Genomic DNA, 57,671 nt, shown 5'->3' with positions numbered 1-57,671 from the left:
AAATCGAAAAACCTACCGTTGTCGGTCTACCTGAAAAAGACCGCCTTCGAAAATAAATACAGTTACGAACTACCGCTGATCTATGAACCGCATTTCAGGAAGGATACATTCAATATCCTGCGTTATGGTGCTAAAGCAGATGGTATCACGTTGAACAGTAAAAGCATTAATGATGCGATGGCCGCCTGTAGCAACAATGGTGGCGGAGTGGTGCTGATTCCGCCGGGGCTGTGGCTCACAGGGCCACTGGTGTTGCAGAATAATGTTAATCTTCACCTGGCGGCAAATGCCGTATTGCAGTTTACAACCGACTTTGATCAGTATCCGCTTATCTCCACTACCTACGAAGGATTGGCTGCGGTGCGCTGTCAGGCACCCGTTTCCGGCAATAACCTGGAAAATATAGCCATTACCGGTAGTGGTATCCTGGATGGCGGCGGTGATGCGTGGCGAATTGTAAAAAAAGCAAAGCTCACGCAATCGCAGTGGGAGAAATTGGTGGCGTCCGGTGGTTTGACGGGGGAAGACAGTGTTACCTGGTATCCATCCAAATTATCTTATCTGGGTGCTAAAACCAACCAGGCCGGGGTTATTACTGCAGGCAGTAAACCTGCGGACTATGCTGGTATCAAAGATTTCCTGCGTCCTAATATGATCAGTATTTCCGGCTGTAGAAATGTGTTGCTGGAAGGGGTTACTTTCCAAAATTCTCCTGCCTGGTGCCTGCATCCTCTGCTCTGTGAAAATATTACGCTGAGAGGCATTTATGCTAAAAATCCCTGGTACGCTCAAAATGGCGATGGGGTAGACCTGGAGTCATGCAGCTATGCACAGATCCTGGACTGCACTTTTGATGTAGGTGACGATGGCATCTGTATCAAATCCGGCAGGGATGAACAGGGACGTAAACGTGGTAAGCCTACAGAGAACGTGATAGTGCATAACTGTACTGTTTATCATGCACATGGCGGCTTTGTGATAGGCAGTGAAATGTCTGGCGGTGCACGTAACATTTATGTGTCTGATTGTTCTTTCCTGGGTACCGATATAGGGTTGCGGTTTAAAACTGCGCGTGGCCGTGGTGGTGTAGTGGAGAATATTTATGCCGCCGGTATCAACATGAAAGATATTCCGGGAGAAGCCATCCTTTTTGATATGTATTATGCAGCTAAAGATCCGGTGCCATTGTCAGGTGAAAAAAGGGCCGCACCTAAAGTAGAAAAGCTGGCGGTAACAGACGCGACACCACGGTTCCGCAACTTTTACATCAATGATGTGGTATGTAGCGGAGCTAAGAAAGCGGTATTTATCCGTGGCCTGCCGGAAATGCCTGTCGACCATATTTTCCTGCGCAACCTGGTGATAAAGGCGGAGGAAGGGATTAGTTGTCTGGAGGCGGGCAATATACATTTCAGGAATGTCTATCTGCTGACTTCCTCCGGTACGCCTCCTTTGCAAACCCGCAACGTCAACGATATTACACGAGACAGTTGTCATTATCGGGATACTAAAAATAAATCAACGGAAGATCATGCGTTTTAAAAGGAGAATCATCATCGCAGGGCTGTTGTTCATCAATATGCTCACCACGCAGGCCCAAAACGGTGCTGCCGGTATGGCGGCTACGGTCATGCGCATTTGGAAAGACTCACTCGTATTGCATCCTGGTACACCGGTAAAATGGACCTATGATGAAGGCGTAGTATTGGAAGGATTTACCGGGCTATGGAAGCGATTCCATGATCAGCAATATTTCCGGTATATGCAACAGCGTATGGATTTTTTTATAGGAGATAACGGTGATATCCGTACGTACCGGCAGAAAGATTATAACATTGATAATATCAAGAATGGCCGGATCCTGTTGACATTGTATAAAGCTACCGGCAACGACAAATATAAGCTGGCGGCAGGGCAGCTGCGGGAACAGCTGCGCGGGCAACCCCGCACGCATGACGGCGGTTTCTGGCACAAACAACGCTATCCTTACCAGATGTGGTTAGATGGTCTTTACATGGGGGAACCTTTTTATGCAGAATATGCGGCATTGTTTCATGAAGACAGTACCTTCCGCGATATTACCCGGCAGTTTGTGTTGATGGAAACACATGCACGTGATACAGCAACAGGTTTATTGTACCATGCCTGGGATGAATCGCGGGAACAGCGCTGGGCCAATAAAAGCACGGGCCAGTCACCGCATTTCTGGGGCAGAGCTATGGGCTGGTATGCTATGGCGCTCGTAGATGCGCTGGAATATTACCCGGCAGGAGATCCCGGCAGGGACAGTCTGATCGCTATCTTAAATCGTACAGCCGCCGCCGTGAAGAAATACCAGGATGCCGGAACCGGTTGCTGGTTCCAGGTACTGGACAGAGCAGGCAGCAAAGGTAATTATGTGGAAGCATCTGCTTCCTGCATGTTCGTATACGCATTGGCGAAAGGTATCCGCTTGGGGTATCTCCCGGATAGCTACAGGCAGGTGGCTGTAAAAGGCTATGCTGGTATCCTGAAACAGTTTATCCGGAAAAATAAAGAGGGAGATATCACCCTTGGTGGTACCGTCAGCGTAGCGGGACTTGGAGGCGAACCCTATCGTGATGGCAGCTATGAATACTATCTCAGTGAAAAGGTAATTGACAACGATCCAAAAGGCGTAGGTGCGTACCTGTTAGCCGCCAACGAAATGGAAATAATGAGTAAAAAATAATGGTATGAAACTATCCAGAGAAACATTGTCAGGGCTATACGGAAATGAAGCGTTGCAGCTACCTTTAAAGAGCTGCTTCGATCTGCCGGAGAAAGTGCTGCAGTTTGGTACAGGGGTGTTGCTAAGAGGTTTGCCCGATGCTTTCATTGACAAAGCCAACCAGGAAGGCCGTTTCAACGGAAGGGTGGTAGTCGTGAAATCGACCGGCAATGGTAGCACCACTGCTTTTGATGAACAGGATAACCTGTACACGCAGTGTATACGGGGTATTGATGGTGGCCGGAAGGTGGCCGTTAATATCATCAACGCCTCCATCAGCAGGGTATTGAATGCTGCTTCCCAATGGGAGCAGATCCTGGCATGTGCCACGAACCCGCAGATGCAGGTTGTTATTTCCAATACAACTGAAGTGGGAATTGTATATGTGGAGGAGCGTATCCATACCGCACCACCGGCCTCTTTCCCTGCCAAGCTGCTGGCTTTTCTGCACCGGCGCTATCTTCATTTCAACGGAGATGAAACGAGGGGGATGGTTATCATTCCTACGGAGCTGATACCGGATAATGGCAGCCGGCTCAAGGAAATCCTGTTGCAGTTATGCGTCTTCAATGAACTGGATACTGCTTTTACGGACTGGCTGCATAATAGTAGCGATTTTTGTAATTCACTGGTAGACTGTATTGTGCCGGGGGCTTCAGATCTCACACTGGCATATGAAGACGACCTGATGATCATGACAGAGGTGTACCGGCTATGGGCAATTGAAACCAGCAGTGAAAGGGTGAAACAGGTATTGTCTTTCCATGAAGCGGACGCCGGTGTGGTGTTGTCACCGGACATCAACATATTCAGGGAGCTAAAGTTGCGGCTGCTTAACGGTGCCCATACGCTTAGCTGCGGACTGGCTTTCCTGGCCGGTTTGGATACGGTGAAAGCTGCCATGAACCACGAGTCAATGGCCGCATATATAGAAGCGCTGATGATGCAGGAAATTATTCCTGCTATAACGGACCGGCATATACGTCATGATGCAGCGATTCGTTTTGCCGGTGCTGTCCTGGACCGTTTCCGTAATCCTTACATAGATCATCGCTGGTTGAGTATATGCAGTCAGTATACATCTAAATTGAAGATGCGGGTATTGCCGGTATTGTTACGTTATTACGAACGTACCGCACAGGTACCTGCATTGATTTCACTGGGCTTTGCGGCACACCTGCTGTTTATGCGCGGAGATCCTACGTATAGCGTCTCTGATGAATACGCCGGCTGGTACCGGGAACAATGGCAATTACATTCACCGGAAACAGTCGTGAAAAATACACTTGGCAACCAAGCGGTCTGGGGCCATGATCTCACCACCATTACCGGTTTTGAGCAACTGGTGACGGTGATGCTGAAGGCATTACTTGCAGAAGGCCCTGCTGCCTATCTGGCGCGCATTGCAGCAGAAATAACGATATCATAGATTTTTTAAGCAGACAGGTATGAAACAGAAAGTATTAAAGGTGCATCCGCATGACAATGTGTTGGTAGCGCTACAGGATCTGGATAAAGATGATACGGTACAGTATAACGGCACTGTATATACGATGCAGGAAAAGATCCCTGCCAAACATAAATTTGCCGCCAGCTCTTTTGATAAAGGGGATGCCCTGATCATGTATGGGGTACTGGTAGGGCGTGCGCAGACGCCCATTACTGCTGGCAGCAGGATCGCGGTGGAAAATGTACACCACGCGGCCAACGGATACGCACTGGCTGCACAGCGGAAAACAGCATGGCAGGTGCCTGATATCTCCCGGTGGCAGCAAAAAACATTCATGGGATATCACCGGCAGGACGGTAGTGTAGGTACGGCTAATTACTGGCTGGTAATACCATTGGTATTTTGTGAAAACAGGAATATAGAAGTATTGAAAGAAGCCCTGCTAACAGAACTGGGTTATAGTCGTCCCGCAAAATATGCTGCCTTTACACGCTCCCTGGTGGCCCAACAACAAGCCGGTGCAGATGCGGCGGGTATCCTGGAAACAGTATACACAGAGCAGGACGACAGCCAGGAAAATATGCGCCTTTTTGAAAATGTGGATGGCATCAAATTCCTGACCCATGATGGAGGTTGTGGTGGCATCCGGCAGGATGCACAAACGCTTTGCGGTCTGCTGGCAGGATATATTACACATGCTAACGTTGCCGGTGCTACGGTGTTGAGCCTGGGTTGCCAGAATGCGCAAGTCAGCATGTTACAGGAGGAAATTAACAAACGCGATCCGGCGTTTTCGAAACCACTTTATATATTGGATCAGCAACAGACCGGCGCAGAAAGTCTGTTGATCACGCAAGCCATTCGTCAGACTTTCGCAGGACTGATGGAGGCCAATCAATGTACGCGACAACCGGCTCCTTTAAGTAAGCTTTGTATAGGACTGGAGTGCGGCGGCTCCGATGGTTTCTCCGGCATCTCCGCCAATCCCGCCATCGGTTATACTTCTGATTTGCTGGTAGCTTTAGGCGGTTCCGTTGTGCTGGCCGAATTCCCGGAACTATGTGGCGTAGAGCAGGAGATGAGTGATCGTTGCTGTCATGTGGAAGATGCGTCCCGCTTTATTCAGCTCATGCGCACGTACCAGCAACGCGCAGAAGAAGCAGGCTCCGGATTTGATATGAATCCATCTCCCGGAAATATTAAAGATGGCCTCATTACAGATGCCATTAAATCTGCCGGCGCCGCTAAAAAAGGAGGTACCTCTCCGGTAGTAGCAGTATTGGATTATCCGGAAAAAGTACAACAGGCAGGACTTAATTTACTATGTACGCCGGGTAATGATGTGGAGTCCACCACCGCGGAAGTAGGCAGCGGCGCCAATATAGTCCTGTTTACAACTGGACTGGGAACGCCTACCGGCAACCCGATTGTACCAGTAATTAAACTGTCGAGCAACACAAAGTTGTATCAGCGTATGCAGGATATCATCGATATTAACACCGGATCTATTATAGATGGAGAGGAAAGCATTACCGCAGCAGGAGAACGTATACTCGACTACGTTATACAGGTGGCCAGCGGAACCATTACCGCAAAATCCGTGATAAATGGTCAGGATGATTTTATTCCCTGGAAAAGAGGAGTGTCATTGTAATGCTTAAAATATATTATTGATGAGGAAAAAGTTCATGGATGAAAATTTTCTCCTGAATAGCGATGCTGCGGAAAAATTATATCATTATTACGCCAAGGATATGCCGGTGATTGACTACCATTGTCACTTGCCACCCGCGCAGATTGCGGCAGATACACGTTTTCAGAACATCACAGCGGCATGGCTATACGGAGATCACTATAAATGGCGGGCCATGCGCACCAATGGCGTACCGGAAAGTTATTGTACCGGTAATAATACCGACTGGGAGAAGTTCGAAAAATGGGCTGCCACGGTACCGCAAACATTGCGCAATCCCCTGTATCACTGGACACACCTGGAATTACAGCGCTATTTCGGTATTTCAGAAATACTGAATCCTGCATCCGCGGTGCATATTTATGACACCTGTAATCAACTGTTACAAATGCCGGAATACAGTGTGCGTAACCTCTTAAGAAGCAGAAATGTGGCACTGATCTGTACCACCGATGATCCGGCTGATGACCTGCAATACCACCGGCAAATAAAACAGGACGGCTTTGAAATACCCGTGATCCCCGCTTTCCGGCCGGATCAGGCTATGAATGCAGATGATCCGGAGGCATACAATGCTTATCTGCAAAAACTGGAACAGGCAGGCAACTGCAGCATCAATACGTATGATGATTTGCTCCAGGTGTTAAAAGACCGGCATGATTTCTTTGCTGCTCATGGCTGTAAAGTATCTGATCATGGTATTGAGGAAATATATGCGGAGGATTTTACGGAGACAGGCATCAGGCAGATCTTTCTGAAAATACGTGCCCGCAACATGTTGACACTGACAGAAATAAGGCAATTTAAATCCGCGCTGCTGTTAGAACTGGCTATCATGGACTGGGAAACAGGGTGGGTGCAGCAATACCATCTGGGTGCATTACGGAATAATAATTCCCGTATGATGCGCTTGTTGGGACCCGACACCGGCTGGGATTCTATTGGTGATTTTTCGCAGGCACGTGCGTTGGCAAAATTTCTTGATAGATTGGATAGCCAGGATAAGCTCACTAAGACGATCATCTATAACCTGAATCCGGCAGATAATGAACTCATGGCCACCATGATCGGGAACTTCAACGATGGTTCTGTAGCCGGCAAAGTACAGTTTGGCGCCGCCTGGTGGTTCCTGGACCAGAAGGATGGGATGACCAGGCAGCTGAATGCATTGTCCAACATGGGCCTCATTTCCCGCTTTGTAGGTATGCTGACGGACTCCCGGAGCTTTCTCTCTTACCCTCGCCACGAATATTTCCGGCGCCTGCTCTGTGACCTTTTTGGAGAGGAAATAGAACGCGGCGAAATACCGGATAATATAGAAGAGGTAGGGGCGATCATACAGGATATCTGCTATGGCAATGCGAAATCCTATTTCGGCTGGTGAGTAAAGGGGGGAGCGCCTTCGGGAGAGGCTGAAGGTCTTCCCCTTCGACAAGAAAATATTTTTTCAAACCCTGCTGACATAGGGTTGTCACACCCCCTTGTTTTCTTTGTACTGTAAACAAATAAAAATACAGTTTTATGGAAAACAACACATTAACGGCAACTGCACCTGCAACCCATGTAATTCTGAATCCACAACAACTCCTGGCGCACTGGCAGGGGCATCGGGATCTTACCCGCAGGTTGATTGAGAAATATCCGGCTGATAAGCTGTTTAGCTACAGTGTAGGCGGAATGCGTCCTTTGTCCGTACTGGCGATGGAAGTATTGGGCATTGCTTCTGCCGGCGTGCACGGCTTTGCTACTGATGGCGACTGGAAAACTATGGACGAATTGCTGCAACATACCGGTTTAACCAAGCCAACCACCAAAGAAGGGTTATTACAGTTGTGGGATGTGGTAACAGAGCAGATCAACGAATACTGGCCTACAATAGCTACGCAGGATTTTCAGAGACAAATGAAGGCGTTTGGCCAGTATGACGGCACCGTGACTAGTCTGCTTTTTTACTTTATTGATAATGAAATTCATCACCGCGGACAAGCATATGTATATCTCCGCACCCTGGATATTGAACCCCCGTTTTTCTGGGATAGACACTAGTCTTATCTCGCAGCATTGAACTTCTCCCGGTATTCAGAAGGTGTCATTCCCACGGTTTTGCGGAAGACCTTTCTGAATGCTTTGGGGTCGTTATAACCCGAATTAAAGATCACCTCCATCATTTGCTGTCCGGTTTGTTCGAGCAGTTTTTTGGCGGCCTCAATACGGGTGAGCTGCAGGTATTCAATAGGTGTGACACCTGTTACCTGTTTAAATCGTCTGACAATATTTCTGCGGCTGGAAGGAATGTCTTTGATCATTTCCTCGATGGTACCAACGTCCTGATAGCTGGTTTCAATTTTTTGCTGGGCGGAGGCCACCAGGTCGTCGTGATGATTGCGGGTAGGCTGGAACGTGCTGAAATAGGATTGTTTGTCCCTGCCCATATCAATGGCAAATATTTTGGCTGTTCTCACGGCGATCTCGATGCCACAATGTATTTCCAGCAARTGGAGTAACAGGTGGAAGGTAGAAGTAGCACCACCACTGGTATAGATGCCGGAATCATGGGTAACGGTTTTATCTGATAGCAGGTTTACCGCCGGAAATGCTGTTGTAAAATCTTTACAGGCATCCACATGTGTAGTCGCAATTTTTCCATCCAGTAAACCGGATGCTCCCAGTAAAAATGCGCCTGTACAGAAGCTGGCTAACTCTGCACCGCTTTTATATTGTTGTTTTAACCAGGGMAGATATTCCCTGTTGGCAACAATAGACTGTTTCAGGTCATCTGTAGTAAAAGAGGGGATGAGTACCAGGTTAAAAGTAGTGGCAACACTTATTTCTTCTGAAAGATAATCGGGGAAAGCAGCTGCGAGATGTGCGGTATCGGCGGTGTAAACAAGACTGATGATAAATGGTGTTGAATGCCCGTTTTTATAGTAAATCTTATTGACGGTTTCGAGCACATCTGTAATCGCCGCAAGGCTCAGAAGCTTGTAGTGGCGCATAAGCAGGATCCCTATCTTGATCATATGGTTTTCAGTTTTGAATTAACTACTCAAACATAACGTTTTTGTCGCAAATACCCCCTAAGATTGGCTTTATCAGCATCTTTCATTCAGGGGATTATCTGCTATCTTACAAAGAGTTTGAATACCAAAAATAAAAATTATATGGAAACTGCAAGCAACAGGATGCTAGGCATTCTTTCACTGTTTGATCTGCAAACAGGTCTTTACCCTAAGGCACTGTTTGGATTATCTGATTCGGATGCGCACAAGCGTCTGGACACCGCTGCTAATCACGTGGCCTGGCTCGCCGGTAGCCTGGTTCAACAACGATTTGATCTGGCTGGCTTTTTTAAGGTGGATATAAAATCATCCTCCGATAACCTGTTTAACAAAAATCAGGGTATAAAGGACGGTGTAACCTATCCCTCACTGGATGTATATCAGAAAGATTGGGAAAAAATCACCCCCATATTAAGGGCGGAATTGGTGAAAGCAACAGATGAACAACTGGACAGTATGCTGAGTTTTCCGGAAATGAAAATGTCTTTTCCACTATGGGAAATGGTAACGTTTTCCATTTACCGGGAAGCCAACTGCATAGGTCAAATCGCCTTGTGGCGGCGACTATTGGGGTATCCCGGTATAAACTATATGTAATTTAAATTTTTTACGGAATGGTAGAAGTCTTTGTAACAAACGTTAAACGGGTAGCTGCTGCAAAAGAAATTGTAGCGCTGCTGTTAGAGAATTTCCCGGATAGTAAAATAAATTTTGACCTGGAAGATCGTGATAAAGTATTGAGGGTAGAAGGAGACAATTTCCAGCCGGGAAAAGTAATGATGCTGGTAAATGAAACCGGTTTTCATTGCCAGGTAATGGAAGGTTAAGTATCCGGCTCTACAGCGCCGGATACTTTTTTTATTTAATAAAGTGGGTTCTGACTCAGTCCGGGATTGATATCACGCTCACTCTGCGGCACCGGCCACAGGTAGTTTTTCTTGATATCAAAAGTACGTTGCTCCACCAGGATGCGTTCCGTTCCCAATGTTAGTTTACCTGTAGTGGCATCCACATTGCCCAGTCTTGCACCATACGCGGTACCATTCATCACCTTATCACCAATTTCCCAGCGTTGTACATCAAACCAACGCAGCCCTTCCATCGCCAGCTCCACGCGTCTTTCCCGGCGTACCAGCTCCCGGAGTTTGGTTTGTGTATTGTAAATAGCTCTGTTTACCACCGGCATACCAGCTCTTGTTCTTACAGCATCCAGCGCAGTGTACATGGTATTGTCCAACTGATTGAGTTCTATTTTAGCCTCTGCCTGCGATAACAATACCTCTGCATAACGAATGGCGATAATGTTTAAGCCAGCATTCCACATATCTGCATAATCACTGAGGTCGGTGGTGAACTTCCTTACCAGGTAACCACTCTTTGAATTGCCATAAGGGGAATAGTAATCGGAAGAGGATTCGTTGATAGGATTGTAATAACTACCATTGTACATCGCACCCGGATATATAATGGTAGCGGCTAAACGCGGATCCCTGTTGTTATACGGATCATCGGCATTGTATCCGGAGGTGGCATCGTCAATGGTTTTGCCGTTTTTCATTTCATAGGCATCTACCAGTCCCTGTAACGGGTTAATAGAACACCAGCCTCCGGAAGATGCTGGTGGCATCACCCCCAATGATTCAAATGGCACATCGTTTTCTTTATACTGCACATCCAGTATCACCTCCGAATTGTTTTTATGCTGAATGCGGAACAGGTCGCCGTATACCGGGTATAGTTTGTAAGTGCCTGTGGCAATAATAGCGTTACATGCAGCAATACATACATCGTATTGTTTGGTAAATAATGCCATCCTGGCTTTCAGGGCTAACGCAGCGCCGCTGGTAATGCGGCCCACATCGTTGCCGGTGTAGCTGGCAGGTAAATCAGGCACGACAGCGGTCAGTTCATCCAGTATAAATTTTACAACATCTGCTTTAGCAGTGCGCTTTGAGCTATTGGCTTCTGCAGGGGTGATATTGGTGGTAATCAGCGGTACATCTCCATATAACTGCGTTAAAATAAAATACTGGTAAGCCCTTAAAAAGCGTGCTTCTCCCTTCATACGGGCCCGCAATTTATCATCCATTTTGGCTTTGTCTACACCCGACAGGAACCAGTTACATTTTTGGATGACGTTAAAGCTCCAGCGTTGATCACCCGTATTATTAGCCGTAAGATTTCCGCTGCCTAATACGGTATAACCTTCCCATGGATAAGGGTTGTAGGCATTATCTGATCCACAGTCGAGGTATATCAGGTGCAGCCCGGATTCCCAATCTTTATAGCAGCCGTTGATTGCTGCCAACGCATCTTTATCGGATCCCCAGAGCGAAGATTCACTGTAGCCATCCAAAGGCTGTTTTTCCAGGAAATTCTTTTTGCACGCAGTCATTGCGACCGTTCCGGAAAGGAATATATAGAGAAATGTTTTTTTCATGATGATTGTCTTTAACACGGTTAGAAAGTAAGATTGATGCCCACTGTATTTACTTTTACCTGCGGGTAGTCGTAACCGCTGGCGCTGTTGGCAGATTCAGGATCTACCCAGTTGTAAAACTTCGTGAAAGTGAGGATGTTCTGTCCGCTGTAGTACACTCTGGCTCCCTGTATGCCGGCACGTTTTAACCAGGCGGTAGGGAAAGTATAGCCTACCTGCAGGTTCTTTAACCGGAGGTAAGATGCATTTCTTACCCAGAAGGAAGATGGATTGGTAGAAGCATCGTTCTGCGTATAAGTGTTCCATAAACGAGGGAACTTATCGGTAGGATGTTCTGCAGTCCATCTGTCGAGCAGCGCAGAAGTAGGACGGCCGATTTTATCGCCTGCAGTACCCAGTAATGCGCCCTGTATGAAACCTTTAACGCCCGCTGCGCCCTGCAGGAATACGGAAACATCAAAGCCTTTCCAGCCACCACCCAGGTTTACGCCATAAGTTACTTTAGGGAAATAGCTACCCAGGTATACACGGTCATTACCGTCTATTACGCCGTCACCATTCTGATCTTTGTATTTCAGATCACCTGGTGCGATCTTGCCACCGGTCTGTTTTGCATGCTTATCTACCTCTTCCTGTGTCTGGAAAATACCTTCTGCCTGATAGCCGTAGTAAGAGTTTGCCGGATGACCTACTTTCAGATAGGTAGCGCCGGTAATAATCGGATCAGTGCCATCGAGATCCGTGATTTCGTTTTTAATGAAAGCCGCATTGGCGGTGATGCTGTAGGAGAAGTCACCTTTTTTCTCGTGGTAACCGGCTGCTACTTCCCATCCTTTGTTTCTCATAGTACCGGCATTCTGCACAGGTGCAATGAAGCCATAGGTGCCGCCTACAGGTACATTCAGGAGAATATCACGGGTATCTTTGATGAAGTAATCTACAGACAAAGAAATGCGGTTGTCAAGGAATCCGGCGTCTATACCAAAGTTGGTTGACTGCAGCGACTCCCAGCGGATATCCGGATTAGCGCCCATGACAGGGGAAATACCGCCGGCAATGCTGCTACCGAAGGTGTAGTTCTGCCCTGCGCTGATCACTGGGATATAAGGGTAGTTGCCCAGTTTAATATCGTTTTTCTTCACACCGCCGATGTCCTGGTTACCCAGTTGTCCCCAGGAACCACGCAGCTTTAACTGTGGTACAATATGTCTGGCTTCTTCGAAAAATGCTTCTTCGGAAATATTCCATCCGGCAGAAAAGGAAGGATACAATCCCCAACGATTTTGCGAAGCAAAACGGGAAGTGCCATCGTAGCGAAGATTAGCTTCCAGCATGTATTTGCCTTTGTAATCGTAGTTGATTCTGCCAAAGAAAGATTGCAGGGCTACTTCGTAAGCGGAACCTGTTGCCTGCTGACCATCAGTGGGTCCTGCATTCAGTTCACTCAGCTGGTTGTTGAGGAAGTTTTTGCGGTATCCCTGCAGGAAGCTATACTTCGTGTATTCGTGAGAGTAGCCACCCAGTATTTTGAAGTGATGATCTTTGATGGTTTTCTCATAATCCAGCAATGCCTGGAGCGTAATCACATTGTAGTTGTCATTAAAATCCGTGAGGGAGTTAGGTCCCTGATACAGTGTTGGATTGCCCGTTTTGGCATCGTAGTACTGAATATCTTTAATAAACTTTTTCGACTGCGTAAGGTCCATGGTATATCCCAGCGTAGGCTTGAAATGAAGCCCTCTGGCTACTTCCAGGTCAACGCCGGTAATGCCGAGTAGGCGGTGACGAAACTCTTTGTACTGTGCGCCGGATTCCAGCCATGCCATCGGGTTACCATCGTTGATATAACCGTAGTAGCCATTGCTGGTTTTGTAAGGTACGTTGGCGCCTATACGATTTGCTTGCCGGATCACCTGTGAAAAGTCACCTGTATAAGGGTTGGTAGGTTCCCGCATATCGGAGAGGGAATAGGAGATGTTGGCGAAAACGGATAGCCTGTCATTAATTTTGCTGTTAAGGTTCAGGCGTGTGTTATATCTTTTAAGGCCGGAATTTTTGATGATACCATCCTGTGCCAGGTAGCCCAGTGAAAACAGGTACTGTGTTTTGTCGCTGCCTCCGCTAAAGTCGAGGTAATGATTTTGCTGGTTGCCCGTACCGCTGAAAACAAGACCTTGCCAGTCGGTATTGGGATAATTATCCGGATCAGATCCGTTTTTTAAATTTCTCGATTTCAGCATCGGTATACCGTACGGGTCTGCCTTCGTTTTTTTGCACCTCGTTGAATAAGGAGGCAGCCTGCCAGGAGGGCAGGTAGTCGGGCAGATGTGTAGGTTTCTGTTTACCGAAATAACCATTGTAATGCACTCTTATGGTGCCGGCCTTTCCTTTTTTGGTAGTGATGATCACCACGCCATTAGCCGCTCTGGATCCATAGATGGCCGCAGACGCCGCATCTTTCAGTACGGAAATTGACTCAATATCATTAGGGTCTACGTTCGTCATGGCACTGGCGTTATCATCGTTGGTAGACATCACAATACCATCTACTACCACCATGGGGTTTTTATTGTTAAGCGTACCGATCCCCCTGATACGGATGCTGCCGGCATCTTTACCGGGTTGTCCGCTGGTTTGTGTAACTGTTACGCCAGGCATTGTTCCCTGCAATGCAGAAGCCACGTTGGTAACAGGACGGTCTTTCAGTTCCTTGCCGGTGATAGCACTCACCGCACCGGTGAGATTGGCTTTTTTCTGCGTACCATAACCGACTACTATTACTTCACTCAAACTGCTGGAACCACTGGCCATACTGATATTGAGTATGCCGGAGGCACCCGCTGCCTGCGCCATTTCATCATATCCTACTGCTCTGAAAATTAAGATAGAACCGGTGGTGATAGGCGCCTGTAAAGAATAGCTGCCATCCGGTTGTGTAACCGTGCCTTTGGTGGTGCCTTTCAGCAATATGGTGACACCTGGAATAGGGGCACCCGTACTTTTGTCTTTTACTGTTCCTGTAATGGTTTTGTTCTGCGCATGTGCTGCCCCGGCGAGCGCCAGCAGCAGTATAAGAAACCTGGTGAAGCGATACATTTATCGGAAGTTTTGGTTAATAAAAAAGCGATGTTGACACAAAAACAAAGTTGACTACAACCCTCGCCATTACCTCCAACTGGATTAACCGCTTTTAAAACTATTTTAACCATAGACTTATATTTATATGTTAATAGAGGTGAAATCAGTTTAAATATCTGAGATATCCCTTAATTTCAACGTATGAAAGCGCAGTTTATTGAAGTGGGTACACCCGCTACGAAGACGATTCATATTAAGAAAATCAACACCGACTATCTGCAATCTCCGTTTCATTTCCATGAGCTATGTGAGTTGGTATGGATACAGGAAAGCCATGGGCAAAGGATTGTAGGAGATCATATTGATCATTTCTTACCTGGTGACCTGGTGCTGATGGGGCCTAATCTGCCGCATATCTGGCTGAATGATGCCACCTTTCAGGATGCGCCGGTGAAAGGAAGTGTGAAGTCGATTGTGGTTTATTTTCCGGCTAACTTCCTGCAGCAGCTGTCGGAAGAAGAGGAAATTATTGCGCCCGTGAAGCGTTTGGTAGAAAGAGCGGAGCGGGGCGTGCGTTTCAAAGGAAATACACAACGGGAAGTGGTAAAGCTGCTCGCCGGGATCACCCGGCGTAAAGGGCTGGGCAAACTATTGGACTTTATGAAGATACTGGAACTGCTTACCGACTCCGCGGAATTTGAATACCTGAGCAGTATGCAGTTCGAAAATTCCTTTCAGCCCAAAGACACGGCCCGTATTAATGTGGTATACCAGTACCTGATGAATAATTTTTCGGGAGATATTTCCCTGCAGGAAGTATCCGCATTGGCGAATATGACGCCACCTGCTTTCTGCCGTTATTTTAAGAAACATACGGGTAAGTCGCTGACCCGTTTTATCAATGAAATAAGAATAGGTCACGCCTGTAAACTGTTACTGGAAGACGATCTTAGCATAGGAGAGATCTGCTATGAAAGTGGTTATCAGAATCTCACCAACTTCAATAAATTCTTTCGGAGCATTAAAGGAGAGAACCCCAGTCAGTACCGCAAATCTATGAGAGCATCTACAGGGAAAGAGTAGTCGTTTCGAAATTTTATTAATATCAAAAAAGATATTTGGAGCTATTTTGGGTTAAAAAAGTTGTGATCTTGATTAAATTAGTTGGATGATCCCGGGTAAAGGAGAAATATCTTTGAGTTATTTAAAGGTAACCTGAATAGCCATGGATAAATGGAAAAATGACGATGAGCTTTTTTCACTGATAAAAGCGGAACTGTTTACCGCAGTAGTTGGTGATGTAATGGATAAAATTGGTCTGCTGCGGCAGTTTTTACCGCCACAGATCCAACCCCTGGATACCGCTATGGTGGTAGTTGGACGGGCAATGCCGGTACTGGAAGCGGATATGATTTCCGGAGAACAGAGTGTGCATAATACGGTATTGCAACAACCTTTTGGTTTGATGTTGCAGGCACTCGATGACCTGAAAAAAAATGAAGTATACATTTGCTCCGGTTCATCGCCTGCCTATGCTTTATGGGGAGAGCTGATGAGTATCCGCGCTATGAAGCTGGGCGCCGCCGGCGCCGTGGTAAACGGCTATTCCCGTGATACACGGGGTATTTTACAATTACAATTTCCTGTATTTTCTTACGGACGTTATGCGCAGGATCAGGGTCCGCGCGGTAAAGTAATGGATTTCCGGGTGCCCATTGAAATGAATGGCGTTATTATACGTCCGGGTGATATCGTGGTGGGAGATTTAGACGGCGTTTGTATTGTGCCGCAGGAAGCCGCCACGGAAGTGTTCCATCTGGCGCTGGAAAAAGCGCGGGGAGAAAAAACGGTGCAGGACAGGATACAAAATGGAATGTCTGCCTCAGCGGCTTTTGCGAAGTACGGTATTATGTAAATGTTTAAAAACAAAATAGTGATAAAGAAAGGTGTTCTATTTGGATCCTGGTTATTATTAAGTCTGTCGGCGTGGGCACAAACCGAGGTGGCTAAATTTGATGTTCCCCGGTTGTCGCCACGACCGACTACTGTAAAAGGAGTAGCGGCGCCGTTGTTATCACTCAATGGTAACTGGTCGTTTTCAAACGGTGTAGCAGGTACTGGTGCGCCAATAGCAGTGCCCGGAGAGTGGGTGATGCAGGGATTTCAGCTGAATGAAGGTGATACAGCGATATACCGCAGGAACTTCCAGGTGCCGGCCGACTGGCAGGGTAACCGTGTTATGATCCGGTTTGATGGCATCAGCTCCTGGGGGAAAGTATTGGTAAACGGGAAAGTAATCACCGAACACGAAGGGGGCTTTGTTCCTTTTGAAGCAGATATTACGGACGCATTACAAGCCGGTGACAACCGGCTGGAAGTACAGGTACAGGCACTAACGGTATCGGACAAACTGGGATGCGTTTCGCAGTATGCAGTGCACACCGTGGGGGGCATCTTACGAAAAGCTACTTTATTTGTGCTGCCTGTTGCGAATATAAAAAGACTGGATGTCACTACCCGACTGAGCAAAGACTATACGAATGGTACCCTGGATATGAATATGCAGACCACCACAGCCAATGGGAATATGCACTATCGCCTAACAGATGCCATCGGTAAAACGGTACTGGAGAAAACACTGGCGCTATATCAGCCACAGGAATTACCGGTTGGCCGTATACAAACATGGAACCCTGAAAGTCCCTATCTGTATACCTTACAGGCAAGCCTTGTCCGGGATGGGCAGGTGCTGGAAACGGTTACACAAAAAGTAGGTTTCCGCGAAGTAAAAATAAGCGGTAGTCTTTTACTGGTAAATGGTAAACCCGTGAAACTGCATGGCGTAAACCGTCATGATGTACATCCTTTGCTGGGCCGTAGTATCACGCCGGAATTATCGCGGCAGGATGCGGAATTATTTAAGAAAGGTAACTGCAACTATATCCGTACTTCTCACTATCCGCCATCAGAAGAGTTCCTGGCGGCAGCGGATGAACTGGGACTTTTTGTGGAAAGTGAATCTGCTATCTGCTGGATACAGCACGGAGCTTCGCCGATATGGAAATTATGGAATTATAAAGATGAAAAATACCTGCCCTATTTTATCAGGGCAAACGTAGAAAAAGTAAATGCACAACGGAATCATCCCAGTATTATCATCTGGTCGCTGGCCAATGAATCGCTTTGGAGTCCTTTGTTTGTGCAGGTAAATGCCATCGTAAAAGCGATAGATCCAACACGGCCTACTACTTTTCATGATCAGTGCTGGGGTGGATTTAACAATGCGCATAGCCAGGCCGATATCGCCGTATATCATTACCCGGATATCAACGGTGCGGCGGCAACAGACACCATGAAACGCCCGGTATTATTCGGGGAATACGCACACGTTTCCTGTTATAACCGCCGCGAGTTGTTGACGGATCCGGGTATCAGAGCTGCTTATGGGGCGCCGCTGGCCAGGATGTATGATTCCATGTATCATCATCCCAATTGTTTGGGTGGTGCTATCTGGGCGGGTATAGATGATATCTTTCACCTGCCGGATGGTCGTATCGTTGGCTATGGTCCCTGGGGGCCGGTAGATGCATGGAGAAGAGAAAAACCGGAGTTTTACGGGATGCGAAAAGCTTATGCTCCGGTAGTGATAACGAACATGCAGGCGCCGGTGGTAAAGGGAAAACAATTGTTTCTGCATGTAGAGAACCGCTTTGATTTCACCACGCTGACAGCTGCCAATATACATTGCAGCATAGATGGACAAGCCGTAAAAATAACTGCAAACATTGCTCCGCATAGCGCCGGGATATTGCAGGTGCCGGTAAGTGCTTCTTCCGGAGTAGTGGATCTTTCTTTTACGGATCCTGCCGGTAAAGTAGTCAACGAAGAACGTATAACACTGCAAGCCGCACCGGTGGCACCTGCAACGGCACCGGTGAAATTAACCTTCACACAAAACGAGCAGGCATATACGATTCAACAGGGAGACCATACCTTTGAAATCAGCCGGTTAACAGGCATGATTGTATCCGCTAAAAAAGGGGAGCATACTATTTTGTCACAGGGGCCGGTATGGAGTGTGGTGCCGATGAACAGTGAAGATGGCGGAAAGCCCAATGTAGCCGGAGAAACGTATCAGAATAATATCTACCCACTGAAAAATTATCCGTTGTATACCCTCTTTGCTACTTCATTGGAAATAGCAAAGAGCGATAGCGGGATTGTTGTCAAAGAAGCCGTTACGTATACAAATGCAAAAGGAATGATCCAGTATCATTTCCGGCCGGATAACAAAGTAAGCATGACCTACGAAATGCAGTACCGGGGTGAAGATTCCCTGCCACGGCAATATGGAATGCTATTACAGTTGCCAGCCACCTTTGACCACCTGAGCTGGACACGTAAAGGCAGTTTTTCTGTTTATCCGGCAGATGATATTGCCCGTAATGAAGGGAGTGCTACTTTGCAGGCGCAGCCTATCAATGGCGTAGAGCCCTGGGGAAAAGTGCCGGCAGGTAAATGGAAAGATGATGCCAACGAAATGGGCAGCAATGATTTTCGTTCTACCAAACGTCATATCCTCCTGGCTTCCCTGAAAGATGCGGCCGGTAACGGGATTACCATTGTATCGGATGGGCATCAGTCGGCTCGCAGCTGGCTGCAGGATGCACACCTGCAATTGCTCATTGCTGACTATAGCAATAACGGGTCTGAACCTTTTTATGGCTCGCCGTTCACAGATAAGCAACATAAACTGCCATCACTTGTTAAAGGTGAATTGGTATTTACAATAGATTAACTGATTAGTATCATGAAAATAACTGATGTTAAGGTATGGCTGGTAGAAGGGGTGAAGTACAACTGGACCCTGCTGAAAATTTACACAGATGAAGGCTATACCGGTGTGGGAGAAGCCACCAACTGGCCGGGCAGCCCCATTGTATATCATGCTGCCAAACATGTAGGGGAGCGCATCATCGGGATGGACCCTATGCGCACAGATTTTATCTGGACCAAACTTTACCGCGACCTGAACTGGATAGGCCCTTATGGTGCGAGTCTTTGTGCCATCAGCGGTATTGATATGGCCCTGCTGGATCTGAAAGCGAAAGTATTGGGGGTGCCTTGCTACGAATTGCTGGGCGGCGCTTTCCGCAAAGATATTTTGCTGTATGCCAATTACTGGTTTATGGGTGGTGCACATACTCCTGAAGACTATGCAGCACAGGCATTACAGGTAAAAGCAGCTGGTTTTACCGGGTTGAAATTTGATCCTTTCGCCCACGTCAATTATTTTTATGGGGAGGACTTATCTTCCAATCTAAACCTCAGCGTAGCACAGCAGGACCTGGCTTTCGATGTGAGCAAGGCCGTGCGTGATGCGGTAGGTCCGGAGTTCGATATCATGATAGAAACCCATGCTATGCTCAATTTCAGGGTAGCGGTGAAAATGGCGCAGCGACTCGCCGCGTTGGATATTACCTGGTATGAAGAGCCGGTAGGTCCTGAAAGTGCGGATACGCTGAAAGCTGTAAGGGAGCGACTACCGGGCAATGTAGCCATTTGTGTGGGAGAGCGGCATTATACCCGTCATGGGATCCGGCAGGTGTTGGAGAAACAGCTATGCGATATTATTATGCCTGATATCACCCGCTGTGGTGGTCCTTCAGAGATGAAACGGATGGCCACCATGATGGAAGCATATAATGTATTGCTGGCGCCGCATAATCCTAACGGACCTTTATCTACCATCGCCAGCGCGCATGTATGTGCTTCGGTGCCTAATTTCTTCCGGCAGGAGTTTATGTTTAATGATGTGCCCTGGAGAGATACGGTGATCGATCACCCTATCAAAGACATGATCAGTGATGGGCATTTGCATGTATCAGATCGTCCGGGCCTGGGAGTAGACCTGGTAGAAGCAGAAATGGAAAAACATCCGGGCATCTTGCAACCCCGTCCCGGATTTTATGTTTAATAAATTATGGCATTACAAATATCATTATCCGGAAAGGTAGTCCTGGTATCCGGTGTAACCTCCGGCATAGGGAAAGGCATTGCGCAGATGATGGGTGTGGCTGGTGCGAAGGTGGCAGGCTGTGGGCTGGAAACAGCTGATAGCCCTGCTGCCCGGGCTTTCCTCAGCGGACTGCAGGCAGCAGGCGCAGAAGGCATGTATACGCAAACAGATGTAACCGATGCCACACAACAGGCCAGCTGGATAGCAGCTGTATTGGCTGCCTGGGGGCACCTGGATATCCTTGTGTCCAATGCCGGCGCCAATTTCTTTGAGGGTGCGGCCAACTGTTCAGAAGACAGGTGGCAGCAAAATATGGAATTGAACCTGTCGGCGCACTGGCGGTTATGCAAACTTTGCCGCCCTTACCTGGAAGTGGGCGGACAGGGCGTCATTATCATTATCAGCTCTAATCACGCCAATGCTACGTTGCCGGGATGCTTCCCTTATAATGTCACCAAGACGGCGTTAACGGGGCTCGTAAGAGCGCTGGCGATTGAATGGGGGCCAGCGGTAAGAGTAGTAGGACTGGCGCCTGGATTTATAGATACGCCGGGCAACCAGCAGTGGTTTGCTTCTTTCCCTGATCCGGCGGGTGAGCGGGCGCGTACCGAACAACTGCATCCGGTGAAACGGATTGGTACGCCTGAAGAGGCCGGCGCCTGGTGCGTTTTCCTGGCAGGGGAGTACGGTGGTTTTGCGGCGGGAACTACGTATTTGCTCGACGGCGGAAGATCAGCGTTGCTGCAGGATGTGACGTGATAATCATCCGACATCAGTATTCATAAAAAAAGCCGTCTGCCAGGTGATCCCTGCAGACAGCTTTTTTTTACATTGGATGAAATGAATAGGGTATTCAATGTCTTCCATGTCCGCCACCACCGTGACCGCCACCACCAACACGTCCTCCGCCGCCACGGGCCATACCGCCACCTGACATATGTGGCTGGTGTTGCATCGCTACCTGGCGATTGCCGCCACCACCGTTGTTAAAATGATTTTCTCCCCGGGGCGCATTAAAATGATTTTGTTCGCCACCTGCATTATTGAAATGGTTGCCGCGATTCACATTATTAATATGGTTTTGCGCTGCGGCATTACCAGGCTGATTAAAATGATTTTGTTGTCCGCCTCCATAGTTCCCGTCAGATAGCGTAGTTCCCTGTCTCACCTGGTGGTTGCCCACATGTCCGTTATTTCCTGCGCCCACCTGGTTTCTGTTGAGTCCGGCCCTTTGTTCGTGCGATAACTGTTCGGAAGTAGCTTGTATATGGTGATCACGCATGGCTACCTGTTCTTCGCGGCCGGGTCTTGCGGTAATGCCACCAGGTCCGTTGAAGCTGCTGTGGTTATTGACAACTGTTCTGTTGTTGATATAAGTATTATTAACGTAGGTGTTATGAATCACGGTGGTATTGATATTCGAATACGCGGTGTTGTAATGGTAGGCATTACCCCGCCACATACCGCCATAGAAGCCGGATCCACCGTAGCCATAGCCGTAATTAACACCGCCGTAAAATCCTACGTGAGGACCCCAGTAGCCGCCATGCCAGCTATAAATGCCACCTACAAATCCCCAGTAACCTGGGGTCCAGAGCACCCCAACGCGTGGCGGCCGCACCCATACACCTGGTATCCAGTAATAACCTGCAGGTCCATACGCCCAGTAACCCGGCGTCCAGATATATCCGTCGTACGGACAAGGTGGTTGGGTATATACCCGCAATGGAGGAGGAGCCACCCGGATGGATACACCAACACTTATCTGCGCATATGTTGCAGATCCGGTTCCCGTTACTGCTGCTAACAACAGTAAGGCAATGATGACCTTTTTCATGATTCAAATTGCTTATTCCTGATCTTGGACGGCATTGCAACAAAGAAGTTTAAAAACTAATCATCGCTGATGTGGCAGGAAAAAATACGCAGGTGGTGAATGAGCTGTCTGCTGCTTATTTGGACTGGTTGAAACAAACCGGCGTAGTGTAATAGGATAAAATAAAACCGGCTTCTTTTTTTGATAAGAAGCCGGCGAAATAATATGGAAGTGTTGACATTTGCTTTTACAAGATCGTCAGGTTCTTAGCCTTGTAAGGCTGTAGTTCAGGACTATCAGCGGGCAGTTCAGTAATCAGGTAATGGATATCCTGCAGGTCTGCTATTTTCATCTTCATAGAAGAATTCAGTTTCTCCGAAATAGCCAGTATGGCTACTTTATCGGTCGCCTTGATCATTGCTTTTTTTACCTGTATGGTTTCCCAGTCCGAATCCGTTAAGCCATTCACCGGATCTATCGCGTTAGTACCAATGATACAGAGATCTGCTTTGATGTTGGAAAGATATTCAAATACTTCCCCGCTTACTGTCATCTGGCTATAGGCAGAGATTTGTCCGCCAATCACAATCGTCTTTATCATCGGCTTGTCAAGTAGCTCTACAGCCGTGAGTACGTTTACCGTAATAAAGGTAGCACGCAGGGTGGCCGGAATCTTTTTAATGAACTCCCGGATGGTGGTACCGCCACCAATCAGTACAATCATATCGTTCCAGAGTAGCTGCAGCGTTTTTTCTGCAATCACCAGTTTATTGTTCTGTGCATAGGTCTTTGATTCATGACCATAATGGTAGGCAATAGACATGGCGCCCCCCTTGATCTTCACTACTTCCCCGTCATCCGCCAGCTCATTTACATCGCGCCGGATGGTATCTTCTGACACATTGATCAGGCCTACCAGTTCGGTGTATGTAATACGGGTGTGGATGTTCACCTGTTGTATAATTAACTGCTTCCTCGCTTTTTTAGTGAGTGAAACAGGAGGAAGCTGATCCTGCGTGTTAGTACTATCCATAGCGTTGCGACGATTCAAAGGGTGATGATAGTTAAAAATCCCAGCATTTGCAAAGATTCGGACTGCCGGGTAAAATAATACTAGCGCAAAAATATAGGTTCATCCCTGATTTTGCACTTTTATTACAAGAAATAATTTTTCTGCAAAAACTATAAATTAATAAAATGTTAATAACCATATAGTTAATATCTTAATGATTTCTTGTGGGTGCATAATTTGCAATTATTATTTGCAAATAATTTGCAGAAATGAATGTATTGTCTATTTTAGAGCAGTATTTCCGCATTATTTGAAAGAACTATCAACCAAACCACAATGATGAAAAATGTCATAAAACTGACAACTTTCACAAAACTGATTTTGCCTGTAATCGGCTTATTGTTTTGTCTTGGAAGTAAAGCTCAGACACCTGCCAACAAGCCATCATCCATTTCCGGTACTGTAAAAGGTCCGGATGGACAACAAATTATTGGCGCCACTATTTCCCTGTTATCTGCCAAAGGAGTAGGTGCTGTTACTGATGCAGAAGGAAAATTCACCTTACGCATTCCTGCTACACATCCGGCAGATATTACCCTTGCCGTTAGTTATATAGGGTATGAAAGGAAAGAAGTAAAAGTAGCGCCCGGACAGGCACAAGTCAACATTCAGCTGGAACTGGCATCCAAAGCACTGGGAGAATTGGTAGTAACGGCGTTGGGTATCAAAAAAGAGAAAAAAGCGCTGGCCTATGCAGTTACAGAAGTAAAAGGAAGCGATTTTACCCAGGCACGTGAAATCAATGTGGCAGATGCCTTGACCGGAAAAATTGCCGGCGTAAACTCTGCCAGTCTTGCTGCAGGCCCGGGTAGCTCCAGCCGTGTAACCATCCGTGGTACTGGTTCACTGAATGGAGAAAGCCAGCCACTGTATGTAATCAACGGGATGCCTATCGACAATACCACACAGAGCGTTCCTGCCAGCGGCAACGGTGCTATTGGTCTAAACAGTGATCGTGGTGATGGTATCGGCGGTATTAACGCGGATGATATTGAATCCATTACGGTACTGAAAGGCGGTCCTGCTGCTGCGCTCTATGGCGCCCGTGCCGCCAACGGTGTTATCCTGATTACGACTAAGAAAGGCGTAAAACAAAAAGGTATTGGCGTGGATTACAATACCACCTTTACCGCGGAAACACCTGCTATTCTTCCTGAGTGGCAATATGAATATGGTTCCGGCCAGAACGGTGCCAAGCCAACAGATAAATCGTCTGCCATCAGCGCTGGTCGCTTGTCATGGGGACCTAAAATGGATGGAAGCAATGTGGTGCAGTTTGATGGTGTAAGTCGTCCTTATTCACCACAGAAGAATAACATCAAGAATTTTTACAGAACCGGTAACACCTTTACCAATACGGTTTCTTTTTCAGGTGGTAACGAAAGCACTACTTTCCGCGCCTCCCTGTCAGACATGAATAACCATGGTCTGGTTCCTAATCAACATCTGAACAAAAAGATATTTTCTGCCAGCGTAAACTCCAACCTGAGCAAAAGGCTCGCCGTAGAAGCATATGCACAGTACAATGTGGAAAAAGCAGAGAATAGAACCGGCGTATCTGATGCACCCGGTAACCTGAACTGGAGTACTTATATGCTGGCCAACACGGTTGATATCCGCAATATGAATCCAGGCTATGGTAAAGATGGTAATGAAGTAAAATGGAACCCTTCCGACTTTGCCGGTAATCCTTATTTCATCCTCAACAAATTCGAGAACAATGATAACCGCAACCGCTTTATCGGTAATGTGAGCATCAAATATAATATCCTGGATAACCTCTTCATCCGTGGCCGTGTAAACCATGACTATACGAATGCAGGTTATGTAGGTGTAGTCCCTTCCGGTACTGCCTATGCATCTGATGGATTTTATGCGCAATCCAGCACCGCTATCACAGAAACGAATAGTGAACTGACCCTGAACTACCAGGCTAAGCTGAGCAAGGACTTTGGTTTAACGGCCATGGCCGGTGGTAACCAGCGCAAAGGTAAATCTGATGCCATCATTTTTGACGGTAAGGGCTTCTTTGAACCTGGTTTTTATGATCAGTCCAACGTGAAAAATTTAAGCGTTAAAAATATTAACCAGCGCCAGGCAACCAACTCGGTATTCGGATCAGTAGATCTGTCTTTCAGAGATCTGTTGTTCATTTCAGCCACAGGGCGTAATGACTGGTTCTCTACGCTGTCTCCTAAAAAGAATAACATTTTCTATCCTTCAGTGGGCGCCAGTTTCCTGCTGTCAGAAGCGGTGAAAATGCCATCCTGGGTAAATTATGCAAAAATAAGATCATCCTGGGCACAGGTAGGTGGTGGTGCACCTTTGGCTTATGCACTGAACCAAACTTATAGCATGGTACCTGGTGGCGGACATCTTGGTCAGCCATTACAAACACCTACACAAACAAATGGTGTTGGTTCAGGTTTGCTGATTGCGCCTAACCAGGATCTGAAACCATTTACCTCCACTACTACAGAGTTGGGTGTGGAAGGTCGTTTCCTGAACAACAGATTGTCAGCAGACATTACGGTGTACAATCGTAAAACAACGGATGATATTATGCAGGCAGCTATTTCTCCTGGCTCAGGGTACAACTTTGCTTACCTGAACGTAGGTGAAATGAGTAACAAGGGTATTGAACTGATGTTTTCAGGTACACCGATTAAGAAGAAAGATTTCTCCTGGGAAGTGAGCTTTAATGCGGCTTATAATAAAAACGAAGTACTGAAACTGAATGATGGTCTTGATAAATTGCAACTGGATGCGGCAGTAAACAGCTATGCTTTCCTTTTTGCAGAAGTAGGTAAGCCTTATAGCATGATCAAAGGATTTGGTGCCAAGAAGAATGCACAAGGTCAAACCATCTATAATAAAAACAACGGCTACGAAGTAACGGAGCAAAAAGATCTGGGAACAGGTATTTCTCCATGGACGGGCGGTATTACCAATAGCTTCCGCTACAAACAGTTTAACCTGAGCTTCCTGATCGACGGTAAATTCGGTGGCTATGTTTATTCCGGTACCAACCTGTATGCTACCCGTTTCGGATTGAATAAAATTACCCTGCCGGGCAGAGAAAACGGATTAACTGTAACAGGTGTGGACACAGATGATAAGCCATTTTCCAAAACGTTTACTTACAGCACCGGTTTGCAGCAGTATTATGACAACTTCAAGAATATCTCTGAGAAATTTGTGTATGATGCGAGCTTCATTAAATTAAGGCAGGTAGTTATCAGCTACAACATTCCAGCGAACACACTGGCTTTTGCGAAAGTGCAGTCAGCCACCGTTTCGTTCGTTGCAAGGAATCTCTTCATTCTGTATAAGAACACACCGAATGTGGATCCTGAGTCTGCCTTCAGCAATTCGAATGCACAAGGTTTTGAAATGTTCGGTGTACCACGTACCCGGAGTTATGGTATCAACCTGATGGTAAAACTGTAGTTCACTCTTTAAAAAATTACTCATGCAACGATTTGCCAGATATAAATTTATATTACTCCTGGGGGCAGTATTGGGACTGTCATCCTGTGATAAAGGATTTGAAAAATTAAATACAAATCCAAACGCTTCTACCAAGCCTAACGTCAACTTTCTCTTTACCCAGAGCCTGTTGAAAGGTAACCTGGTATACGACAGGGCTTATTTCTATACTTCTTACCTGCACTGTGGTAATTATGTGCAGCACTTTTCCATTGCAAAAGAAATCGGCGGGTCAGGTGCAGGGGATAAATATGCCGTGAATGACTTCTATCAGAGTTTTTACTACCGTTATATTTATACCAATGCCATTCTCACACTGCAGGAAATTATCACGGCGCTGAAAGATCCTGCTATTGCCGGAGATAATGTAAATAAACTGTCGGCCACCCGGATATGGAAAGTATTGCTGATGCAGCGTATTACAGATCTTTACGGAGACGTACCCTACTCAGAAGCAACCCAGGGAAAGAACAGTGTGTTTTTACCAAAGTATGATGCGCAGGCAGATATTTACGCAGACATGCTGAAAGAGCTGGATGAAGCCATCAAAGCATTTGACGCCAGTAAGGCTACTTTCGGTCCTGCGGATCTTTTATTCAAGGGAAATGTAGACCAGTGGAAGAAATTCGGTTACTCCTTGATGCTGAGAGTGGCTATGCGTACCAGCAGGGTAACAGACGGAAAAGTAGTGGCTAAGGATTGGGTACAGAAAGCAGTTGCCGGCGGTGTAATCCTGAACGGAACAGACAATGCCGTACTGGCATATAGTGATGGTCCGCAGATCTACAATAACAACCCGGTGGCCTTTGAGCTGGTTGGACAGGATTACAGCCTGAACTCCCATGGTGCAGATAACATTGAGTGGGGTAAATACAGCAAGACATGGATTGATTTTCTGAAAACGAACAATGACCCCCGGTTGGGCGTAGTATCCGTGGTGTGGAATAATAATAAACCTGATACGGCTGCTGCTATCCAGAAAGGAATGCCTAACGGAACAGATAAAAAGACGGCTGATTTTGTTACTTATTCCGAACCTAATCCGGCGACTGTTTTAAATAACGCGGCACCTTTGCTGTTATTAACCAACGCCGAAACCAATTTATTACTCAGCGAAGCTGCCTTACGTGGCTGGATTACCGGTGATAAAGCACAATTCTATAAAGATGGCGTAACGGCTGCATTAAAGAACTGGTCGCTGTTTGGCCCGGCAGGTGTAATATCCGGCACTAGGATCGATAAATACGTAACAGACCATCCGTTTAATGCAGGTGGTACTGTGGATGCGCAGATGAATCAGATCCATACGCAATTCTGGGCAGCATTATTCCTGGACGAACAGGAAGCCTATGCTAACTGGAGACGTACCGGTTTCCCTGTACTGACACCTGTTAACTATGTAGGTAATGCTACCGGAGGAACTATTCCCCGTCGTTTACCTTATTCAGTAGCGGAACAGGGCATCAACGGTGCACATTACCGCGAAGCTGTTGGTAGACAAGGAGCAGATTTATTAACAACCAGAGTTTGGTGGGATAAATAATTATGAAAAGACTATTGCATGTATTCATTCTGACAGGTGTTTGTAACATAACGATGTCACAAAGGAAAGAGGCTGCCGCAAAGGCAGCCTTGATTCCTTTGCCGGTAACAGCGGCTTACAACACAGACAGCTTTTTTATTACCCCGCATACCCAACTGCTGGCGGATCCGGGGAATGAAGGCGCCGCGGCGCTGCTGCAGGGATATTTCCTGGAACAAACCGGGAAGGCGCTGCCCTCAACAGTTATGTTGCCAGCCAACGACCAGGTATTGCCATTGAAAAATGGGAACAACCGTATCGTTTTGCGTACCGATACCATCCTGGTAAAACAGCCGGAAGAATACCTGCTGCACATTACAAAAGAACAGGTGACTATCACCGCGTACGATGCTACCGGCATCATACATGGTATTGCCACCCTGCGGCAGTTGTGGCAGCGAAAAGGTGCTGCTACGCTGGCTTTGCCAGGTGTAGTGATACGTGATTATCCCCGCTTTGGTTACCGGGGTATGCACCTGGATGTGAGTCGTCATTTCTTTTCGGTAGACTTTATCAAACAGCTTATAGATCAGCTGGCACTGTATAAGATCAACAATTTTCACTGGCATCTGACAGATGATCAGGGCTGGCGAATTGAACTAAAAAAGTATCCTAAACTACAATCTGTAGCCGCCTGGCGTGATCAGACGATGATAGGACACAAGAAAGAATTACCCCATCAGTTTGATGGAAAGAAATATGGCGGATTTTATACCACGGAAGAAGTAAAAGCAGTCGTTGCCTATGCCGCCGCGAGACATATCAACGTGATTCCGGAAATTGAAATGCCTGGTCATGCACTCGCCGCCCTCACAGCTTATCCTGAGCTGGGATGTACCAAAGGGCCTTATAAAACAGCACAGTTCTGGGGCATCTTTGATGATGTTTTTTGTGCAGGCAACGACAGCACTTTCACCTTCCTCGAGGATGTACTCGATGAAGTGATGGTATTATTCCCATCTACGTATATCCATATAGGTGGTGATGAATRCCCGAAGGTAAGATGGGCGCATTGCCCTGCCTGTCAGCTACGCATAAAACAGGAGCACCTGGCAGATGAACACGAATTACAAAGTTATTTTATCCGGAGAATCGGTAAATATATCAACAGTAAAGGGCGAAAAATAATAGGCTGGGATGAAATACTGGAGGGTGGCCTCGCGCCCGGCGCTACCGTGATGAGCTGGAGAGGAGTGGAAGGTGCCGTAACAGCCGCCAGGCAGCAGCACCATGTGATCATGACACCTGAAGATGAATTGTATTTTGATCATTATCAGTCTTTATATCCGGAAGAGAAAACAGCCGCCGGAGGATATACGCCACTGGAAGAAGTATATGACTACGATCCTTTGCGTGCCGCCGGCGACACCACTTTGCTGCCTTATATTGCCGGTATGCAGGGGCAGGCATGGAGTGAATACCTGAATACGGTGGAGCAGGCGCAATACATGATTTTTCCCCGTATGCTGGCCATGGCAGAAAGAGCCTGGTCGCAACCATCCGTGAGGGATTATCCTGATTTTTGTAAGCGCCTTAAAGCGCAGCAGCCATTGTTGCAAGAACTGCATATCAATGCTGCCGGTAACTTTGAAGAAATCAATTATACGGCAGACAGCCTGGCAAAAGGACAACTATACATCTCTCTGCATTCTTCTGATAATACCGCTATTATTCGTTATACCACAGATGGCAGTATACCCGGAGCGCAAAGCAGTATTTACAAAAAGCCGATATTGTTGACAAAGAGCAGTACGATCAAAGCGGTTTTGTATCAGCAGCATCAGCATACCAACAGGTTATTTCAACAGTCGTTTTCAATAAATAAAGCCACCGGTGCCCGCATTACTTTAAAGCAGGCGCCCAATACAAAATACACCGGCGATGCCAGCTTACTGGTAAATGGTATTGCAGCATCTAACCGCTACAACGACGGACAGTGGCTGGGTTTCAGCAACCGTGACCTCGAAGCAGTGATTGACCTGGGCAGTGAACAAGTGATTCAACAGGTAGGAGCTAATTGCCTGAACTATCATTGGCAGAAAATGTGGCCTCCGACAGCGCTGGAATTTGAAGTGTCCGCAGATGGGGTGCATTTCACGCCGCTGGCCACTGCTACTTCTTTCCCGGTAAACGGTATCAATGAAATACGTTTACCTGTGAAGCCGGTGAAAACAAGGTATGTAAAAGTGTTAGCCCGTAATAAAGGAGTGATCCCCGCCGGCGAGTATGGCGCGGGTGGAAACAGCCAGTTACTGGTGGATGAAATTAATATTGATTAAGCTTTTAGCTATTAGCTTTTAGCTGTTAGTAAATGCAGCGGAGATGATGTGGTCTTACACCTGCGTTTTATAGCTAGAAGCTGATAGCTAACTGCTAAAAGCTATTTTTGTTGACTATGTCTTTTTTGATTGTATTACTATGCATGGGGGTGCTGATTGTTTTGCTAACCTGGGGCAAGCTGAATGCTTTTATTGCCTTTCTGATTGTATCCGTGCTGGCAGCCTTATTGTTGGGCATACCGGCGGATAAGATTCCAGCTTCGCTGCAAAAGGGTATAGGCGACACCGTAGGAGGACTGCTGATCATCATCGTGCTGGGTGCTATGCTGGGTAAACTGGTGGCAGAAAGCGGCGCTGCGAGGCAGATTGCTAACTCGCTGATGCAGGTATTCGGAGAAAAATATATGCAGTGGGCATTGCTGATAGCAGGGTTTATCATTGGTATTCCATTATTTTATGGCGTTGGCTTTGTGTTGATGGTGCCATTGATCTTTTCGGTGGTGTACCAGTATAAATTGCCTGCGGTATATATTGGATTGCCTACACTGGCAGCTTTATCCATTACGCATGGATTTCTGCCGCCGCATCCTTCACCTACCGCGTTGGTAACACAGTTCAATGCCAATATGGGACTTACGCTGTTGTATGGCCTGGCTGTGGCGATCCCGGCATTGCTGCTGGCAGGGCCGTTCTTTGCCCGATACCTGAAGAATATGCCCTCCACACCATCGAGCTTATTTCAGCAGCAGGAGGTTAGTGACACGCCGCTGCCGGGAAAAAGTAATAGTTTTATGACGGCCTTGTTGCCGGTATTCCTGCTCATAATTACTACCTTACTGGCTCATTTTTTCAGCGGAGGGAATGAGACCACTCATCGCTGGATATTATTTGCAGGCGATGCCACGGTCGTAATGTTGTTTGCTTTGCTGATCGCCACGTTTTCATTGGGTATTTTTCAGCAAAGGCCGGTGAAGAAGATCATGAATATTTATGCAGACGCGATCAAAGACATCGCCATGATCCTGTTGATCATTGCGGGTGCAGGCGCGCTGAAACAGGTGCTGGCAGATAGTGGGGTTAGTCTTGAAATCGCCACTGCTATGCAGTCCTGGCATATTCCGGTATTGGTACTGGGTTGGTTAACCGCTGCCATCATCAGGGCTTGTGTAGGTTCTGCCACTATTGCCGGTATTACAGCGGCAGGCATGATCGCCCCACTGATGTTACAGGGACATGTAAACCCCAACCTGATGGTATTATCCGTTGGTGCCGGCAGCCTGATGTTTTCCCATGTAAATGATGCGGGATTCTGGATGTTTAAAGAGTATTTCAACTTAAGTATAAAGAATACGTTGTTATCATGGTCGGTCATGGAAACGATAGTAGGAACAGCAGGACTTTTCGGTGTCCTGATTTTGGACAGGTTCGTATAAGGTATTCTTCTCCCGAAAAATAAAAAAGCAGCATAACCAAATCATATATTAAGAACATTAAAACAGCAACTATGGAAAACAATCATGCAGAAGAGAAATTAGCAGCCCTGGGATTGGTATTGCCCCCGGCGCCTGCGCCATTGGGTGTTTATAAACCATTTCTTATAGATGGTAAATACCTGTATCTCTCCGGTCATGGTCCTGTGCAGCATGATAAATCACTGATCATTGGCCGTATCGGAGATGCACTGGATATGGAACAGGGTAAACTGGCGGCAAGACAGGTTGGTTTAACCATGCTCTCCACCATTAAAACCCATGTTGGTAGCCTGGATAAAGTGAAACGCGTTATCAAAGTATTGGGTATGGTGAACTGTACACCGGACTTTGAGCGTCATCCATATATTATCAACGGTTGTAGTGAACTGTTTGCGGCCATCTGGGGTGAAGAGAATGGAGTAGGGGTTAGAAGTGCAGTAGGCTTCGGTTCTTTACCGGATAATATCCCGGTAGAAATAGAAGCTTTGTTTGAATTATACTAGACAGCGGTTGATTTGTATATTTGGATATTTAGCGGGTATGTTTCAGAAAAAGACTACTTTTTGAAGCAGTTCACTGAATATCCAGATATCAAAATAAATAAATGATGCAAAAACCGGATGGTAACAAGGGTCTTCGGGTAACAGCCTTCGGGGAATTTTTGCTGCGGCTGCACAGTAATGGGGGCAAACGATTTCAGCAAACAGACGGATATACCGCTTACTATGCAGGTGCGGAAGCAAATGTATGTGTGTTGCTGGCCAGATTGGGTATGCAGGCAGATTATATCAGCCGTGTGCCGGACAATGACCTCGCAGCAGCCGGTGTACAACAGTTGAGAAGTCATGGTGTAAACACTGATAAAATATTGTATGGCGGTGATAAGCTGGGCCTGTATTTTACAGAGCCAGGCAACAGCATCCGCCCTACCAGGGTGATCTATGACAGAACAGGCACGGCTTATGGGGAGTTACAGAAAGGGCAGATCAACTGGAAAGAAGTCTTCGCCCATAGTAATTGTTTTCATTGGTCAGGTGTAGCGGCGGCAGTATCTGAAAGTGCGGCGGAAGTTTGTGCGGAAGCGCTGGAAGCTGCGCTGCAGGCGGATATTATGATCTCATCAGATTTTAACTACCGCTCCAAGCTATGGAAATATGGTAAACACCCATCTGCCATCATGCCGGCGCTGCTACAACATAGTGAGGTGACGGTAGCCGATCTGGATGCAGTGAAAGTCTATTTTGACATTGACACCGACCCTGCATTGCCGTTGGAACAAAGATTTGAGGAGTGTTATACTGTCCTGCGCTCAAAAATGCCCCGTCTTAAAACATTGGGCATGAGCTTCCGGCAGGTAAAAGACCAGCAGCTATGGTACACCGGCGCGTTGGCACATGAAGGGCAGTTTTATTACGGAACAGGATTTCCTCTGACGGATATCACCGACCAGATTGGTACGGGTGATGCTTTTACAGCCGGGATGTTATATGGTCTCCTGAATAATTATCTCCCGCAACAAGTCATCGACTTTGCTACCGCCTGCGGCGCCATCAAACAAAGTATCCCGGGTGACTGGGCGATTGTGAGCCGCACGGAAGTAGAAGAGCTGATGAAGAACGGTATGTCCGGAAGAATTGTACGCTAAATAATGAAATAACTATGTTTACGATAGATGCACATCTGGATCTCAGCATGAACGCAATGGAGTGGAACAGGGATCTGCAACAGCCTGTAACCGCTATCCGCGCAAGGGAAGCCGGACTAACAGACAAGCCGGATCGCGCCAAAGGAGTAGTAGCGTTTCCGGAACTTAGAAAAGGAAATATCGGATTGGTGGTAGCCACCCAGATAGGACGCTATGTGGCGCCGGACAATACATTGCCTGGCTGGCACTCGCCGGAACAGGCATGGGCGCAAACACAAGGGCAGCTATCGTGGTATAAGGCCATGGAAGATGTGGGAGAGATGATTATGATCAAAGACCGGAAAGGGCTGGAACAGCATTTACAGCTCTGGAATGACGGTACCCCCAATGATAAAAAGCCTATTGGTTATATTCTGAGCCTGGAAGGAGCCGACTCCATCATTAATTTAAAATACCTGGAGCGCGCCTACAATAAAGGATTGCGTGCTATAGGTCCAGCGCACTATGGTCCCGGGCGTTATGCCAATGGCACAGATGCGACCGGCCACCTGAATGAACAGGGACGGCAGCTCATCAAAGAAATGGAGCAGCTGAACATGATCCTGGATGCCACCCACCTCTGTGATGACGCCTTCTGGGACGCCATGGAACTGTTTAACGGGTCCGTGTGGGCCAGCCATAATAATTGCCGCGCACTGGTGAATCATAACCGGCAGTTCAGTGACGACATGATCAAAGTGCTTATTCAGAAGGGCGCAGTGATTGGTGGTGCACTCGATGCCTGGATGATGGTGCCGGGTTGGGTACGCGCACAATCCACTCCGGAAGCCATGGGCTGTAACCTGGAAAAAATGATCGATCATATGGATCATATCTGCCAGATTGCCGGCAACGCCCTGCACGTAGGCATTGGTACCGATCTGGATGGCGCCTTTGGTAAAGAGCAATGTCCATACGACCTGGAAACCATTGCAGATATGCAGAAACTACCAGATTTGCTGGCTAAAAGAGGCTACAGCACAACAGATATCGAAAACGTGATGCACGGTAACTGGCTGCGCTTCCTGCGTAATGCCTGGAGGGATTAGCGCAGATTTTTGTCTTTGTGCAGGATTATACTGATTTAGATGACTATATAGTAGGATTTAAAAGATGTTGGGAGATGATAGCGGAATATTCGCTATCATCTCCCAACATCTTTTTATCTACTAAAGTCCTAAAAACAAAAATCCGGTAAATCAATAAATTCGCTTTCATCCTGCCCCAGAAAAACTTAATTTGCGCGCATGAATTTTCTCGAGGTCTCCAATATCAGTAAACAACAGCACGGTGCTTATATTCTAAAGGATGTCAGCTTTACACAACAGCAGTTTCAGAAAATTGTTATCGCGGGTGAAACCGGTTCCGGTAAGAGTTCGCTGATGAAAATTGTAGGGGGGATGGGGCAGGCCGATTCCGGGACGGTGATGTTTGAGGGTAAAAGAGTAAAAGGAGCGCTGGAAGTATTGATACCAGGGCATCCTGGTACGGCCTACCTGTCGCAGCATTTTGAATTGCGGAATAATTACCGGGTAGAAGAAATTCTCTCCTATGCCAATAAGCTCACCGACGAAGAGGCCGGAGAAATATATGATGTCTGCAAAATATCACATCTCTTAAAAAGAAAAACAGATCAGTTGTCTGGCGGAGAAAAACAGCGTATCGCCATAGCCAGACTGTTGATATCCTCTCCCAGACTGTTTTTGCTGGATGAACCATATTCCAACCTGGATATGATCCATAAAAGTATCCTGAAAAATGTAATCAGTGATATGGGCGAACGGCTGGGCATTACCTGTATGCTGATTTCGCATGATCCCCAGGATATACTGCCCTGGGCAGATGAGATACTGGTGATGAAAGACGGAGAAATTGTACAGCAGGGAACTCCTCAACAAATTTATAACCAGCCGGTGAATGAGTATGTAGCCGGATTGTTTGGTAAATATAACCTCATCACTCCCGGCAACGCCGCCATACTGGAAGGGTTGCCCGGCATTACGCTGAACGGTAAAAATATCTTTGTCCGTCCGGAAGATTTTAAAATTGTGCGTACAAAAAAAGATGCTGTCAGTGGTAAGGTCCTGGAGCTTAACTTTTACGGCAGCTACCTTGAAGCAGAAGTGGCGTTGGGAAAAGAAGTCCTGACCATTAAAACAACGGATACCCGGCTCAAAAAAGGCGCCACGGTAAACGTAGGTGTAGCACCGGAAATGGTGTGGTACTTTTAAGGCTTCATTCCCATAATGCTTTTGCCCGCAAATCCGTTATAGGGCTTATTTTTCAGCATCACCCAGGTTCTGTCGTAGGATACTGCGTAATGTACAATGACCACTATCGCGAGCCATAAACTTTGTTGCGGACGGCCCAGTACTCTTAATCCATATACCGCCAACCCAAACAATATCCATTCGAGGAGGAGTCTTAATGGCCCAGGAATGGCTATCGGCGCCGGTTTTGGATCATTGGGAATGCGGAAGTTGCCCCAGAGCACCGCCGCTATCAGTGGAAACCCCGCCGCCAGCACATAACGCAGCCAATCGGTGCCCAGGTGCCAGCCCCAGCAACCCAATACAATCAGCATAATGATTTCAAGTACAAAACGAACGGCAAGGTTGACGGGGTGAGTGTTCATGGTATAGTTTGTTTCAAATTAAATATTTTTCGATTAACTTAACGTCTTCTGGATAATTTAATTGTTATGAGAAAATTTTTGTTTCTTTTAGGGCTGGCATTACTGCACATCGGTGGGCATTTATGGGCGCAATCGCCGCAAGAGTATGAGAACGATATCCGTACTATTAAGCAATTCGACAAAATGTATGCACCACCACCACATCCTATCTTGTTTATTGGTAGCTCTTCCATCCGGAAGTGGGATGACCTGGAACGGAATTTCAGCAAGTACGTGGTATTGAACAGAGGCTTTGGTGGCGCCGAAACAAATGATGTGACGTATTATTCCAATGACATCATTTTCCCGTATGCTCCCAGACAGATCGTGATATATGTAGGTGAAAACGATTTACCGTCGGCTAACGTCAATGCAGATACGTTGTTGCAACGATTCAGGGTATTGTATGCCAAAATCAGGAGTGAACTGCCAACCATACCACTGATTTATATTTCTATCAAACCCAGTCCGTCCAGAGCTGCCTTTTTTGAGAAGGCTAAGCAAAGCAATGCCCTGATCAAAAGTTTCCTGGCAAAGGAAAAAAATACCACGTTCATAGACATCTACTCAAAAATGCTGGATAAGAACGGTCTTCCCCGCAAGGAATTATTCCTGGAGGATATGCTGCATATGAATAAGCAAGGGTATGCCATCTGGGAGAAAGTGGTACAGCCGTATCTGTTGCGTAACTAGTTATTTACGTGGCGGGGCTCAAACTCCAAAAGGTTGGGTGAATGGAAAAAAAAGTATCTTGCCGTTTGATTAATACATCTTTTATTACGCATGATACTGGATACACTGCAGAATGCCCATCTTTATTATCGCCTCGGCGTCAAATTTATCAAGGCATTTGAATACCTGGCACAAACGGATCTGGCTACCCTGGAAAAGGGAAAGTATGAAATAGATGGGACCAACATCTTCGCTATTGTAAATGAATATGATACTGTAGACGCGTCTACCGAACAGATGGAGTCGCACAAAAAGTATATTGATATTCAGTATATAGTGTCGGGGTCGGAGCTCATCGGGCATGATTTCCTGCAGGAACAAAAGCCCTCAAAGGCATATGATGAAACGGCCGACTACCAGCTGTTTGCAGAAAATCCCATGTTCTTTTCCCGGCTGGAGAAAGGGATGTTTGCCATCTTCTTTCCTACCGACCTGCACATGCCCAATATTAAGGTGGGTACACCGATGCCGGTGAAGAAAATAGTGATAAAAATAGCAGTTAGCTTATAGTTGCTGGCATTCAGCGTTTCTGAATACCCTTTCTGCAACGCTGAATGCTAACTTCCCTATTCCACTTATGTAATAGCTAATGCCAGATGAACAGTGAGCAACCAAATTTTTTCCGCGGGCAATTTGCTGCCGGAACCCCGGCAGACGAGGCAGGAGTACACGTACTTTTATGGAATCGTGTCCGTGAAAATGGGCAGGAGGCACTGGTAGACCTGTACGAATGCCTGTATTTTAATCTTGTGAGCTATGGTGTTCGCAGCTGCGGAGATACGGAAATTACCAAAGATGCCATCAATGATATGTTCCTCGAGATATGGGATCAGCGGCACAAGCTCCCTGAAGTCAGTAATGTAAAGTCTTACCTGTTTACTTACCTGCGCCGCAAAATATTTGCAGGCATCCGCCAGACTAAAAAATCCAGTGAAGCTGCAGACGCTTATGCCGATATCAGCGAACACCATGAACTTTCCTATGAGGAATGTATTGTAGCCATACAAACTTCTGAAGAAGTAAAACAGAAGATAAAGCGGGCAATGGCCACCCTCACGCCCAGGCAGAAAGAATTAATACAACTCCGCTATTTCGATGGCCTTAGTATGGAAGAAGTCAGTAAACGGGTAGGTATCACCACCAAAACCGCTTACAATACCCTGGGGACCGCCCTTAAAAGCCTGTCGGTGGAACTGATGGTGTTGATATTGATACGGCTTTTGCAGTAAAAAAACTTTTTTAAAAAAAGTTTCCGTTTTCTTGGGAATAAATCCCGGTTTCTTACACTACCTAGTATTAACAGTAACAATGGATCAACAATTTAACGTCGCCGAAGACTTCCTGTTAGATGATTCTTTTTTACGCTACTGTATGGGAGCCAATGAGCACGACATACTGTACTGGGAGAAATGGATCGCCGAAAATCCGGAAAAGCGCACTGCTTTTGACCGGGCCCGAAGGACATTTGATGTTGTTAATGGACAACAGGGCCGGCTGGACGTAGCAGTGAACCGATTCAGGTCCCTGTTACAGGATCATATAGACCAATCCACTACTGTAAATAATAAGGTGCGTCACCTGTACCGCTGGCGCGTAGCCGCGGCCGTACTCCTCCTGGTAGCAGGTGGAGCCGCCTGGTATCAGTTTGGCAACCGGCATACCCCTTCGCCGGCAGCTGCACCATTGGCACAACAGGATATATTACCAGGTGCTCCCAAAGCTAAACTGCTGCTGGGCGATGGCACAGAAGTACAACTGGATGCCATTCAGGGCAACGGGCTGAAAGAAAAAGACGGTACTCAAATTAACAAAGACAATGGGAAAATAGTATATAATGTAGCCGGTAATTCCAGTAATGAAATTATGTTCAATACTTTGTCTACCCCCAGAGGAGGAGAGTTCCAGCTGGTATTACCAGATGGCACCAAAGTATGGCTCAACGCTGCCTCTTCCCTGCGGTTCCCGACAAAGTTTGCAGGTAAAGACAGAACGGTGTACCTCACCGGGGAAGCATATTTTGATGTGGCACAAAACGCTGCGCAACCTTTTCATGTACAGTTGAACAATGGACTGAAAGTAGCTGTACTGGGCACTGCTTTTAATATAATGGCCTACGACGACGAGAATGCAGTGAACACCACACTGGTAACAGGAAAAATTAAAGTAGCACAAACAAATGGCAGCAGTGTGTTGCTGGCCCCTTCCCAACAGGCCGTACTGCCAAAAGGTAGTCAGGAGTTTGAGGTAAGCGAAGCAGACATAGATAAAACGATTGCATGGAAAACAGGTATGTTCGAATTTGACGACGATGATATCACCACGGTTATGAGACAGCTGGCACGCTGGTATGATGTAAATGTAAAATTTAATGGCCCGGTGCCGGATAAGCACTACACCGGTTCTATACGTAAGCAGTCCACGTTATCCCAGGCGTTACACATTTTAAAAACAGCCGGGATACAGTATACAATAGCAGGCAAAGAAATCATCGTTGAAGTAAAATAATAACACCAATCAGTATAAGGATGTAACAACCAGGATCTTCGTATAATGAATGCTTCAGGCAAAAAAAACCGGGAACGCGGCAACGTTCCCGGCTGAAATGTCTGGCGGGCATGTTATGCGCTTAATTTGACGTAAACAGCTTAACGCTCACCAAAAACTTAACAAATCTATGCTATTTAGACATGCTGGCAAATACCCCAACAGTAGGGTATTCGCGCAAATGCTGAAAGTTATGAAACTAGCTGCCTTTTTGCTACTGGTACTGGCTATGCAGGTAAGTGCTACCGGTTACTCGCAAAAATTAACCCTTAACATGCACAATGTGGCATTGTCTAAGGTATTCAGGGAAATCCGGAAACAAACCGGGTATACCTTTTTTTATAATACTGAAATGCTGGAGCAGGCAGATAAAGTATCTGTTGCCGTAGTACAGGCTGACCTGGAATACGTATTGGGCAAATGTTTGCTTAATAAGAAGCTCAATTACAGTATTGTTGATAATACTATTATCCTTTCTGTAAAAACAAAGGAACAAACTGAAGAGGCTCCGCAACCCGTGGCTAACATTTCCGTATTCGGTAAAATCACCGATGCCATTACACAGGAACCGCTGACCGGCGCCTCTATAAAGCTGAAAGGCACCACCAAAGGAGCCAGCTCAGATGCAAAAGGTAATTATACCCTGCAACTACCTGAAAATGGTGGTGTACTGGTCATCTCCTTTATTGGTTATGAAACAGTGGAAAAATCCGTTTCACAGGCCGGTGCACTGGATATTGCCCTGAAACCTAAAGCAGTGCAAACAGAGGAACTGGTAGTAGTAGGTTATGGTACCCAGAAAAGAAAAGACGTAACTGGTGCTGTTTCCTCCGTGAGAGTAGGTAACATCAGTGCAAACGTATCAAAAAATATCAGCTCCGCCATCCAGGGCCGTGTACCCGGTGTATCTGTTGAATCTTCCAGTGGCGCACCTGGTGCAGGTATGATCATTACCATCCGTGGTATGAGCACCCTCGGTAACAATGCCCCGTTGTATATTGTAGATGGTGTATTTGTAAATAATATTGATGGTGTAAGCCCCAATGATGTGGAATCCATTGAAATATTGAAAGATGCAGCTACTGCCAGTATTTATGGTTCCCGCGCCGCTAACGGCGTAGTCCTCGTTACCACGAAAGGTGGCCGCAAAGAATCCGTGCCCAAACTGGAAGTAGACACCTGGTTTGGTGTACAATCTGTGCCTAAAAGAATGAGCTTACTCAACGGGGAACAATGGACCAAACTGATGAGCGCCAATATCACCGGCATTCCCGCTTACGACAGCAAAAGTGCTAACTCCAACTGGCAGGATGCTATTTTCAGACAAGCTTTTTTAACCCGCACCAACGTAAATTTCAGCGGCGGATCCCAGAACTTTACCTATAACTTATCCGGTGGTTACCTGAAGGAAGATGGTACCATCATTAATACGAACTATTCTGCCGCTAATTTCAGGGTGAAAACAGAGTATAATAAAGGAAGATTGCGTGTTGGTGAAACAGTTATCATCAAAAGAGGAGCTACCCGCAACAACCCTGGTGGTGGAGATGCGGTGCACAGCATTGTGGGCAGTGCCCTGATGATGCCTGCTACCGTTCCCATTTACGATGCTGCAAATACGCTGGGTGGTTACGGCAAAAGGCCAACTTTTATGAAGAACCTGTCGAATCCTGTTGCCCGCCTGGAAAGTATAGACAATACTTCCAAAGACCTTTCCTTGCTGGCGAATGCTTTTGTAGAAGTAAAGCTGATAGAAGGACTTAAATATAAGTTCAATGTAGGGCTTACCGAAGCTCAAAGCAACTCCCGTACTTATACAGGCGCATTTGACGATGGTAACTCCGCTAATCCATTACCGGATCTGTCACAATCTACCAGTACCAATAACTCCTGGTTGGTGGAAAATACCCTTAACTATACGAAGAAACTGGGTAAACACAACATCGATGCATTGATCGGTTATACTGCGCAGAAGAACATATCAACAGGCTTCAGCGCGTCCCGTGATGATTTGCCAATAGGTACTTCCGTACTGGGCGCAGGTTTGGCTACCTCCCAGAGAAATGATGGTTCTTCCAGTACCAGCAGTATGGTTTCCCGCTTTGCTCGTATCATGTATTCCTATGATTCCAGGTACCTGTTTTCTGCTTCTGTAAGACGAGATGGTTCTTCCCGTTTTGCAACAGATTACCAATATGGTTCTTTCCCATCTTTCTCTGCCGGATGGAATATACACAATGAGCATTTCTTCTCTGGTATCACTCCTGTTGTAAATACCTTAAAACTCCGTGGTAGCTGGGGCGTACTGGGTAACCAGGAAATCGGTAACTACTTAACACAAAACAGCATTACCAGTGGTCTTAACTATGTACAGGGTGGTGTATTGTGGCCAGGGGCTACTGCCAGCGGCTATGCTTCTCCGATAGATTTGTCATGGGAAGAAACCAAGATTACCAACGTCGGCGTAGACGCGGGCTTCCTGGATAATAAATTGTTCGTCATTTTCGACGTGTTCAATAAGAAAACCAGCGGTGTTTTGCTAAATGTGCCTTTCCCGCTTTCAGTGGGTAAAACGGGTTCCCCTACACTTAATGCCGGCGTCATCGAGAATAAAGGATACGAAGTATCTCTGGAATACACTGATAAAAAAGGAGAATTGAACTATCGCCTCGGATTCAATTTCGCACATACTTCCAATGAAATGACGGCGATCAACATAGGCTCCGGCAGGCAGGAATTTGGTGGTATTTCAAGAGCAAAAGTAGGCTATCCTATTGGTGCTTTCTTCCTTATTCAAACAGACGGCATCTTTAATTCCAAAGAAGAAGTAGCAGCACACAGTAAAAATGGTGTACTGATTCAGCCTAACGCGCAGCCTGGTGATATCCGTTACATAGACTATAACAACGATGGTATTATCGATAACCAGGATGAACAGAATTTAGGTAGCCCGTTCCCTAAACTGAACCTGGGTTTATCTGCTAATCTCTCCTGGAGAGGTTTTGATATGAGCCTCTTCCTGGAAGCAGTTACCGGCAATAAAATTTATAATGCAAGGAGAAAGTGGATGGATAAAATGAACGAAGTCACGAATTTCTCTACAGATGTGCTGAATGCATGGACGCCTGAAAATCATTCCAACTTCCCACGTTTCACGTTATCTGATCCTAATAATAACAATCGCGAAAATAGTGGCAGATGGCTGGAAGATGGTTCCTACCTGCGTTTCAAGCGTTTGGAATTTGGATATACTATGCCTAAAGGTTTGACAGGTAGATGGGGTATCGACAAAGTAAGACTCTTTGCTTCCGGAGAGAACCTGTTCACTATCACAAAATATAAAGGCTACAATCCGGATATCGGTGGTGGTGCATTGGCAAGAGGTATGGACAATTCATGGGATGTATATCCGTTGTCCCGCACTGTTTTGTTAGGTCTGAATCTTACATTTTAATCGCTTAATTGCATTGCAACATGAAGAAAACATTTAAATATATAAGTGCACTCACGCTGGTACTGGCAGCAGTTGCTGGTTGTAACGAGAAAGAATTTCTGAAGCAAACCGATCCCAATAAAATTACGGATGCAACTTTCTGGAAAGATGAGTCCAGCGTAAGTGCTGCCCTGGGCGCTACTTACAGCCCGTTGCGCTCTTCACTATACGGGTACTGGGGTTCCTTCCAGGGCATCCAGGATGTTAATGCGCTGGGAGATGACGTATTTACGCTGCCCGGAGAAGAACCAGGTACCTGGGGGGTAGCTACCTTCTCCAACGATGAAAATAACGGTGATCTGAGCGGTATCTTCAGCAACATCTATCAGTGTATACATCGCGCCAACCTCCTGTTGTCGAAGATAGGGACTGTGAATATGAGTCAGGAGAAGAAAAACCTTTACGTGGCAGAAGCTAAATTTCTGCGTGGCTTATCTTATTATATCCTGGCTTCCAACTGGGGCGGGGTGCCGTTGAGAACCACACCGCTGGAAACGACCGATGGTTATGCTACTCCCTGCAGTACGAAGGAGGAAGTATGGCAACAGGTAGTGGCTGATCTGACAGATGCAAAGGCCGGGCTCCCGGAAAAACGTGATCCCAAAGAACTGGGCAGGGTAACCAGTGGCGCCGCCATTGCTTACCTGGGTAAAGCATATATGTTTATGGAAGATTATGCAAAAGCAGAGACTACTTTCGACCTGCTTTTCAAACCTCCCTATGCTTATGCACTCGTGGACAATTACGAAGATAATTTTACCGACAAAAATGAGAATAATACGGAATCGGTGTTTGAATGGACGTTTGCTCCCATAGGTGATCAGTACGGTGCCTGGAGTACAGAATCGCCTAATTCGCCGATGTACAACTACCTGCCGCAGTTCATCGGGCCCCCGGCTGGTGGCGGATGGTTTAAATATGTACCTTCCAATTACCTGGTAAAGGAATTTGTGAAAGAAAAACGCCCTGTGGGTGCTGATACCAAATTTGATAAAAGAATGTATGCTTCCCTGATGTGGAAACATTCCACACTGGGTGAAGCGGATGTGACCTGGTATGATGGACGGACCTTTGACCAACTCTGGATGTCTGCACTCTCCAAAACGGTGCGCCTGTATCCGGATACACCACTGGATACCACTACCAACGGTCGTTTCCTGATTAAGAAAGGTACCAGCGCATGGCGTAGTGTAGCAAACGCCGATAACTACTGGGGACCTACGCCTTCTACTGCTAACTACCGCGTGGTACGTTTTGCGGAAATACTGTTATTGCGTGCCGAAGCAGCAGCTCAAAACGGTAATAATGGCAAAGCCATCGACGACATCAGCAAAATCAGGGCAAGAGCCGGCCTTGCAGTTAAAACAGCAGCAGAGCTGCCTGGTAAACCGGAAATCCTCGCGGAAATTGATCATCAGAAACTACTGGAATTGTTTTTTGAACAAAACCGTGTTTATGATATCAGAAGATGGAATAAAAGCGCGCCCCAACTGGCAGCTTTGCTGACAGCGCATCAGAAACAAGGCGCCAACGTTTTCCAGGCGAAACACTTTGTTTTTCCAATACCAGCAGGTGAATTGAAGTCTAATCCCAAAGCAACGCAGAACGCGCTTTGGAAGTAAGATCCTGCGGATTTTGTCTTTAGCAGGATTATACTGATTATACTGATTTTTTAGCTTAAATAACTGACTATCCTTTCTTAGAAGACCCTATTTTATAAATATCACAATGCTAAAACAAATCATCAAAATCAGTATAATCAGCATAATCCTGGTAAAGACAATCGCCGAAGGCGATCTCCTTCGCTAAACACTACAAATGAAAAAACATTACCTCGTTTTACTCGCTTTCCTGATAGCATGCGCTGCCTGCCATCATCCGGATAAAAAAGCATCCTTGCCTTACTGGCTGCAGGACGCTTTTAGTCTGGATAGTATGCAGCCGGAAAAAATACCTGCCCGTTTTAAAGAAGGGTATATACTACTCAGTCAGCGCGATGAACCAGGTGTTTTATACCTGTTGAATGCCCGGGGTAGCGTGGTGTGGTATCACCAGGTAAAAGGGACCGGTTTTAAAACGGCGCACTTTACCACACACCAGACATTACTCTGCATTCTTGGCAACAAAGAATATGCGACCAGTTATGGCAACCAGATCATGGAGCTATCCTTCAACGGCGACACCCTGCTCAACCTGCAGAAAGGCCAGGCAGATTTTATTGCCAATGTACACCATGAAGTACTGCTCAATCCGGACAATAATATTGTGCTGTTAAATACGGTAGAACGGATGGTTGATCTTTCGTCACGGGGAGGCGGCCCGCGTGATACCGTACGTAGTGACGGGATCCTGGTGCTGGACCGCAAAGGACATAAGCTATGGGAGTGGACCGTGTTTGATGCCTTGGAACCAGCTGCCGATAAGGATATCATGAGTAATCGCCTGGACTGGATGCATGCCAATAGTCTGAGTTATGATAAAGACGGTAATTACCTGATTTCTTTTTATAACAACGGACAGATCTGGAAACTGGATGCCCGCAGCGGCAAAGTCATCTGGAAATTCGGACGAAACGGGGATTTCAGCTTCCCGGATTCCGCTGCATTTGATATGGGGCATGCAGTGCATATGAATGCTGAAAACGACCTGATGCTATTTGACAATGGGGTATCCCGTCAACAGTCGCAAACACTGGCCTTTCATCTGAACGAGGGCGCTAAAACAGCCACCGTCACCCTTCGTTCCCCCATACCTGCTTACCTGTTCAACGACAGAATGGGCAGCGCTTACCTGGTAGACCATAACAGCATATTGCAATGTTGTTCCAAAAGGAATACCGTATTGCTCACAGACCGGCAAGGGACGCCACTGTGGCGCCTGCGCTGTAATTTTATTCCCTACCGCGCGGAATTTATTTCCCCGGAGCAGTTGCCTTCTTTTATTGTTAATTAATTTTCAGGAAGATAAATACCTCTGCAGTTATGAAGAAAATACAGAGACTTGTTACCGGCGGTTTCGTCATGGCCACTGCTGCTATTGTTTTTTATTCCTGCCAGTCGAATGTAAAGAGCGCAGAAAAAGAGGAGAAAAAGGAGCCCGCAGTAACCGAGGCATTACTCCAGGTAGATTCCGCCGCTATTCCCAACGATAAATACGGCGAGGCAGTCAGATACGGTCAGGAACTGATGTATAATACCGCCTACTATATAGGCCCTGAAGGTATTAACGGCAAATACCTGGGCAATAAAATGAATTGTACCAATTGTCATCAGCAGGGAGGTACCAAGCCATTTTCTTTCAACCTCATGTTATCCCATGAGCATTATCCCCAGTACCGCGCCAGAGAAGGGCATGTATTGACGCTGGCAGAAAGGGTCAACAACTGCGTTACCCGTCCGCACAATGGTCGCCCGCTGCCACTGGACAGCAAAGAGATGGTCGCTTTCCTGTCTTATTTCAGGTGGATTAATAGCTTTGTACCCAAAGACAAGCCCTCCAAAGGCGTCAAAAACCTGGAGGTCACCCTGCCGGATGTAGCCGCCAGCCCGGAACGTGGCGAAAAATTATACGTACAACATTGCGCCCGCTGCCATGGCGCTGAAGGAGAGGGGCAGCTGCGTAATGATAAAGTTACTTATACTTATCCACCACTATGGGGCCAGTATGGCTATCAGCCAGGGTCCAGCATGCATCGGGTAATTAAGCAGGCACAGTGGCTAAAAGCCAATATGCCTTACGATAAGGCTACCTGGGATAAACCGTTCCTCTCTGATGCCGAAGCCATGGATATTGCCGCTTTTGTAAATGACGACAGCAGGCATCACCGTCCGGATGTAAAGAACTTCGACTACCCGCATATAGAAGAGAAGGCAATCGACTATGATAAAGGACCTTTTGCAGACACCTTTTCTACAGCCCAGCATAAGTATGGACCTTATCTGCCGGTGATAGATTATTGGAAAGGCAAAGGCTGGAAACCTTCTTACTGATTTGTGCTATTAGAAACAGAACATATTTCCTAGATTTAGGGATGCGTTCTGTTTTACTTACTTTATTACTGATGCATGTCTTTGGCAGCATCATGGCACAGCCACTACGTGTAGCCGTAGCCGGTGTATCTCACGGGCATGCTGCTTTTATATTGGGCCGGCCCGACAAAGGTGATATTCAGATTGTCGGCATCTACGAGCCGGACATCGCATTGGCGAAGCTCCGGGCTAAACAATACCATCTTCCCGAAAATTTATTCTATACCCGTCTTGATCAAATGCTGGATGCGGTAAAGCCCGCAGCAGTGCTGGCTTTTGGCGCTATTAAAGCACACCGGGAAGTGGTGGAAGCTGCCGCCCCCCGGCATATTCATGTGATGGTGGAAAAGCCCCTGGCCACTACCGTAACAGATGCCCTGTGGATGGACTCACTGGCACGCCGGTATCATATCCAGTTACTCACCGACTATGAAACCAGCTGGTATCCTTCCGTAGCTAAAACGTTTCAACTGTTGAACGACAGCAGTTTTGCAGGGCAGGTAAGAAAAGTAACCATTAATGATGGGCACCAGGGACCCAAAGAAATTGGCTGTGGTCCTGAATTTCTGCAGTGGCTCACAGATCCTGTATTGAACGGTGGTGGTGCACTGATGGATTTCGGCTGCTATGGCGCCAACCTGATGACCCACCTCATGAAAAATCGTTTGCCCGTATCCGTTACAGCAGTCGCCCGCCACTATAAACCACTGGTATATCCCAAAGTGGAAGATGATGCCACCATCCTGATAGATTACGGTGATGCGCAATGTACCATACAAGCCTCCTGGAACTGGACTTTCAGCCGTAAAGACATGGAAATATATGGCGATAAAGGATACCTGATAGCTGCTGATAAAAATACCCTGGTACAACGCAACAATGAACGCACACCTGCTATCACCAGGCATATAACGGCTACGGATATACCGGTATATGAAGATCCTTTCCGCTACCTCATCGATGTATTGAACGGCAGTATTAAAATGCCGGATCACGGTTTGTATGCACCTGCCAATAATGTGATCGTGGTACGTATCCTCACCGCAGCGAGGGAATCAGTACGTACTGGTAAAACGGTTAAATTCTGATTCATGGGTCCCTGGTTAGATATTTGTGCGCAATGTGGTGCCCGCCATCACCGCAAGGTTTCAGACATGCTGCTGCCGGAAGTGGTATGCGACAGTTGTGGGACTGTAAAAATTAATGCGCTGGAAACAATCGCGAAAACAACACAACTGCTGGCCAGGAATAACTGGTACGCCGGATTCGTGGATCTCCTTTTTTTTATAGAGGAACGACTGGGAATTGAGTATGAAGATGCTGATTTTCCTCACCCGTTTGTAATGGCAAAACAGTTGGTGACCATCACTGTATCAAGATGTGGGACCGCTGTTACCCCAACGGAAATTTTGCAGCTGATAGAAGAATTCGCCGGGATAGTCATCAGTGATCCCGACGCGCCACTGGAGCTATAATGCAATACTATCCGGGAAGCCTTCTCCCCGAATAGTACCCCTTTATCAATACCCGCTAATCGCTTTTTTATACCTGATCTGTGCCATCAGGTAATCGTATTGCGTTTTAATATATTGCTGTTCCACGGAGCTGATAGATCTTTCCGTTTCGAGTAAGTTGTTATAAGCAAAACTTCCCAGTGCAAATTCCTTTTGCTGTTGCTGATAAATTTTTTCAGAGAGATCATAATTCCTGCGGGTAGTCTGCATGTTCAACAATGCGTTGTTCAGTTCTGTGGACGCCTGTTGTATATCGAACAATACATCGGCGGTTTGCTGTTGCAACTGAGCAGTGGCCTGTTGTGTTTTAAGTTGATAATTCCGGATGTTATGCTGGTTTTTAATATTACCGGAGATAGGAATACTTATTTTCATGCCGGCATAGCTGAATGGACTCCACCATTCATGTTGGGTATAGTTGAAGTCGTTGTATAAATATTGCTGGGAATAGTTGGCCATGACCGATATGGATGGGATTGCAAATTGCCGGGCTTTGCGCAGCTGCAGTTGAATATCCTGTTGTTCCAGCTGCAGTTGTTTGATCTCGGTTCTGTTCAGATAGTTGTCATTTCCCGGTACGGCCGGCGTTTCATTGATACCTAGTGTATCCGTTAACGTTAGCGAGTCCGTAACAGGAATATTTACCTGGTATTTCAATCCGTTCATGGCGAGTGCATAATTCTGGGTGGCGCTCACCGTGGTGATTTTTGCATTTTCATAGTCCAGCTGGGCGCGGAGGTAATCTGTTTCAATGAGGGCGCCCTGGTGATATTTGCCGGCAGCCAGCGTATAATACTCGCGGAAGCGTTGTTCATCCTGGCTGGCAATATGTTGTTGCAACCCTTTCAGTAATACATTATAATAGGCGGTGGCAATCTGGATTTTGATATTGATTTCATCCGACCTGTTTTTTTCTTTTTGCAGGGCCAGATTATTTCTTGCAATTTTTATGTCGGTGTTAAGCGTGGGTTGTAATATTGGTTGCTGCAGCTCAATACCCAGTATGGTCGCGTTTTTAGCGCCGAGTGCCAGCAGCTCCGCTTTATCTAATCCTCCGAAACCGGGTGGAATAAAAGTGGCCTGCAGCTGGGTATTGTACCGGATATTTCCATCTGCGCCGATATCCGGCAACCATTCTTTTTTGCTTTTCTGCAAGGCATTATCTGCGAGGGTGATATTGTATTTGTTGGCCTGCATATCGTAACGATTGGCCAAACCCATATTGTTGGCTTGTTGCAGACTTACGTTGACAGGGCCGCCTGTTTGTGCACCGGCATTGAATGCAATGCCTGAAAGTATCATGAGAAAAAAATGTTTCATTGATTTGTATTTGTAAGTGGTGTCTGAATCCACCAGGTTAATGCGCATCTGTCACCGCGACAGGGACATTTGATTTTTTATACCGGATCATCAGGATAAGGGGGACCGCCAGCAACATAATCAATGCCACCACCATAAATCCATGATTGTAACTGACGAGCAGCTGTTGTTTGTTTAAAGTGGCATCCGTGAGCTGCCAGGCCAGTTGTGTTGACTCATCGGGTCCGTAGCCCTGGCTAGCCATGCTTTGGGTAAGACCACTGACATAGTCGGCGCTTATCGGGTTGTATGGATTGATGGCCGGGATCATATTGTTTCGCACAAATGCATTTTCATGACTGAGATAGATGTTCAGCAATGCTACGCCCAGCGCACCTCCCAGCTGCCGTAACATATTGGATAAACCAATCGCCTGTGCCAGGTCTTTACCATTAAGACCGGCGGTGGCGAGTCCCATTACGGGCATCACCATCATGACGGCGCCTACGCCGCGTATCATAAATGGCCAGAAGAAATTGCCGCTATTGGAATCAGGCGAAGAAAATGACAGCATGACCAGGTAGATGCAGGTACATGCTAATCCTATCAGGATAATGATTTTAGGGTTTATACCTTTTTCCATAGTTTTCTTTGCAATGATCATCCCGACAACGGTAACCAGCATACCCGGAATCATGAAGGCGCCGGTTTGTGTAGCCGTCCAGCCCAGTGATACCTGTACAAAGAGGGGGAAAATAAAGAGGGTGCCGGTCATGATGATACCTACAATCAGGTTCATGGTACTGCCCATGGCCAGGTTGAAATTCCGGTACAGACGAAGATTTACTGCAGGGTAATCGATGCGTAGTTCCCGGATTACAAAGGCCACCAGGCCAATAATGGAAAGGATAAAAAAGAAGGTGATTTCGTTACTTGAAAACCAGTCGGCGGTGGTGCCTTCTTCCAGGATATACTGGAGGGAGCCGATGCCGATGGTCAGGAAGAGGATCCCCCATACATCTATTCTGGGTTTGGTAATGCCGGGAAGGTCCTGCACAAATTTCCAGGAAAGGCTGGCCGCCAGGATACCAATAGGCACGTTCAGGAAAAAGATCCAGTGCCAGGAAAAGTTATCGGTGATGTAGCCGCCAAGGATGGGACCAAAAGAGGGGCCGAGGATGACGCCCAATCCGAAGATCACGAGGCCGGTAGTTCTTTCCTCTGGTGGAAAGGCGTCCATGATAATACTTTGGGAGGTAGATAATATACCACCGCCGCCAATACCCTGTATGAAGCGCCAGAAGACCAGCATCCAAAGATTGCCGGAGCAGCCGCACATAAAGGAGGAAAAGGTAAAGAGGGCTACAGAGGAGGTGAAGTATAATTTTCTGCCAAACAAGTTAGACAACATACCGGAGAGCGGAATCACGATAACGTTGGCAATACTATAGGCCGTAATGACCCAGGCTATTTCGGTAGTGGTAGCACCGATGTTGCCACTGATTTCGCGCAGGGATACATTGACCACGGTGGTATCAATCAGTTCGAGTACGGCACAGGAAATTGCGGTGATCAGCAATATCCATCTGGCGGAGCCGGTAGGATAAGTGATAGGAGGTAGTGCAGTAGTAGTCATGTTATTGGATATTAATCTTCACGAAGGCACTCAGGCCGGGAAAAAGGGAACTGCTTTTATCCTGTGTAAAGCGGTCAATGGCGATGCGGATGGGGAAACGCTGGGTGATCTTAATGAAGTTGCCCGTAGCATTGTCTGCAGGCAGCAGCGAAAATTTAGCGCCGGTAGCGCCGCTGAAAGAGGCAACGTGGCCACGGAGCGGAGCATCAGGATAGGCATCCAGCGTTATTTCTACCGGCTGACCGGTTTTGATTTTATGAAGTTCTGTTTCCTTGAAATTAGCCGTCACCCATAAATGCTGGTTATCTATCATCGCGCAGAGTGTTTGTCCGATGCTGATGTATTGTCCTTCTTTGATAGCGCGTTTCGTTACAAAACCATCAAAAGGAGCGGTTACATAGGCGTGGCTGAGTTCTTCCTGCGCGAGTTTCAGTTCAGCCTGTCGTTGTTTCACCAGTGCCTGGGTAGCGGATATTTGCTGATGTTCTGCTTTGGCCTGGGTTTGCAAACCAATAGAGGTGGTCATGGTGCTTTGTTCCCTGTTTATCGCTTTTTCATAATCTGCTTTTGCCAGCAGGAGTGTGGTTTTAGCGGCTTCGTGTTGTTCCTGTGTGGTGGCTTTGATGTTAAGCAATTGGAGGGATCTGTCCAGGTCCCTGTTGGCTTTTTCAAGATTGGCGGCAGCGGCGGCAATTGTTTGTTTGTCGGAGGCTGCATTTTGCAGGGAGGCGTTGGCATTTTGGCTACTAGCCAGCGCTTTCAGGTCTGAGGCGCTGAGGTTTTGTTCTGCATTTTCCAGCAGTGCCAGCGCTTGTTGTACTTTGGCTTGCAGGGCTACCGTATTCAGTAGCACCAGGGTATCACCCTTTTTCACTGGTTGATTATCAGTAAAGTGAATGGCATCTATATAGGCGGCTACGCTGGAACGGATGGTCACAATGTCACCGTCCAGTTGTGCATTGTCTGTGGAGGTAAAGGACCTGGATTTTATCAGGAAATAAATACCTGTACCTGCTGCAACCACGGCTATCAGGGAAATGATCAGCAGTCTTAATGGCTTCTTCTTCATGTGAATAGTTTGATCGTTAATTATAAAACCGAACGATTGGTTTGTTTTGTAAATGAAAAAATGATGATTGTAGAAGATGACTGGTATGGGATAGTGTTTTCATTCATACTATCATCTTCGGAACCCGGACATTCATTGCTGTTGGACAACAATTTGTAGGCACACGGATATCCGTACGGAAATAGTTCCGACCAGTCGGTATGTTTTTGAGTTTAAAAAAATAGAATCRTTATCGATTCCGTTGCAGAGGAAGAGGAGGTGTTTGTTTCCATCTTCCGTTACCGTTGTACTTTCCGCACCTGGTGTCTTTTGTAATTATGCTTTTATGGCGTTAAACAATCCATCCCAAAGAGGCTGTATTTCTTTGGCTACTTTATGCATTGAATCAGATACGATGGCGTTAATCCCAATACCATCACCGGTATAAATAAACAGTCTGGCAATTTGAATGTCTGTCATGGCAGACTTGATTTCTCCTTTTTTTCTGGATGTCTTTACGATATCGGTCCATGCCCGTAGTTCTTCTTTTTGCCGCTCCAGGTGTTCTGCTCTGAAATTTGGTAGGATTTTCAGTGCATCGAAAATGAGCATATAGTGATTCGTCGTAAAATCAGCTCCTATCATATATTTGGCCGTCTTCATCTGCTGCTCAATATGCGCGATATATTCATTATAAAAATCGCGCAGTGAGTCTTTCGGAAAAGAAGCGTATTTCACGGTCACTATATCTCCATAAAAATAGTTAATGACTTCTTCAAACACCTGTTCCTTGCTGCTGAAATAGTGATAGAATGCACCTTTCGACAACCCTGTTTCCGTTACTATCTCTTTCATCGTCACTTCTTTAAAGCTTTTCTGTAAAAAGAGTTTTAAAGAAGCAGTGAGAATAAGTTCTTTTGAATCATTCATAAAAAAACCGACCATTTGGTATGTAAAAGTAGCACTTTTTTTATTTCCGCCAAATTTATTTGCTGCTTACCGCAGGGGATGATGGGAGGTATTGCTGCCGTGAATGGTTATCAACAGCAGACCAGATGCGGATAAATAACCCTCACATTTCGCGGAGAACACTGGCATTTTCTATTATATTGCAGCCTAAATTTTTACCGCCCATGAAATCCGTTGTTAATTATTTCAACCTGATAGGAGAATTTACGAACCCTGCTACCTTTATATGGGGCGCAATTCTCACTGGACTGCTAGCTTTTATTGTTGCTCTGGTATTGATTATTTTGTTACGTAAACACATCCTGATTGACCGTTCCCATAAAGTACTCCGGTTCATCGCCTATACTTATTTTATCCTGTTGCCGCTGCTGGCAGGATTTTTTGGTTTTAAGTGGGGCTTCTTTAACAGTGTGCGAAAAGACATTAAAACGCATGCGGGCGTATATGCGAAGCATGTACCTTCTGTTTTTGATGAACAGGCTAACAGCGCAATACATAACCTGTTCGGTGCAAAGGAGGGGGGCGCTTCTTCCATTGCCGGTCTGACCTCCAACCAGCTGATAGATACGGTAGGAGTAGTGATATATGACGTATATGGCAAAACCCTGGAACAACGCGCCTCTCTGGATGGCGTACAAGGCAAGCTGGCGGCTTTCATGCTTCGTACCACCAAAGGAGCGGGTATTGCTTTCGTCATCAAAAAATATATCAGGAAATTATTGACGGAAAAGCTGGGACTTCATGAAGAGGTGAGCGCTGACCTGATGCAAACAGAAATCGCTTCCATCATAAATGGTGGGCTGTTTGTAAACATTGCCCTGATACAGGTAGATCATTTTCTCAAAGGCCTGCAAAAAGGCGTATTAATTACCTTTCTGCTCATTTTTGCTATCCCCTGTATCGAAATAGGCGTGGCCCATTACCTGCATCGTAAGCGTATTAAGGCAGTCCGGCAACCGGTAACTGCCTGATAAAATGGATGATATCTTAGTCGTTTTAACCGGCTAAGATATCATCCATTTTGTTTAGATAATATTTACCTGCCATATGAAAGGAAATGCCATTCAATTATATCTGTTTTAAATCCGGTTTTTTATCCGGCTGCGATCTTTTTAGCCATAAGAAATCGTAACTTAACTATAAGTAAACAGGATAGGCGTTAACGTTATTTCATGTCATATGAAAACAGGTACTATGAGATTTAGCTGTTTCAATATCATTGTCCTCCCCATCATCATTGTGTTATCCGCTGTCAGTGCTCAAGCTCAGCAGCCCGCCTCATTCAACAACACTTATCAGCTGTTAAGCCGGTTTATGGATACGGCACTCATCCCCATGAAAACCGGAGGTACCAGTCTTGCTTTTTCCTTAAAGGCCGAAATTGATCATGGTGAAATTACGAAGCTGGATTGTTCCACTAATGTGGCCGGAGATCTGAAACCACGCTTCTTTCGTTTGCAAGAGCTGGATATACGCTGGAATAAGTTTACAGGAAAGAGTGGGAAATATTATGTGATCATTCCCGTGTATTTTATAGTAGAACATGCTTCCGGGAAAATACAACTGAATTCAAAAACAGAATTTACCAACGGATTTTATTTCGATGACGGAGATCTGTTTGATAACAAGCCACTGAATAATTTCTTCTTCTTAAAACCTATCTACCTGCAACGCTACTTCTGATGCCGGCTTCGCATGTTGCAGTCTGTATTGCGAAGGCGTGACCCCTTCAAATCGTTTGAAAAATTTGGTGAAATTAGAATTGTCGAAAGTTAGTTTGTCGGCGATATCTGTAATTGTGAGCGTTGAATGCTGCAGCATCTTCCGGGCTTCGTCCATCAATCTCTTCTCAAAAAAATAACAGGGTGCATGACTGGTATRCAGCTTAATGGTATTACTCAGATGCACCGGGTGAATGAACATTTGACTGGCAAAGTCTTTAATATGATACATCTGATCAATGCTGCCATCCATGATCTGATCAATATGTTTGTTGACAGCTTCAATAAATGTAGCGGTAATTTCTGCTTTCCTGGATTGATATTTCTGAGGAAGTGCGGGCATGACTAAAAAGATAAGTAATAAAGGTACTAAATAAAAAAGCATCTATTTATCATGTTATAAAGGTCTTGTTGATTTTAACAATTCGAAAAGGTTACCTTTTCCTGCTTCGGCGTATAAAGTTTAAATTCTCCTGTTATGCGCCCTTCACTTTACTATTTAATGATCCCGGTATTAGGCATGTGTGCCTGTAGTGCCCACCATATGTCTCCGGAAGAAAAAGCCTACGCAGCTACTGCTGATTCCACCACTTTTTCCAATGACATCACCAGTATTAATTCCCCATCCAGAAAAAGAGTAAAGTCGGCAGATGCGCGATGCCGTGTCCCCAGCGTGTTTGAAGCCACATCAAAATTGGAGCGGCTGGTTACGAGCTTAGGTGGCGTAGTGGTGGAAAGTAGTTTGCAAAATGAGTCGGTGCAGCAATACCAGTTGCCTTACAGTACAGACTCTATTAAAAGTATTCAGCTGTATACACCCACCGCTAATCTTACTTTAAAAGTACCGGTAGAACGCCTGGACTCTGTAGACCAGTCACTCACTGCCATCGCCAGTTTCATAGAACATCGTGTCATCAAAGACCAGGACATGACGTTGAAATACATGGCCAACGCAATGAAGAATGAGCAACATGAAGTGAAAACGGCAAAAGAGGAAAAAGCCGCTGAAAGACGCGAGAAAATCGCTGCGAAACCTGCGCCATCCGCTACTGTAAATGTAAATACAACGGTGTCGCCTGCGAGCGAAGAAGCATCCCAGAATGCAGTCGCTTACCAGGATCAGAAAGATGATGCAGTAATAGATCGCAGAATAAATAACCTTGCGATTTTAGATGATGTAGCTTATTCTACGCTCACGATACAATTATATCAGCCACAGGTGACAGACGTACAGATCGTGCTAAACCCCGCACAGATCAGTCGTGCAGGGTTTGGTACAGAGTTGCTGACGGCGGTTAAAAATGGTGCAGAAGTACTCCGCAACATCCTCCTGTTTTTTGTGCAGATATGGCCTTTCCTGCTGGCCTTTTTGTTAGGCTGGATCGGCTACCGGAAGTTAATCCTGCGTAGAAGTTAAGAAAGATTCCAATACTGCATTAAACTCCGCCGGTAGTTCCATCATAGGAGCATGCCCGCATTTGGAAAGCATTACCAGTGCGGCGTTCGGCAGATAGCGCTTGAATTCCAGGGCCACGTCCGGCGGAGTAATTTTATCTTCTTCTCCCCATATCAGTAAGACAGATGTGGTGATATCCGGTAGAATAGCTGCTACATAATTACGCTGTGCCGACTTGGCCATTTTTATAATGTGAAAACATTTGCGGGCATCGGTGGTAGTGGCAAATACTTCGGCTACCAGTGCATCCGTAGCGGTAGCGGGATCGTAGAAAGTATAGGCAACGCGCTCTTTTATATAAGCGTAATTACTTCGCTTAGGATAACTACCCATACTGGTATTTTCATAGAGCCCGGAACTGCCGGTAAGAATTAATCTGGCTACTTTTTCCGGATACCGGTGTGTGTATAGGATGGCTACATGGCCTCCCAGCGAATTACCCACCAGGATTACGTTTTCCAGTTGAGCAGATTGAATATAACCAGCCAGGAACTTAACCAGGTAATCCAGGTTATCATCTCCATGCTGATCATAAATAGGCAATGGCGGAATGTGAATATCGAAGCGTGATTCAAAGTGTGTAACAACGCCCTCCCAGTTACTTAATCCGCCAAAAAGCCCATGCAATAAAATCATGCTTTGTTTCATCGTGTTTTTGATACAAAGCTATTGCAC

Annotated in this window: 47 protein-coding genes (1 of these 47 running past the window's edge); 34 read left to right on the top strand and 13 right to left on the bottom strand. The window is 46.3% G+C overall.

Features of this window, described 5'->3' with window-relative positions:
• From AC1DP6_RS25650 to AC1DP6_RS25625, 6 genes are all read left to right on the top strand, one after another.
• Positions 1-1,542, top strand: partial view of a glycosyl hydrolase family 28 protein gene (locus AC1DP6_RS25650; protein WP_477057398.1) — the 3' portion only. 690 nt of this gene lie to the left of the window's left edge; only the last 1,542 of its 2,232 coding nucleotides appear in the window; the start codon falls outside the window, past its left edge; the stop codon is at positions 1,540-1,542.
• The gene (locus AC1DP6_RS25645) at positions 1,532-2,710 is read left to right on the top strand and encodes a glycoside hydrolase family 88/105 protein (RefSeq protein WP_477057397.1); all 1,179 of its coding nucleotides are present in this window, start codon (positions 1,532-1,534) and stop codon (positions 2,708-2,710) included. The genes AC1DP6_RS25650 and AC1DP6_RS25645 overlap by 11 nt, the downstream gene beginning before the upstream one ends.
• 4 nt (positions 2,711-2,714) lie before the next feature.
• Positions 2,715-4,178 carry a tagaturonate reductase gene (locus tag AC1DP6_RS25640; RefSeq protein WP_477057396.1) on the top strand — a complete coding sequence of 488 codons (1,464 nt, stop codon included), beginning with the start codon at positions 2,715-2,717 and terminating at the stop codon, positions 4,176-4,178.
• Positions 4,179-4,197: 19 nt separating this feature from the next.
• Positions 4,198-5,853 (top strand): UxaA family hydrolase, encoded by a 1,656-nt coding sequence (locus AC1DP6_RS25635; RefSeq protein ID WP_477057395.1) that lies wholly within the window; start codon positions 4,198-4,200, stop codon positions 5,851-5,853.
• A 19-nt stretch (positions 5,854-5,872) separates the two neighbouring features.
• Positions 5,873-7,276 carry a glucuronate isomerase gene (gene uxaC, locus AC1DP6_RS25630; RefSeq protein ID WP_477057394.1) on the top strand — a complete coding sequence of 468 codons (1,404 nt, stop codon included), beginning with the start codon at positions 5,873-5,875 and terminating at the stop codon, positions 7,274-7,276.
• Positions 7,277-7,413: 137 nt separating this feature from the next.
• Positions 7,414-7,938, top strand: coding sequence for a DinB family protein (locus AC1DP6_RS25625; protein ID WP_477057393.1), 525 nt, complete (start codon positions 7,414-7,416; stop codon positions 7,936-7,938).
• A 2-nt stretch (positions 7,939-7,940) separates the two neighbouring features.
• Here AC1DP6_RS25625 and AC1DP6_RS25620 read toward each other — a convergent pair whose 3' ends face one another.
• On the bottom strand, positions 7,941-8,912 hold the full coding sequence (locus AC1DP6_RS25620) for a GlxA family transcriptional regulator (RefSeq protein ID WP_477057392.1): 972 nt from the start codon (positions 8,910-8,912) through the stop codon (positions 7,941-7,943).
• 141 nt (positions 8,913-9,053) lie between these two features.
• Here AC1DP6_RS25620 and AC1DP6_RS25615 point away from each other — a divergent pair, with 141 nt between their 5' ends.
• Positions 9,054-9,548 (top strand): DinB family protein, encoded by a 495-nt coding sequence (locus tag AC1DP6_RS25615; protein WP_477057391.1) that lies wholly within the window; start codon positions 9,054-9,056, stop codon positions 9,546-9,548.
• 17 nt (positions 9,549-9,565) lie between these two features.
• A complete protein-coding gene (locus tag AC1DP6_RS25610; protein ID WP_441576086.1) occupies positions 9,566-9,778 on the top strand; it encodes a hypothetical protein in 213 nt (70 codons plus the stop codon).
• Between the two features lie 35 nt (positions 9,779-9,813).
• Here the strand turns inward: AC1DP6_RS25610 and AC1DP6_RS25605 are convergent, their stop codons facing one another.
• The 3 genes from AC1DP6_RS25605 to AC1DP6_RS25595 are packed head-to-tail and all read right to left on the bottom strand — an operon-like array spanning position 9,814 to position 14,487.
• Positions 9,814-11,391 carry a RagB/SusD family nutrient uptake outer membrane protein gene (locus tag AC1DP6_RS25605; RefSeq protein WP_477057390.1) on the bottom strand — a complete coding sequence of 526 codons (1,578 nt, stop codon included), beginning with the start codon at positions 11,389-11,391 and terminating at the stop codon, positions 9,814-9,816.
• A gap of 20 nt (positions 11,392-11,411) precedes the next feature.
• Positions 11,412-13,631 carry a SusC/RagA family TonB-linked outer membrane protein gene (locus AC1DP6_RS25600; RefSeq protein WP_477057389.1) on the bottom strand — a complete coding sequence of 740 codons (2,220 nt, stop codon included), beginning with the start codon at positions 13,629-13,631 and terminating at the stop codon, positions 11,412-11,414.
• Entirely contained in the window at positions 13,597-14,487 is an 891-nt protein-coding gene (locus AC1DP6_RS25595; protein ID WP_477057388.1) for a TonB-dependent receptor plug domain-containing protein, read from the bottom strand. Before AC1DP6_RS25595 ends, AC1DP6_RS25600 begins: the two co-directional genes overlap by 35 nt.
• A 183-nt stretch (positions 14,488-14,670) precedes the next feature.
• Between AC1DP6_RS25595 and AC1DP6_RS25590 the strand changes: the two genes are divergently transcribed.
• The 5 genes from AC1DP6_RS25590 (at position 14,671) to AC1DP6_RS25570 (ending at position 21,247) form a co-directional block, all read left to right on the top strand.
• Positions 14,671-15,552 carry an AraC family transcriptional regulator gene (locus AC1DP6_RS25590; RefSeq protein ID WP_477057387.1) on the top strand — a complete coding sequence of 294 codons (882 nt, stop codon included), beginning with the start codon at positions 14,671-14,673 and terminating at the stop codon, positions 15,550-15,552.
• Between the two features lie 142 nt (positions 15,553-15,694).
• Positions 15,695-16,384: an RraA family protein gene (locus tag AC1DP6_RS25585; RefSeq protein ID WP_477057386.1), complete on the top strand. Its 690-nt coding sequence runs from the start codon at positions 15,695-15,697 to the stop codon at positions 16,382-16,384.
• A gap of 18 nt (positions 16,385-16,402) precedes the next feature.
• Entirely contained in the window at positions 16,403-19,267 is a 2,865-nt protein-coding gene (locus AC1DP6_RS25580; RefSeq protein ID WP_477057385.1) for a glycoside hydrolase family 2 protein, read from the top strand.
• A 12-nt stretch (positions 19,268-19,279) separates the two neighbouring features.
• Positions 19,280-20,446, top strand: coding sequence for a mandelate racemase/muconate lactonizing enzyme family protein (locus AC1DP6_RS25575; RefSeq protein WP_477057384.1), 1,167 nt, complete (start codon positions 19,280-19,282; stop codon positions 20,444-20,446).
• A 6-nt stretch (positions 20,447-20,452) separates the two neighbouring features.
• Complete coding sequence (locus AC1DP6_RS25570; protein WP_477057383.1) at positions 20,453-21,247, top strand: SDR family NAD(P)-dependent oxidoreductase; 795 nt, start codon at positions 20,453-20,455, stop codon at positions 21,245-21,247.
• 94 nt (positions 21,248-21,341) lie between these two features.
• Here AC1DP6_RS25570 and AC1DP6_RS25565 read toward each other — a convergent pair whose 3' ends face one another.
• Together AC1DP6_RS25565 and AC1DP6_RS25560 are read right to left on the bottom strand one after the other, a co-directional pair.
• Positions 21,342-22,325, bottom strand: coding sequence for a YXWGXW repeat-containing protein (locus AC1DP6_RS25565; protein ID WP_477057382.1), 984 nt, complete (start codon positions 22,323-22,325; stop codon positions 21,342-21,344).
• Positions 22,326-22,551: 226 nt separating this feature from the next.
• Positions 22,552-23,337: a DeoR/GlpR family DNA-binding transcription regulator gene (locus tag AC1DP6_RS25560; RefSeq protein ID WP_477057381.1), complete on the bottom strand. Its 786-nt coding sequence runs from the start codon at positions 23,335-23,337 to the stop codon at positions 22,552-22,554.
• 315 nt (positions 23,338-23,652) lie between these two features.
• Here AC1DP6_RS25560 and AC1DP6_RS25555 point away from each other — a divergent pair, with 315 nt between their 5' ends.
• The 8 genes from AC1DP6_RS25555 to AC1DP6_RS25520 all read left to right on the top strand — a co-directional run bounded on the left by AC1DP6_RS25555 (position 23,653) and on the right by AC1DP6_RS25520 (position 36,113).
• On the top strand, positions 23,653-26,826 hold the full coding sequence (locus tag AC1DP6_RS25555; protein ID WP_477057380.1) for a SusC/RagA family TonB-linked outer membrane protein: 3,174 nt from the start codon (positions 23,653-23,655) through the stop codon (positions 26,824-26,826).
• Positions 26,827-26,848: 22 nt separating this feature from the next.
• A complete protein-coding gene (locus tag AC1DP6_RS25550) occupies positions 26,849-28,408 on the top strand; it encodes a SusD/RagB family nutrient-binding outer membrane lipoprotein (RefSeq protein WP_477057379.1) in 1,560 nt (519 codons plus the stop codon).
• 2 nt (positions 28,409-28,410) lie between these two features.
• Positions 28,411-30,726: a glycoside hydrolase family 20 protein gene (locus AC1DP6_RS25545; RefSeq protein ID WP_477057378.1), complete on the top strand. Its 2,316-nt coding sequence runs from the start codon at positions 28,411-28,413 to the stop codon at positions 30,724-30,726.
• Between the two features lie 116 nt (positions 30,727-30,842).
• Positions 30,843-32,159, top strand: a complete 1,317-nt coding sequence (locus AC1DP6_RS25540; RefSeq protein ID WP_477057377.1) for a gluconate:H+ symporter — start codon at positions 30,843-30,845, stop codon at positions 32,157-32,159.
• A 71-nt stretch (positions 32,160-32,230) separates the two neighbouring features.
• Positions 32,231-32,701: a RidA family protein gene (locus tag AC1DP6_RS25535; RefSeq protein WP_441576100.1), complete on the top strand. Its 471-nt coding sequence runs from the start codon at positions 32,231-32,233 to the stop codon at positions 32,699-32,701.
• A gap of 101 nt (positions 32,702-32,802) precedes the next feature.
• Positions 32,803-33,843 carry a PfkB family carbohydrate kinase gene (locus AC1DP6_RS25530; RefSeq protein WP_477057376.1) on the top strand — a complete coding sequence of 347 codons (1,041 nt, stop codon included), beginning with the start codon at positions 32,803-32,805 and terminating at the stop codon, positions 33,841-33,843.
• A gap of 14 nt (positions 33,844-33,857) precedes the next feature.
• Positions 33,858-34,931 carry a dipeptidase gene (locus AC1DP6_RS25525; protein ID WP_477057375.1) on the top strand — a complete coding sequence of 358 codons (1,074 nt, stop codon included), beginning with the start codon at positions 33,858-33,860 and terminating at the stop codon, positions 34,929-34,931.
• Positions 34,932-35,129: 198 nt separating this feature from the next.
• The gene (locus AC1DP6_RS25520; protein ID WP_477057374.1) at positions 35,130-36,113 is read left to right on the top strand and encodes an ABC transporter ATP-binding protein; all 984 of its coding nucleotides are present in this window, start codon (positions 35,130-35,132) and stop codon (positions 36,111-36,113) included.
• Here AC1DP6_RS25520 and AC1DP6_RS25515 read toward each other — a convergent pair.
• Positions 36,110-36,517, bottom strand: coding sequence for a YrdB family protein (locus tag AC1DP6_RS25515; protein ID WP_477057373.1), 408 nt, complete (start codon positions 36,515-36,517; stop codon positions 36,110-36,112). The genes AC1DP6_RS25520 and AC1DP6_RS25515 overlap by 4 nt on opposite strands.
• 66 nt (positions 36,518-36,583) lie before the next feature.
• Between AC1DP6_RS25515 and AC1DP6_RS25510 the strand changes: the two genes are divergently transcribed.
• The 10 genes from AC1DP6_RS25510 to AC1DP6_RS25465 all read left to right on the top strand — a co-directional run bounded on the left by AC1DP6_RS25510 (position 36,584) and on the right by AC1DP6_RS25465 (position 48,828).
• Positions 36,584-37,249 (top strand): GDSL-type esterase/lipase family protein, encoded by a 666-nt coding sequence (locus tag AC1DP6_RS25510; RefSeq protein ID WP_477057372.1) that lies wholly within the window; start codon positions 36,584-36,586, stop codon positions 37,247-37,249.
• 90 nt (positions 37,250-37,339) lie between these two features.
• Positions 37,340-37,798 (top strand): NanQ anomerase/TabA/YiaL family protein, encoded by a 459-nt coding sequence (locus tag AC1DP6_RS25505; protein ID WP_477057371.1) that lies wholly within the window; start codon positions 37,340-37,342, stop codon positions 37,796-37,798.
• Positions 37,799-37,884: 86 nt separating this feature from the next.
• Positions 37,885-38,517: an RNA polymerase sigma factor gene (locus AC1DP6_RS25500; RefSeq protein WP_477057370.1), complete on the top strand. Its 633-nt coding sequence runs from the start codon at positions 37,885-37,887 to the stop codon at positions 38,515-38,517.
• 79 nt (positions 38,518-38,596) lie between these two features.
• Positions 38,597-39,793, top strand: coding sequence for a FecR family protein (locus tag AC1DP6_RS25495; RefSeq protein WP_477057369.1), 1,197 nt, complete (start codon positions 38,597-38,599; stop codon positions 39,791-39,793).
• A 232-nt stretch (positions 39,794-40,025) separates the two neighbouring features.
• Complete coding sequence (locus AC1DP6_RS25490; RefSeq protein ID WP_477057368.1) at positions 40,026-43,286, top strand: TonB-dependent receptor; 3,261 nt, start codon at positions 40,026-40,028, stop codon at positions 43,284-43,286.
• Positions 43,287-43,306: 20 nt separating this feature from the next.
• Entirely contained in the window at positions 43,307-44,947 is a 1,641-nt protein-coding gene (locus tag AC1DP6_RS25485; protein WP_477057367.1) for a RagB/SusD family nutrient uptake outer membrane protein, read from the top strand.
• Between the two features lie 196 nt (positions 44,948-45,143).
• On the top strand, positions 45,144-46,277 hold the full coding sequence (locus AC1DP6_RS25480) for an aryl-sulfate sulfotransferase (protein ID WP_477057366.1): 1,134 nt from the start codon (positions 45,144-45,146) through the stop codon (positions 46,275-46,277).
• Positions 46,278-46,306: 29 nt separating this feature from the next.
• Positions 46,307-47,314 carry a c-type cytochrome gene (locus tag AC1DP6_RS25475; RefSeq protein WP_477057365.1) on the top strand — a complete coding sequence of 336 codons (1,008 nt, stop codon included), beginning with the start codon at positions 46,307-46,309 and terminating at the stop codon, positions 47,312-47,314.
• Between the two features lie 41 nt (positions 47,315-47,355).
• Complete coding sequence (locus tag AC1DP6_RS25470; protein WP_477057364.1) at positions 47,356-48,441, top strand: Gfo/Idh/MocA family protein; 1,086 nt, start codon at positions 47,356-47,358, stop codon at positions 48,439-48,441.
• A gap of 3 nt (positions 48,442-48,444) precedes the next feature.
• Entirely contained in the window at positions 48,445-48,828 is a 384-nt protein-coding gene (locus AC1DP6_RS25465) for a hypothetical protein (RefSeq protein WP_477057363.1), read from the top strand.
• Positions 48,829-48,873: 45 nt separating this feature from the next.
• Here the strand turns inward: AC1DP6_RS25465 and AC1DP6_RS25460 are convergent, their stop codons facing one another.
• The 4 genes from AC1DP6_RS25460 to AC1DP6_RS25445 form a co-directional block, all read right to left on the bottom strand.
• The gene (locus tag AC1DP6_RS25460) at positions 48,874-50,187 is read right to left on the bottom strand and encodes a TolC family protein (RefSeq protein WP_477057362.1); all 1,314 of its coding nucleotides are present in this window, start codon (positions 50,185-50,187) and stop codon (positions 48,874-48,876) included.
• Positions 50,188-50,224: 37 nt separating this feature from the next.
• Positions 50,225-51,802 (bottom strand): DHA2 family efflux MFS transporter permease subunit, encoded by a 1,578-nt coding sequence (locus tag AC1DP6_RS25455; RefSeq protein ID WP_477057361.1) that lies wholly within the window; start codon positions 51,800-51,802, stop codon positions 50,225-50,227.
• 1 nt (position 51,803) lies between these two features.
• Positions 51,804-52,871: an HlyD family secretion protein gene (locus tag AC1DP6_RS25450; RefSeq protein WP_477057360.1), complete on the bottom strand. Its 1,068-nt coding sequence runs from the start codon at positions 52,869-52,871 to the stop codon at positions 51,804-51,806.
• Between the two features lie 315 nt (positions 52,872-53,186).
• Positions 53,187-53,780 (bottom strand): TetR/AcrR family transcriptional regulator, encoded by a 594-nt coding sequence (locus tag AC1DP6_RS25445; protein WP_477057359.1) that lies wholly within the window; start codon positions 53,778-53,780, stop codon positions 53,187-53,189.
• A gap of 203 nt (positions 53,781-53,983) precedes the next feature.
• Here AC1DP6_RS25445 and AC1DP6_RS25440 point away from each other — a divergent pair, with 203 nt between their 5' ends.
• Both AC1DP6_RS25440 and AC1DP6_RS25435 read left to right on the top strand, forming a co-directional pair.
• Positions 53,984-54,790, top strand: coding sequence for a hypothetical protein (locus AC1DP6_RS25440; protein WP_477057358.1), 807 nt, complete (start codon positions 53,984-53,986; stop codon positions 54,788-54,790).
• Positions 54,791-55,013: 223 nt separating this feature from the next.
• Positions 55,014-55,502: a hypothetical protein gene (locus AC1DP6_RS25435; protein WP_477024230.1), complete on the top strand. Its 489-nt coding sequence runs from the start codon at positions 55,014-55,016 to the stop codon at positions 55,500-55,502.
• Here AC1DP6_RS25435 and AC1DP6_RS25430 read toward each other — a convergent pair.
• A complete protein-coding gene (locus AC1DP6_RS25430) occupies positions 55,470-55,883 on the bottom strand; it encodes a helix-turn-helix domain-containing protein (RefSeq protein WP_477057357.1) in 414 nt (137 codons plus the stop codon). The two genes, AC1DP6_RS25435 and AC1DP6_RS25430, sit on opposite strands and share 33 nt — an antisense overlap.
• A gap of 135 nt (positions 55,884-56,018) precedes the next feature.
• Here AC1DP6_RS25430 and AC1DP6_RS25425 point away from each other — a divergent pair, with 135 nt between their 5' ends.
• Positions 56,019-56,957, top strand: a complete 939-nt coding sequence (locus AC1DP6_RS25425; protein WP_477057356.1) for a DUF4349 domain-containing protein — start codon at positions 56,019-56,021, stop codon at positions 56,955-56,957.
• Here AC1DP6_RS25425 and AC1DP6_RS25420 read toward each other — a convergent pair.
• Positions 56,937-57,644, bottom strand: coding sequence for an alpha/beta fold hydrolase (locus tag AC1DP6_RS25420; protein ID WP_477057355.1), 708 nt, complete (start codon positions 57,642-57,644; stop codon positions 56,937-56,939). The genes AC1DP6_RS25425 and AC1DP6_RS25420 overlap by 21 nt on opposite strands.
• Between the last annotated feature and the right edge of the window lie 27 nt (positions 57,645-57,671).

It is taken from the genome of Chitinophaga sp. 01L420 (genome assembly GCF_056399985.1).
This window is presented reverse-complemented; position numbering and strand designations above follow the sequence as displayed.

Bases quoted from the DNA above. Each gene is read 5' to 3' on its own strand.
- AC1DP6_RS25645 (WP_477057397.1), top strand. From the start codon at position 1,532: ATGCGTTTTAAAAGGAGAATCATCATCGCAGGGCTGTTGTTCATCAAT.
- AC1DP6_RS25640 (WP_477057396.1), top strand. From the start codon at position 2,715: ATGAAACTATCCAGAGAAACATTGTCAGGGCTATACGGAAATGAAGCG.
- AC1DP6_RS25635 (WP_477057395.1), top strand. From the start codon at position 4,198: ATGAAACAGAAAGTATTAAAGGTGCATCCGCATGACAATGTGTTGGTA.
- uxaC (WP_477057394.1), top strand. From the start codon at position 5,873: ATGAGGAAAAAGTTCATGGATGAAAATTTTCTCCTGAATAGCGATGCT.
- AC1DP6_RS25625 (WP_477057393.1), top strand. From the start codon at position 7,414: ATGGAAAACAACACATTAACGGCAACTGCACCTGCAACCCATGTAATT.
- AC1DP6_RS25615 (WP_477057391.1), top strand. From the start codon at position 9,054: ATGGAAACTGCAAGCAACAGGATGCTAGGCATTCTTTCACTGTTTGAT.
- AC1DP6_RS25610 (WP_441576086.1), top strand. From the start codon at position 9,566: ATGGTAGAAGTCTTTGTAACAAACGTTAAACGGGTAGCTGCTGCAAAA.
- AC1DP6_RS25605 (WP_477057390.1), bottom strand. From the start codon at position 11,391: ATGAAAAAAACATTTCTCTATATATTCCTTTCCGGAACGGTCGCAATG.
- AC1DP6_RS25600 (WP_477057389.1), bottom strand. From the start codon at position 13,631: ATGCTGAAATCGAGAAATTTAAAAAACGGATCTGATCCGGATAATTAT.
- AC1DP6_RS25595 (WP_477057388.1), bottom strand. From the start codon at position 14,487: ATGTATCGCTTCACCAGGTTTCTTATACTGCTGCTGGCGCTCGCCGGG.
- AC1DP6_RS25590 (WP_477057387.1), top strand. From the start codon at position 14,671: ATGAAAGCGCAGTTTATTGAAGTGGGTACACCCGCTACGAAGACGATT.
- AC1DP6_RS25585 (WP_477057386.1), top strand. From the start codon at position 15,695: ATGGATAAATGGAAAAATGACGATGAGCTTTTTTCACTGATAAAAGCG.
- AC1DP6_RS25575 (WP_477057384.1), top strand. From the start codon at position 19,280: ATGAAAATAACTGATGTTAAGGTATGGCTGGTAGAAGGGGTGAAGTAC.
- AC1DP6_RS25570 (WP_477057383.1), top strand. From the start codon at position 20,453: ATGGCATTACAAATATCATTATCCGGAAAGGTAGTCCTGGTATCCGGT.
- AC1DP6_RS25565 (WP_477057382.1), bottom strand. From the start codon at position 22,325: ATGAAAAAGGTCATCATTGCCTTACTGTTGTTAGCAGCAGTAACGGGA.
- AC1DP6_RS25560 (WP_477057381.1), bottom strand. From the start codon at position 23,337: ATGGATAGTACTAACACGCAGGATCAGCTTCCTCCTGTTTCACTCACT.
- AC1DP6_RS25555 (WP_477057380.1), top strand. From the start codon at position 23,653: ATGATGAAAAATGTCATAAAACTGACAACTTTCACAAAACTGATTTTG.
- AC1DP6_RS25550 (WP_477057379.1), top strand. From the start codon at position 26,849: ATGCAACGATTTGCCAGATATAAATTTATATTACTCCTGGGGGCAGTA.
- AC1DP6_RS25540 (WP_477057377.1), top strand. From the start codon at position 30,843: ATGTCTTTTTTGATTGTATTACTATGCATGGGGGTGCTGATTGTTTTG.
- AC1DP6_RS25535 (WP_441576100.1), top strand. From the start codon at position 32,231: ATGGAAAACAATCATGCAGAAGAGAAATTAGCAGCCCTGGGATTGGTA.
- AC1DP6_RS25530 (WP_477057376.1), top strand. From the start codon at position 32,803: ATGATGCAAAAACCGGATGGTAACAAGGGTCTTCGGGTAACAGCCTTC.
- AC1DP6_RS25525 (WP_477057375.1), top strand. From the start codon at position 33,858: ATGTTTACGATAGATGCACATCTGGATCTCAGCATGAACGCAATGGAG.
- AC1DP6_RS25520 (WP_477057374.1), top strand. From the start codon at position 35,130: ATGAATTTTCTCGAGGTCTCCAATATCAGTAAACAACAGCACGGTGCT.
- AC1DP6_RS25515 (WP_477057373.1), bottom strand. From the start codon at position 36,517: ATGAACACTCACCCCGTCAACCTTGCCGTTCGTTTTGTACTTGAAATC.
- AC1DP6_RS25510 (WP_477057372.1), top strand. From the start codon at position 36,584: ATGAGAAAATTTTTGTTTCTTTTAGGGCTGGCATTACTGCACATCGGT.
- AC1DP6_RS25505 (WP_477057371.1), top strand. From the start codon at position 37,340: ATGATACTGGATACACTGCAGAATGCCCATCTTTATTATCGCCTCGGC.
- AC1DP6_RS25500 (WP_477057370.1), top strand. From the start codon at position 37,885: ATGAACAGTGAGCAACCAAATTTTTTCCGCGGGCAATTTGCTGCCGGA.
- AC1DP6_RS25495 (WP_477057369.1), top strand. From the start codon at position 38,597: ATGGATCAACAATTTAACGTCGCCGAAGACTTCCTGTTAGATGATTCT.
- AC1DP6_RS25490 (WP_477057368.1), top strand. From the start codon at position 40,026: ATGAAACTAGCTGCCTTTTTGCTACTGGTACTGGCTATGCAGGTAAGT.
- AC1DP6_RS25485 (WP_477057367.1), top strand. From the start codon at position 43,307: ATGAAGAAAACATTTAAATATATAAGTGCACTCACGCTGGTACTGGCA.
- AC1DP6_RS25480 (WP_477057366.1), top strand. From the start codon at position 45,144: ATGAAAAAACATTACCTCGTTTTACTCGCTTTCCTGATAGCATGCGCT.
- AC1DP6_RS25475 (WP_477057365.1), top strand. From the start codon at position 46,307: ATGAAGAAAATACAGAGACTTGTTACCGGCGGTTTCGTCATGGCCACT.
- AC1DP6_RS25470 (WP_477057364.1), top strand. From the start codon at position 47,356: ATGCGTTCTGTTTTACTTACTTTATTACTGATGCATGTCTTTGGCAGC.
- AC1DP6_RS25465 (WP_477057363.1), top strand. From the start codon at position 48,445: ATGGGTCCCTGGTTAGATATTTGTGCGCAATGTGGTGCCCGCCATCAC.
- AC1DP6_RS25460 (WP_477057362.1), bottom strand. From the start codon at position 50,187: ATGAAACATTTTTTTCTCATGATACTTTCAGGCATTGCATTCAATGCC.
- AC1DP6_RS25455 (WP_477057361.1), bottom strand. From the start codon at position 51,802: ATGACTACTACTGCACTACCTCCTATCACTTATCCTACCGGCTCCGCC.
- AC1DP6_RS25450 (WP_477057360.1), bottom strand. From the start codon at position 52,871: ATGAAGAAGAAGCCATTAAGACTGCTGATCATTTCCCTGATAGCCGTG.
- AC1DP6_RS25445 (WP_477057359.1), bottom strand. From the start codon at position 53,780: ATGAATGATTCAAAAGAACTTATTCTCACTGCTTCTTTAAAACTCTTT.
- AC1DP6_RS25440 (WP_477057358.1), top strand. From the start codon at position 53,984: ATGAAATCCGTTGTTAATTATTTCAACCTGATAGGAGAATTTACGAAC.
- AC1DP6_RS25435 (WP_477024230.1), top strand. From the start codon at position 55,014: ATGAGATTTAGCTGTTTCAATATCATTGTCCTCCCCATCATCATTGTG.
- AC1DP6_RS25425 (WP_477057356.1), top strand. From the start codon at position 56,019: ATGCGCCCTTCACTTTACTATTTAATGATCCCGGTATTAGGCATGTGT.
- AC1DP6_RS25420 (WP_477057355.1), bottom strand. From the start codon at position 57,644: ATGAAACAAAGCATGATTTTATTGCATGGGCTTTTTGGCGGATTAAGT.